The organism is Ochrobactrum sp. SFR4 (genome assembly GCF_019730395.1).
GTDB lineage: Bacteria > Pseudomonadota > Alphaproteobacteria > Rhizobiales > Rhizobiaceae > Pseudochrobactrum.
The window spans coordinates 170816-228486 of record NZ_JAAPBB010000004.1 but is presented as its reverse complement, the minus strand read 5'-3'; the positions used below and the strand labels follow the sequence as shown (position 1 = coordinate 228486).

Genomic DNA, 57671 nt, shown 5'->3' with positions numbered 1-57671 from the left:
GATTTTATCCGCACTGACCACAGTGGAAAGCCGATGGGCAATCACAATCGTGGTGCGGTCCTTCATGATGGTTTCCAGAGCCTGCTGCACCCGTTTTTCAGAATCATTATCGAGGGCGGATGTGGCTTCATCGAGCAGCAGGATCGGCGCATTGCGCACGATTGCACGGGCAATGGAAAGGCGCTGGCGCTGTCCGCCGGAGAGGGTGACACCGTTTTCGCCGACAGGACTGTCATAGCCCTGCGGCTGACGGATGATGAATTCATGGGCATTGGCGAGTTTCGCGGCCTCAATGATTTCTTCTTCTGTCGCATCGGGGCGGCCATAGCGGATATTATCGGCAATGGTGCCTTCAAACAGGTATGGCTGTTGCGAAACATAGGCGATGGAATGGCGCAGTGAATTGACAGTCACACCGGCAATATCCTGATCGTCAATGAGAATACGCCCGTCATTGACATCATAGAAACGCTGGATCAGCGCAATCAATGTGGATTTACCTGCACCGGACGCACCGACAATGGCCGTTGTCTCACCGGCTTTTGCGATAAAGCTGACACCTTTGAGAACCTGCTGATGCTCAGGTGTGCCCTGCGCATGATAGGCAAACTGGACATCTTCAAAACGGACAGTTCCGTTCTGCACTTTTAGTTCAACAGCATCGGGACGATCACTCTGTGCCGGTTGCAGATCGAGAATTTCATAGATCATACGGGCATTGACGAGTGCACGTTCCAGACTGACCTGCAGACGCGCAAGGCGGCGTGCAGGGTCATAGGCCAGCATCATCGAAGTGATAAAGGCGAACATTGTGCCGGGCGGCTGCTGTTCGGCGATGGCACGGTAGCCGGCATAAGCAATGACGGAAGCGATAGCGATACCGGCGAGAATTTCGGAAATCGGGGTTACACGCTCGGAAACACTGGCGATTTTATTGGAGCGTGTTTCAGCCAGTTCAATCAGGCCGTTGATTTTGCCACGCAACTGATCTTCCATCGTGAAGGCTTTCACAATGGCGATACCCTGCGTGGTTTCCTGCATTGCACCGAGCAGATGGGAATTCAGATGCACAACCTCGCGCGTGACCGTGCGGATACGGCGTGAAACATAGGTCACGGTCAGAATCAGCGGCGGCGCGATCAGCAGTGAATAAAGCGATAAATATGGTTCCTGATAGACCATGATGCAGATCAGGCCGACCAGCATCACCGCATCACGCGCCAGCGATGTGATCGTCATATTCATCAGATCGCGCATACCGCTGATATTCTGATTGATCTGCGCTGCCAGATGACCGGAGCGATGATCATTATAGAAATTCAGTCCCAATTTCATCAGATGCGCGAAGACACGTTTCTGGTAGATCGCGGCTAGATTGTTACCAATCTTGGCCAGTTGTACCGCCTGAATATAACTGCCCAGCCCGCGCAGAATAAAAGCGAGCAGAATAGAACCGGCAATATAGACTATCAGATCAGCGCGCTGCTTGTAGAAAATGTCATTAATGACATCGCGCATAATATAACCGACAAAGACGGTGGCGCCGGAAATCATCAGGGAGCCGGCAATGGCCTTGGCATAAGATAATTTGTGATCGGAAAAATTTTCAGAAAGCACACGACGGATCATCTGTGTGGTTTCTGCGGGATCAATCTTTTTTTTCTTTTTAAATAAAGTCACGGTCAGGGAAAATCCTGCTGCTGGTTATCTGTAAGCATCGGCAGGGTTTGCTGCGCCTGTCGTCATTCCTTTTCTATAAAGCTGTAAAAAGCATTTGACCATGCTCTTTGCGCGAAAGCATGGTCAATAAGGTTTATGACTTATTATTGTTCAGAGCATTTCACCGCCAAATTGGATCAATTTGGCGGCTGTGATAATGCGACCGCTAAAGAATCCAGAGCGAGCACCGTGATTCAATCTGGGTGCAAACCGCTCTGGCAATCAGCGCCAGCGGCGGCCGTCTGTGTGAATGTCAAAACGGGCAGGGGTGCGCGCATAGGCCGAAAGCCCTGCAATTGCTGCCAGCGGATGGGTGATGACATAGACAGGGATGGATTTGAGGATCAGCTGATGCGGTGCTTTATCCTCAAAAGCTGCGCGGAAACTGCCCGTACGCAAAGCGGATATAATGCGCTGCGGAATACCGCCTGACAGATAAACGCCGCCATGTGCCATGAAAATCAGGGCAAGATCACCGGCGAGACGACCGAGATAGATTGCGAAAAGCTCTAAAGTCTCAGCGGCCTGTGCATTGCTTTTGTCCAGTGCCGCATCGGTGATCTCTGCCGGTGTAACGAGGGTCGGCTTCACACCATCGGCCTGACAGATTGCCTTGTAAATATGCTGCAAACCACGTCCGCAAAGTAGCTGCTCTGCAGAAACACGACCGTCAATCTTTTCAATAAATGGAAAAATCTGCAGATCGCGCTCAGAGCGCGGGCCAAAATCCACATGACCACCTTCACCAGGTACCGGAACCCATGTCTGACGCGAGCGGATCAGACCTGCAACACCAAGTCCTGTTCCCGGCCCCAGAACCACACGTTTACCGTTCGGATGAGCGGCTGCGCCGCCGATATTTTCCAGATGGTGATCGTCCAGCGAGACAACGGCCAGTGCCTGTGCTTCAAAATCATTGAGGACAGTGATGTCCTGCAGGTTGAAGCGTTCCATCATCTGGCGCGGCTTAACTACCCACTGGCAATTGGTGAGCGGAATTTCATCGCCCTCGACAGGACCGGCTATAGCAATCACTGCCGAGCGCGGCTGGATGGATGTGTGATCCAGAACGACAGTCTGGATTGCATCTTCCAACGTTGCAAAATCTTTGGTCAGCAGAGCCGGAAATTCTTTCGGCTCCGCATAGGAATCAACCAGAATAGCAAAGCGGGCATTGGTGCCGCCGATATCACCGATAAGGACAGGAAAAACAAAGTTCGGATCGATATTAGGCATTGTTAATACTGCTTCTCACTCTGAATGTTTGTTTTATTGTTGCAGAGAAAGAGCCAAGCGATGATTGCTGTCTGCTCCGGCTCTAAATCGTTTTAATTCTATATCGGATGCGCTGGTTGATGAAAAGCGCAATAGTGTGACAGATTTTGCGATTACGGTTTCTGGGCGGGCAGCGGCACAGAGGCCGGTGCCTGTTCCGGTGCAAAGGCGTTGGCATTGCCACCTTTCTTCAGACCAAAAGTCACGTCTTGCACAGAAGCCGGAGCCGGTGCATTCAACAGGGATGCGCAGGCTTGCGGCAGTTGAGACACCATCATGATCTTTGGCGGTTTTGGTTTTTCACCGGGTTTCGCAGGTTTTGCCGGTTTCCACGGCTCGTCAGTAAACCACCAGTCGAGTGGTTTGCCGCAACCGTCATCTTTGCCGGTCGGTTCCTGCGGTTTGCAATCCGGTGATCCGGCCTGACAGCGCAGACGCACATGGAAATGATAATGGTGCCCCCAGTAAGGGCGCACTTTAGCCAGCCAGCTGCGATCACCGGTTACGGTTTCGCAGAGTTGTTTTTTAATGCCGGGATGCACAAAAAGCCGTTCTACTTCCGGATAGCCGGCGGCATGTTTGAGCAGTGCCGTGCGTGACGGCGTCCATTTGTTCTGGTCCACATAGAGCGAATTTGCTTTGAGCATGGAAACCGCACTCACATCCTCACGCTCCTGATTGGTGAAGCGGCGGTTTGGCATCGGCGTCAGCCAGATATCAGCATCCAGTCCGACCTGATGGGAAGCATGACCGGTGAGCATAGGGCCGCCGCGTGGCTGGGAAATGTCCCCGACCAGCAAGCCGTTCCAGCCGGTTTTAGCACTATCGCGGGAGAGTTTCTCCAGAAGTGCAATCAGGTTCGGATGACCCCAGTTGCGGTTGCGGGACAGGCGCATAACCTGCCAGTTTGGCCCGTCAACCGGCAACGCAACTGCACCGCTGATGCAGCCTTTGGAATAGAAACCGTAGGATTCCGGTGCCGTGACTGAAGGCAGTTTGACCGAGCCAAAAGCCTGCTTGGCCGGTGCATCAGCCTGTGCGGAAAATAATGCACTGCCTGAAAGGACAATAGCCAGTCCAAATCTTAAAAACAATGCGGATAGTTTGCGGGGGCGAAACGTCATCAGAACAGGTTCCGGTCATTTATAAATTTGCGAACAGCATCAACTGAGTTGCCTTGGCTGACAAGCGTAAAAATATCACAGTTGAAGCGGGTTCAGACCCCTTCACCGCTTTGCAGAAGTTTTTTCAGCCCTGTCCGATAATCCGGATAATGCAACTGATAGCCGGTTGCTTTCAATGCGGCATTGGAAGCCCGCTTGCATTCCTGATAAAACGAACGCGCCATCGGAGAAAGCTCAGCCGTTTCATAATCAATGACCGGCGGCGGAGTAACGCCCAGCAATTCTGCGGCATAGGAGATGATTTCATGTGCCGGTGCCGGTTCATCATCGGCGAGATTATAAATGCCGCCCTGATTGTTGAGTGCCAGATGTGCCAATGCACCGCCAATATCTTCCACATGAATACGGTTGAAAACATGGTCCTTTTTAATCAAGCGATGTGCACGGCCTTGTTTAATATTAGCCAGAGCATTGCGTGCCTGCCCCTGAAAAGACGGGCCGTAAATTCCGGCAATACGTAAAATGGCACAGGCAATATCTGTGCCTTCCACCTGCGCCAGCCATTCTTTCTCAGCGGTTACACGGGCGGCAGAGCGGGCAGAAAGTGGTTTTAGCTCCGATGTTTCATCCACCCATGCCCCTTGATAATCACCGTACACACCGATGGTAGACAGATAGCTGATGAAGCGCGTATTCGGTGCGTGATAGGACAGGCCCTGCGGCATCAGCCGCAGGACCGGATCTGTTTCATCCGCGCTGCCGGTTAATGGAGCAACAGAAGAAATGATATGGGTTGCCTGTTGCAATTCATCGCGCAATGCTGCGCTGAGGCCCTGTTCTGCATCAAAGAAAACAGGTGTGATACCGTTTTTGCGTAAAATCTCTGCCTGCTCCGGACGGCGGACAGTGCCGGTAATTGAGCTGATTTTGGCTGCCGGATTTTGTTTGAGTGCTTCGATAAAATAATGAGCGGAATAGCCGGAGCCGAACAGAAAAATATGCATTATTGGTTTCTCTCAATTTGCGCTGCGGCAGTCAGCCATTCTTCGATCACTTCCGCGTCTTGTTCAAGGGGAAGATGCAGGTTTTTCTGATGCAGAAACTGCTGCACATCAGCCAATTGAGACAGTGCCCAGACAGCGGCCCCGCGTGTTACCGGTGCGGGATCATTCAGCAATTGTTCAATCATTGGGAGATAGGCCGGATTATCTGAATTTCCGACTGCAATCAGTACGTTGCGGATAAAGCGGTCACGCCCGATCCGCTTGACCGGCGAGCCGCTGAAGAGGGTGCGGAAGGCGGGATCATCGAGTTGCAGCAGAGTATCAAGAGCCGGTTCTTTCAGCTCCTCCCGTGCCTGTAGTTTGGCCTCTCTGGAGACCTGCGCAAATTTGTTCCACGGGCAGGCCGACAGGCAGTCATCACAACCATAGATACGGTTGCCCATCATGGTGCGGAATTCGTGCGGGATAGGGCCTTTATTCTCGATAGTGAGATAGGAAATGCAGCGTCGCGCATCAATCTGATAGGGGGCAGGAAATGCATCCGTCGGGCAGGCATCAAGACAGGCGCGACATCTGCCGCAACTGTCTTTGCCTGCGGTATCGGGTTCCAGATCCGCTGTGGTGAAAATAGAGCCGAGAAACAGCCATGATCCGTATTCGCGGCTCACCATATTGGTATGCTTGCCCTGCCAACCCATTCCGGCGGACACCGCCAGCGGTTTTTCCATCACCGGAGCCGTATCGACAAAGACTTTCACCTCATGACCGGTACGTGCCGCAAAGCGGCTGGCCATATGTTTGAGTTTACCTTTGATAATATCGTGGTAGTCGCGGTTCTGCGCATAGACCGAGATTGCCCCGCAGTCTTTTTTGCTTTGCAGAGTGCGCGGGTCATGGTCAGGGCCGTAATTCATCGCCAGCATGACGATGGAGCGCACTTCATGCCAAAGCTCAGACGGGTTCGAGCGCCGGTCAGCCGTTTCTTCCAGCCATTCCATGGAGCCATGGCGACCATGATCGAGAAAATAGCGCAACCGCTGCGGTGCCTGCGGAATGGCGTCCGGCACTGTAATGGCCACAACGTCAAAACCGGCCGCTGCGGCTTCTTCCATTAAGAAGCGCTTCAAACGGACGGCAGACGGCTCATCGCTTTTCGGCAGAGGTTTCTTTGGCGCGCGGTCAGAAGTCGAGGTCGCCATAATGGGATGCCGGAAAAATGCCGCGTACTCGATCAGCGAGAAGCGGACGGAAAGAAGGACGGGATTTCATGCGCGCATACCATTCGCGGGTAGCGCGGTGTTCTGCCCACTCAATCTCCCCCAGATAATCGAGAATGGAAATACCGGCAGCTGCTGCCATATCGGCATAACTTGGCGTATCACCGGCCAGCCAGTTGCGGGTTGCGGCCAGCCAGTCTGTATAACGCAGATGCTGGCGAATATTGGAACGGGCGGCACGGATTGCTGTGGAATCCGGTGCTGATGAACCCATTTCCTGCGACATCTGCAACTTGAACACGCGTTCACGGGCAAGGTGACGTGTAACTTCATTTTCAAATTTAATCAGAAACCAGTCGACGAGACGGCGCACTTCAGCGCGCTCCATCGGCGTTTCCGGCAGCAGACGGCGATTGCGCTTCAGCGCGCCACGGGTCTCATCCATATATTCCGCAATAACTGTGGCACCGACAACCGGCCAGTCATTTTCGGCCAGCAAAACCGGCAGAGTTCCGGCCGGATTGAGTGCCAGAAATTCTTTTCTGCGTGACCACGGACGTTCCTCAATCATTTCCGATTCCACGCCATATTCATTGAGAATCAGACGGACATAACGGGAGGTTGTAGACATCGGATGGTGAAACAGCGTGAGCATATGGTTCGATAGTACTTTCAGGTGTGGCTTTGAAGCGGCATGATCTGAAACTTTGCCACCGGTAAGCCGGTAATCGGACTGAATAATCTGCCAGCTTGTAGCCGACCTGCAAAAGAGTCAGACCTTAAAGAAGGTTCCGGTCCGGCAGAGCGTTAAGCCTGAGGGCAGACGAGGAGTTAGATTTAAAACAGCAGACGCAATAAAAATGCGGTTGTAGAGCATTTTGCGTAATTATACATGCTTCCTATAAATAATTGGTTAGGACGGGTGAGTTACATAAAGATGCATTGCATTGTGAGTAAAAACATTTCAACAGGCTGAATTTATGGCGGTGAGATTGTTTTTCAGCATATTTCCGGTTCACAGACATAATGTCCGTTTAATTCCGACATTTAAAATCTATCCGGACCGGCGGCAATATTTATATAACGCAGACAAAGGTATTCAGCATTATGGACGCATGGGCAATATTTGAAGCTGCGATTCTCGGTCTTCTGGAAGGTTTGACAGAGTTTCTGCCGGTGTCGTCTACAGGCCATCTTTTGCTGGCAGGACACTTTCTTGGCTTTGAATCAACCGGCCGTACTTTTGAGGTGCTGATTCAGCTTGGTGCTATTCTCGCAATCCTGAGTGTTTATTTCGGCCGTTTGTGGAAGCTGCTGACTGATCTGCCGCGGGATGCGGGTGCAAGGCGTTTTGCAACCGGAATCATACTGGCCTTTTTACCGGCTGCCGTGATCGGTGCGCTGGCACATAGTTATATCAAACAGGTTTTGTTTGAAACGCCGGTGCTGGTCTGCTCGATGCTGATTCTCGGCGGGTTTGTTCTTCTGTGGGTAGATCGGCTGCCGCTGCGACCGCGTTATAATGATGTGACGCAATATTCGCTGAAAATGTGCTTTATGATCGGCCTTGTGCAGTGCTTGGCAATGATACCGGGTGTGTCCCGTTCCGGTTCGACCATTGTCGGGGCACTGCTGATGGGCTCGGATAAGCGTTCCGCTGCAGAATTTTCGTTCTTTCTGGCCATGCCGACAATGGCCGGTGCTTTTGCCTATGATCTCTATAAAAATCATGCGCTGCTCTCAACGAATGATCTGACGCAGATTGGTATCGGCTTTGTTGCGGCTTTCATCTCCGGTGTGATTGTTGTGCGTTATTTGCTGGATTATGTATCCCGCCACGGTTTTGCATTGTTTGCCTGGTGGCGTCTGATCGTCGGTTCCGCCGGTCTGGCCGCGTTGATGGTCTGGGGTTAAGCTTCAAATATCAGAAACAGAAAAGGCCCCGCGAGGGGCCTTTATTGTATTCAGTTTATGGCCGTTTTAGCGGGCAAGGCTTGCCTTGTCATACTGACCCAGCACACGGTAGCGCCAGAGGTAAGACGGCAGGATTGCATCAATTGCCTGTGGTTTGATGCCCAGACCTTCCAGTGTCAGGTCAGCATCCGCAGCTTCCTGTGAAACCACATTATTGCTCTTCAGCAGTTTAACATGGTCGCTGGTCAGCGGCGGGTTTGGCAACAGGCCAAGAATTTTTCCCTGCAGGCTGGCAACCCACCAAGGCAGGTTGATGAAAGCGCGTTTGCGGCCGATCACTTCCAGCGAAATTTCCATGCAGCGACGCAGGGTCAGCACTTCCGCGCCACCCAGCTCATAGGCCTTACCTGCCTGCAATTTACCCTCAACCGCACGGGCAATCACTTCAGCCACATCGCCGACATAAACCGGCTGGAACTGGGTCTTGCCGCCGCCGATCAGAGGCATGAACGGGGAGAAACGGGACATGCTGGCGAATTTGTTGAAGAACTGGTCTTCAGGACCGAAAATCACGCTCGGGCGCAGAATGACCGCATCCGGCTTTACGCTCAGTACCTGACGTTCTGCTTCTGCTTTGGTGCGGGCATATTCGGATGAGCTTTTCAGATCTGCTCCGAGTGCCGACATATGCAGCAGCGGCAGACCGGCAGCGGCAGCAACTTCAGCCACATGTTTCGCACCGATGGCATGAACAGTGTTGAAACGCTGTTTGCCGCCTTCGGCAAGAATACCAACCAGATTAACGACATAATCCGCGCCTTTGACTGCACGTTCAACCGACCAGCGATGACGGATATTGGCCTGTACCAGCTGGATCTGACCGATATTGCCAAGCGGCTGCATGTAATAGGCAATTTCCGGCTTGCGCACAGCAACACGCACACGGTAACCGCGCCGTGCCAGTGCATCAACCACATGACGCCCTACAAAACCTGAACCACCGAAAACTGTAACCAGTTTTGGTGTTGTGCGGTGATTAAGCGTTTGCGTGTCCATGACCTGTCTCCTGCGCCGGTCTTATTGCGGCATGATAGCTGCATAGCGGATATTGCCATCTCTATGCAGTAAACTTTCCAGTGCTGCCCCGCGATGTCTTGCGCGTTCTGCCAGCTTTGGGGTCACGCTTTACTGGTTTTTTGCCGTTTCGCAAAGGGGACATAATGCACCATACCCCGAAAGATTACACTTTAAGCTTTGTTTTGCCCCGATTTGCATGAATCCCCTTTGCCTTTGCGCAAATCTGCTGCTAAATCGCGCGCATGAGCACACCACTTGACCATATCCGGAATTTTTCCATCGTCGCCCATATTGATCATGGGAAGTCGACACTTGCCGACCGTTTGATTCAAGCAACCGGCGGCCTTGATAATCGTGAAATGAAAGAGCAGGTGCTCGACTCGATGGATATCGAGCGCGAGCGCGGCATCACGATCAAGGCGCAGACTGTTCGCCTGAATTATCGTGCGAAAAACGGTGAGGACTATGTTCTCAACCTGATCGACACGCCGGGGCATGTTGACTTTGCCTATGAAGTTTCCCGCTCACTGGCGGCCTGTGAAGGTTCGCTGCTGGTGGTAGACGCGTCTCAGGGCGTGGAAGCGCAGACGCTGGCCAATGTTTATCAGGCGATCGACAATAATCATGATCTGGTTGTTGTGCTGAACAAGATTGATCTGCCTGCGGCTGATCCTGAGCGTGTGAAAGAACAGGTTGAAGATGTGATCGGTATCGACGCATCGGATGCCGTGGAAATTTCCGCAAAAAGTGGTCTGGGCATTCCGGCTGTGCTGGAAGCGATTGTTGAGCGCCTGCCGCCGCCAAAAGAAGGCGACCGTGATGCACCGCTCAAAGCCATGCTGGTGGATAGCTGGTATGACACCTATCTCGGTGTAATCGTTCTGGTGCGTATCATCGACGGTGTTTTGAAAAAAGGCCAGACCATCCGCATGATGGGCACAGGCGCCAAATATCCGGTGGAGCGCGTCGGCGTATTCACACCGAAAATGGTGGCTGTTGAAGATCTGGGGCCGGGTGAGCTTGGCTTTATCACTGCCTCGATCAAGGAAGTAGCGGATACCCGCGTCGGTGATACGATCACCGAGGATAAACGTCCGACAGCAACCATGCTACCGGGTTTCAAGCCTGCACAGCCGGTGGTTTTCTGCGGTTTGTTCCCTGTGGATGCGGCTGATTTTGAAGATTTGCGTGCTGCCATGGGCAAGCTGCGTCTTAATGATGCGAGCTTCTCCTTTGAAATGGAAACATCGGCTGCTCTGGGATTTGGTTTCCGTTGCGGTTTCCTCGGGCTGTTGCATCTTGAAATCATTCAGGAACGTCTTTCCCGCGAATTTGATCTTGATCTGATCGCTACCGCACCTTCCGTTGTCTATCGCATGAATATGCTCGATGGTTCGGTGAAGGAACTGCACAATCCGGCAGATATGCCGGATGTGGTGAAAATCACTTCTATTGAAGAGCCGTGGATTAAAGCGACGATTCTGACGCCGGATGATTATCTCGGTTCGATCCTGAAACTCTGTCAGGAGCGTCGTGGTATTCAGGTCGATCTGTCTTATGTCGGCCCGCGTGCGATGGTGACCTATGAACTGCCGCTCAACGAAGTGGTGTTCGATTTCTACGATCGCCTGAAGTCGATTTCCAAAGGTTATGCATCTTTCGATTATAATCTGTCGGAATATAAAGAAGGTGATCTGGTGAAGATGTCGATCCTCGTCAATGACGAGCCGGTTGATGCGCTCTCCATGCTGGTACATCGTTCTGCTGCTGAAAAACGTGGCCGCGTGCTGTGTGAAAAGCTCAAAGACCTGATCCCGCAGCATATGTTCAAAATTCCGATTCAGGCGGCAATTGGCGGACGTATTGTTGCGCGTGAGACGATCTCGGCTCTGCGCAAGGACGTGACGGCGAAATGTTACGGTGGTGACGTTTCGCGTAAGCGCAAACTTCTGGAAAAACAGAAGGAAGGTAAGAAGCGCATGCGTCAGTTCGGTAAGGTGGAAATTCCGCAGGAAGCCTTCATTCAGGCGCTTAAAATGGGTGATGAATAATCACTTCAGAGACTTCGAGCAGACCCGCCTTCCGGCGGGTTTGTTTTAATTAAATATAGGATATTTCGATATGACTGCTAAGCCACGTATTACCATTGAATATTGTATCCAGTGTAACTGGATGCTCCGTGCTGCATGGGCGGCTCAGGAATTGTTGCAGGCATTCGGTGATGAAGTCGGTGAGATCGCGCTTATTCCGGGCGGCGACGGCAATTACATCATTCGTCTGAATGAGCAGGTGGTATGGGATCGTAAAGCTGAAAACGGCTTTCCGGAAACCGATGCGCTGGTTGCCCGTATTCGTGAGACAATGAAGGGCTGATCAGGCTCTGGTCTTTGTATGATATATAAAGACGTAGCAAGCTGATTTTTATTGTAAAATAAAAGCCGGATGCAGTGTGTGTCCGGCTTTCTTATTTATCGGGCAAAGTGTTGCGGCCATAATTTAATACGGAGATTCCGCTGCGGCTGTCCGGTTTTTGTGCGGATATATATGAGCTGCATAGACGCGGATTGCTGGTTTCGTCTTTATTTATTGCGGCGCAGATAGCTTAAATGGTTAATTTTACGGCCTAAAATAAGGCTCTGTTGTGCCTTGAACAGGATTTTAGCCACGTTTTGCAAAGGCCTATAATCCCGTTCTCAGAGATAGATTCCGTCAAATTGTTTCCTATAAAAAGCGCGGTGCCGGAGCACTGCCATTCTGTGGCAAGGATTGTTGCTGCGGCGCTTTTTTCTGTTCGTGATTATCCGGATTATCGCCCAGTTCCAATGCCTCAATCTTTGCACTGCGACGGGTGACTTTGGAGGATGAGATCAGAATATCGTCAATGTCGCGGCTGGCCTGTGAGAAATGGGTTTGTAATTTGCGCACACGCTCATCAAGGCGCGATACATCATCCATCAGCCGCACAACCTCTCCCTGAATGAGATGGGCCTGTTCCCGCATCCGTGCATCTTTGAGTACCGACTGGATGACCTGAATGGAGAGCATCAGCAGGGAAGGTGAGACAATAACCACCCGTGAGCGGTGAGCCCGCTGGATAATGACTTCAAAATTCTCGTGAATTTCCGCAAAGATCGATTCTGACGGTACAAACAGAAAGGCCGTATCCTGTGTCTCACCGCTGATGAAATATTTGGCGGCAATGTCACGGATATGTACCTCCATATTGCGGCGAAAAAGCTGCTCATAATGACGCTTGGCTTCCGGTGTTTCCGAGGCTTTTAATGCATTCCAGCTTTCCAGCGGGAATTTGGCATCGACCACCAGTGAGGCTGTGCCATTAGGCATCCGCACAAGACAATCAGGGCGCATGCCATTGGAGAGTGTAGCCTGAAACTCATAGGCACCCATTGGCAGGCCGTCGGCAATAATTGCTTCCATCCGCGACTGGCCGAAAGCGCCCCGCGTTTGCTTATTGGCTAGGGTGGCCTGCAATTGCACAACCTGACCGGCGAGAGACTGGATATTGTTCTGGGCAGTATCAATCACCGCCAGCCGCTCCTGCAACTTGCTCAGATTTTCATGAGTTGAACGGGTCTGTTCATTGATGCTGCGGCCAAGATGACTGGTCATGCCGTCCAGCCGGTCGCGGATGGATTTGTTGAGTTCTGCCTGCCGCGAGCCGAAAAGCTCTGCCATCGTCTGCATCCGGCCCTGCATTTCTGCCTGACTTTTCAGGATCGACTGCATTTGCATTTCTGCCTCGCGTGCCCGCTCTTCTGACTGGAATTGTGCATGCAGCATGGCTCTGCTGCTGCGGCCGGAGAGCCAGAACAGCAGGAGGAGGATGAGCAGTACAAAACCGCCCGCCGCCAGCAAAAACTGGGCGGGGCTGAGGCCGAGTACACCCGCAAAGGATGCCGGTATTTCTGAAGCAGATAATGTTTCCATAGATAAAGATTACACGATTCGCGGTAAATATAGGAATAAAACGTGAACAAATTTTTGTTCATCTCATGTAATTTATTGACGGCGGAGTGCTGAGAGATTAGATCGAACATCATTCCGATTGTGCCTGCCTGCGCGGGTGTCAGATATTTTCAATCATTTGCAACACCGGATCAATGTGATGACCATTAAGCCGATTATTTTTATTCCTGATCCGGTATTGCGTCAGGTTTCCAAACCCGTTGAGCGTTTCGATGCGGATTTGCGTAAATTTTCTGATGATATGTTTGCCACGATGTATGATGCGCCGGGTATTGGTCTGGCTGCAATTCAGGTGGCTGAACCGATCCGTATGGTGGTGATCGATCTGGCGAAAGAGGGCGATGCCCCTGCGCCGCATGTTTTTATCAATCCGGTGATTGTTGAGCGCTCGGATGAGCCGAGCAGCTATGAAGAGGGTTGCCTCTCGATCCCTGATTATTATGCGGAAGTGGAACGCCCTGCGACTGTGCGCGTGACCTATCAGGATCTGGATGGCAAACCGCGGGAAATCAAAGCTGAAGGCCTGATGGCTACCTGTCTGCAGCATGAGATTGACCATCTGGATGGCGTACTTTTTATCGACCATATTTCCAAGCTCAAGCGGGATATGGTGATCAAGAAATTCAAAAAACTGGCCAAGACCCATGTGCCGGCTTCGGGTAAAAAAATCTGAAATACAGGCTGAATTACGGCCAGGTCAGAGAGTGTAGGTAGGATAGTCTATGTCATTACGTATTGTGTTTATGGGCACGCCGGAATTTTCTGTTCCGGTGATGACAGCGCTGATCGGACAGGGCTATGAAATTGTGGCTGTTTACAGCCAGCCGCCGCGTCCGGCTGGTCGGCGTGGACTGGAACTGACAAAATCGCCGGTGCATGAAAAGGCCGAAGAATTCGGTATTCCTGTTTTCACGCCGAAAAGCCTGAAAGGCGAAGAAGAACAGCAGATTTTCCGTGATCTCAATGCGGATGTTGCGGTTGTTGTGGCCTATGGCATGTTGCTGCCAAAGGCCATTCTCGAAGCACCTGTACTTGGTTGCTATAATGGTCATGCGTCTCTGTTACCGCGCTGGCGTGGTGCGGCGCCAATTCAGCGTGCGATTATGGCTGGTGATGCCGAGACCGGTATGATGATTATGAAAATGGATGAGGGGCTGGATACCGGCCCTGTCGCCATGGTTGAGAAAATCACCATTACCCCGAATATGACTTGCGGCGAGTTGCATGATCGTCTGAGTATTACGGGTGCCGATCTGATGGTACGTGCTATGGCTGCACTGGAGCGTGACAGTCTGAAGCTCAACCCGCAGTCAGAAGATGGCGTGACCTATGCCTCCAAGATTGAAAAATCTGAGGCGCGTATCGACTGGTCGCAACCTGCACAGGCCGTACATAACTGTATCCGTGGTTTGAGCCCGTTTCCGGGTGCCTGGTGCGAGATGGAAATCAATGGTCAACTCGAGCGCATCAAAGTACTGCGCTCGGTGATCGCTGATGGTGCAGGCAAAGCCGGTGAAGTGCTGGACGGCCAGCTGGTAATTGCCTGTGGTGAGGGTGCGGTTGCGCTGACGCTGGTGCAGAAAGCCGGTGGCAAGGCTGTCAACGCTGCAGAATTCTGCAATGGCGTTAAACTGAGCCGCGGTACGATTTTGCCATGAGCCATTCTCCCGTCAAACAGCTAGATATTCGCCCTGTCAGCGAGCTGGATCGCTCAAAGATTGACGACGTGATTGCCGCTGCTTTTGACGGGACTGATGAAGTTGCATTGGTACGCAAGCTGGTTTCAGACGAGGATATTGTACTGGAACTGGTCGCCGAAGCGGAAGGCACAATCATCGGGCATATTCTGTTTTCCCGTTTATGGATTGAGCAAGATCACGATCGTCTTGCCGCTGTGGCATTGGCACCGCTGGCGGTACTACCTGCGCATCAACGGGCAGGAATTGGCCATGCGCTGATCGAAGAGGCACATCGCTTGCTGGTGCAGCAGGGCGAGAGGCTGAGTATTGTTTTGGGCGAGCCTGCATATTATGGCCGCTTTGGCTATGATGTTGCGGATGCTGCGCAGCTTGAAAGTCTTTATCCTGCACAATATTTGCAATTGAAATATCTCACAGAGAGCAAGCCTTGTACGACCATACAGGGCAAATTGATTTATGCTTCTGCATTCGGAGAGAGTTGAGTGCCGCGTTATCGCCTGACAGTTGAATATGATGGTTCATCCTATGCCGGATGGCAGCGGCAGGATAATGCGCCGAGTGTGCAAGGCGCTATCGAGTCCGCTATTTTCAAGTTTTGTGGCGACAGCAATTCTCTCGGTGCGGCAGGGCGCACCGATGCCGGTGTCCATGCTTTTCAGCAGACCGCACATGTCGATCTGACAAAAGACTGGGCGGCCTCCAAAGTCCGTGATGCGGTTAATGCTTATCTGGCGCTGGCTAAAGACGGTGTCTTCCTGCTGAATGTTGAAAAAGTGCCGGATCGTTTTGATGCGCGCTTCAGCGCGTTGGGACGGCATTATATTTACCGTATTATCAACCGTCGCACACCTTTGGCGCTGGAAGCCAGCCGAGCCTGGTGGGTGGCGAAAAAGCTCGATACGGATGCCATGCAGGAAGCCGCACAATTGCTTGTCGGTTTGCATGATTTTACGACATTCCGCTCAACACAATGCCAGTCCAAAAGCCCTGTTAAAACGCTTGATCTTCTGGATGTTCAGCGCCATGGCGAGTTGATTGAGGTGCGGGCATCTGCACGGTCTTTTCTGCATAATCAGGTGCGGTCTCTGGTTGGCAGTATTTCTGAAGTGGGGACAGGCCGCTGGACCAATGACGATCTGGTGGCGGCACTGGAAGCGCGTGACCGCAAAGCCTGCGGTGTCGTGGCACCTGCCCACGGCCTCTATATGATTGGTGCGGATTATCCGCTGATTTTATAGAGCAGGTATAAAACCTGCCAGATTTTGCAGTATGATTGTCAGCATAATACTGCCCAGCACCACAGAAATGAAAAATGGTGCGGCGAAACTATGTGGTCTTTGCAATGCTGCGCGGGTGAGCCTGTAGCTCAGCACCAATGTCGCCAGAAACAGCCCGAAACCGATACCTGCGAAGACCGGAGACAAATCCGGCAGCAGCAGGTTGAGGAATGAGAGCGGGGCATAAATCCAGGCAAATAACGCGGTTGTCCAGTTTGTAGCGACCACATAGGTGGAAAAACGACGCTCAAGGCCAAGGCTGCGGCTGAGAAAGCCGATGATGAGCAGCGGCAACAACCAGACAATCATGTCAATGGCGCCGAGCTTGACCGTATTGATAAGGCGCAATGCTGTAGCGTCGCCGCTTTCTGTTCCTTCGGTAAGACGGGCAGCGATTTCAACCCAGCCGATCAGCATTGGCGGCAGAGAAATCAGGATTGCATAAAAAGACCGCCAGAAACCGTCTGCATCCGTATTCAGATCATTCAATGCTTCCGGATGGCCGGTCATGGTGCGCCAGACTGCGGAGAAATAATACTGAATCTCTTCAAAACTGGGCATGGGCAACCTGTATAAGTGACGACGAAAGAGGTGCCTGTGTTTTCAGGACAGGCACCCGAAGTAAAATGACTCAGGCGAAAAAACCCTCAAGGAATTTTTCGTAAATTGCGGTGAGATTTTCAAGGTCTTGCAGTGATGTCCGCTCATTGGCCATATGCATGGTCTGGCCGACAAGACCAAATTCCACCACAGGACAATAATCCTTGATGAAGCGGGCATCGGATGTGCCGCCGGATGTGGAAAGCGTAGCCTGTTTTCCGGTTACCGCTTTGATCGCACCGTTAAGAGAGTCAATCAGCTTGTCATTGCGGGTCAGAAATACATGGCTCGGGCGTTCACTCCACTGTAACTCATAGTGCAGCGGTACGGATTTATCCTGCCGGAACGGATTGTCCTGTGCCGCATCGCTCAGGCGACGTGTAACTTCTTCTTGCAGAGTATCGGCTGTCCATGTGTCATTGAAGCGGATATTGAACGAGGCGACCGCTTTTGCCGGAATAACATTGGTTGCCGGATTGCCGACATCAATCGAGGTGATTTCCAGATTTGTGGCCTGAAAATTCTCTGTACCCTTATCATAGGCCGGTATCAGCAGGCTGTTCAGTAACGCCATAATACCGCGTACCGGATTATCCGCATTATGCGGATAGGCCACGTGCCCTTGTGTGCCGTGGACAGTGACGGTTCCGGTAACAGAGCCACGGCGGCCGATTTTGATTGTTTCGCCCAGACGGTCAGGGTTGGTTGGCTCCCCAACCAGTGAGGCATCCCAGTTTTCACCTTTGGATTTTGCCCAATGCAGCAATTTGTCGGTGCCGTTGATTGCGGGGCCTTCTTCGTCGCCGGTAATCAGGAAGGAAATATTCGGTTTGCTATCCGGGAATTTTTTCAGATAGCGTGCGGTTGCGGCAACAAAACAGGCTATTCCGCCCTTCATGTCTACTGCACCGCGGCCATAGAGTTCGCCATTATCAATAACGGCGGCAAAAGGCGGATGTTTCCAGAGTGAAAGATCGCCGGTCGGCACGACATCGGTATGACCGGCAAACATCAGATGCGGGCCTGTCCCTTTGAGGCGGGCATAGAGATTTTCTATATCCGGCGTGCCGTCTTCGGTGAAAACAGGACGCTCAATTTTAAAGCCAAGCGGCTCCAGCATTGCCTGAAGCGTTGTGAGAGCTCCGCCTTCTGCCGGTGTAACTGACGGGCAGCGGATAAGAGCGGCGAGATTTTCAGCGGGATCAAATGTGGTCATCATGCACAAGGCTTAGCAGATGCCGCAAGCCGGTGCATCTGGAATCTATCTTTGATGAGTCACGCTGTGATTTGCCGGTATATAATTCCAAAAACAGCACTGTAACAGGCAGTAATAATATTGTGATAAAACTGTTATTGTTCATTAATTAGGAACGATACAACGAACGGAATGTCTCTGTTTAGAGAACGATGCAGCTAATATTGAAAGAACACCCCAATTTAAAACTCAATAAGATATTGATTTTATTGAACTGATGCGTGTTCATTGTTTTTTCAAGGAAAGATTGTGTCAGAATTTTTATTTGCTCGTAAAATTTATGTGAGTTGAAATCTTAAACAATGGCTCCTATCTCAGGGTCATCGGAACGGCGCATCTCCCAAGCACGTTCACATAAATTGAACAAGGAATATGAAAATGAAAAAGATTGCTTTGACTGTTGCTGCACTTGCTCTTTCTGCCGGAGCAGCTTTTGCTGAAAACCCTAATGCGGGTATTCCTGATGATCTGTACAGCAATGACAAGACACCTGTGATTACCACTTCAACTGTGAAAAGCACGCAGGCTGAAACCTTTACTGACGGTTCCGCACACGGCTTCGGTGATAATGCACCGTCCAGCTATAACAATTGATTAGCCCGTACGTCCTCCGCATTACATCAACACTATGAATAACAGCCGGATTTCAACGTCTGACGAACAGACCTCCCAACTGATCCCGTTGAGAATAACCGGCCTATAAAAGGAATATGAGAATGAAAAAGATTGCTTTGACTGTTGCCGCTCTTGCTCTGACCGCCGGTGCCGCTTTTGCTGAAAATCCAAATGTTGGCATTCCTGATGATCTGTACAGCAATGACAAGACACCTGTGATTACCACTTCAACTGTGAAAAGCACGCAGGCTGAAACCTTTACTGACGGTTCTGCGCACGGTTTCGGTGATAATTCACCATCCAGCTATAACGGCTAATTTAGCCCGTACGTCCTCCGCATTACCTCAACACTATGAATGACAGCCGGATTTCAACGTCTGATGAACAGACCTCCCAACTGATCCGTTGAGAATGACCGGCCTATAAAAGGAATATGAAAATGAAAAAGATTGCTTTGACTGTTGCCGCTCTTGCCCTGACTGCCGGTGCCGCTTTTGCTGAAAACCCAAATGTTGGTATTCCTGACAATCTGTACGGAGCTGACCAGACATTTGTGACTGCTAATGCGACTGTAACCAGCACGCAGGCTGAAACTTATACTGACGGTTCCGCTAACGGCTTTGACGATCATTCGCCTGCAAGCACCCGTCGTTAATTAACGGCAGTGCAAACAAAAAGCGGCGGGCTTCAAGCCCGCCGCTTTTGTTGTTTTTGAAAGGCTGCTTTAATCGCGCAGCAGATCATTGATCGATGTTTTCGAGCGGGTCTTTTCATCAACGCGCTTGACGATAACCGCGCAATAAAGGCTCGGGCCCCAGTTTTCGCCCGGTACATTTTTACCTGGCATGGTACCGGCAACTACAACGGAATAAGGCGGTACTTCACCGTAGAAGACTTCACCGGTTGCACGATCTACAATCTTGGTAGATTTGCCGATATAGACACCCATACCCAGCACGGAACCTTCACGGATAATGCAGCCTTCCACAACTTCCGAGCGGGCGCCGATAAAGCAGTTATCTTCAATGATGGTTGGTTCTGCCTGCAGCGGTTCGAGAACGCCGCCGATACCAACGCCGCCGGACAGATGCACATTCTTGCCGATCTGAGCGCAGGAGCCGACAGTTGCCCATGTATCAACCATGGTGCCTTCACCGACATAAGCACCGAGATTGACAAAAGACGGCATCAGAATAGCGTTTGGCGCAATATAAGCAGAGTGACGCACAACGCAGTTTGGCACGGCGCGGAAACCGGCCTGTGTAAACTCATTGGCAGACCAGCCGTCAAATTTGGACGCCACTTTATCCCACCAAACGGATTCACCCGGACCGCCTTTGATGATTTCCATCGGGTTGAGACGGAAGGAGAGCAAGACTGCTTTTTTCAACCACTGATTGACTGTCCAGTTCCCGTCCGCCTGTTTTTCGGCAACACGTACTTTACCCTGATCAAGGAGCAAGAGGGATTGTGCGACGGCATCACGGATTTCTCCGGTGGTTGATACCGAGACAGTGTCACGCTCATCAAAAGCTTTTGTGATAATTTTTTCGAGAGCTGACAGATCAGGCTGGGACATATTACTGCTCCTGAGGTGTTGAAACGGAATTAAATCGCATTTATTTCGTCATTCAGACGAAATGCCTGACGAAATATACAGATTACGGAATATTTTCGGCAAATGATTAGGCTATGCTCAAAGCATGGTCAATCTTGGCATTGCCGCTTTTGCACTATATGCCTCAGTATCTGATCTAAAAGTCGCCATGCCGGCCTGCAAAGGGCAATTTCTGGGCTTCCGGTACTCACGTACAATAGGTACGCTCCGTTCCGGTTCTCGAAATCACCCTTTTCGTCTCGGCCTGACGATTTTTGATTCAGACACTCAATATGGAAACACGAACAGTGGCTTGCTTTTTTATAATTGATGTCGCTGCCACAACAGGATGATATTGCATGAATCCGCTTGAGAAAGATGGCTGGACACCTTTCAGCAATTCCGGTGAAACTGTTAAGCGCGTCGCTGCGGTGCCGGATACACCGCAAACCCGTGCGCCTGCCTACAAGCTGGCTTTCAGCGATGCGGAGTTTATGACCAAGCGGGAACTGCGCCCGATCCGCCTGCAGCTTGAACTGCTGAAGCCGGAAATGATTATGGAAGAGCGTGGCATCAAGTCGACTGTGGTTTTGTTCGGCGGGGCACGTATTCCTGAGCCGGGCGGTGAGGCGTGGGCTGCGAAAAACGAAGTTCAGAAAAAGAACCTCGAAGCCAATTCTGTCTATTATGAAGAAGCGCGTGAATTTGCCCGCCGCTGCTCGGAATATTCGGCTTCAACCTATTATCGCGAATTTGTGGTTGTGACCGGTGGCGGACCGGGTGTGATGGAAGCAGGGAACCGTGGTGCGGCAGATATTGGTGCGCCGTCTATTGGCCTGAACATTGTGCTCCCGCATGAGCAGGCACCAAATGCCTATGTCACGCCGGAACTGTGCTTCAACTTCCACTATTTCGCATTGCGTAAGATGCACTTCCTGTTCCGTGCTAAGGCGTTTGCAGTCTTTCCGGGTGGTTTCGGTACAATGGACGAGTTGTTTGAGACACTCACATTGATGCAGACCGGCCGGATGGAACGTGTGCCACTGGTACTGTTCGGTAAAGAGTTCTGGACGAAAGCGATCAATATTCCGTATCTCTCCGAGCAGGGAACGATCTCACCGGAAGATCTGGAGCTGTTCCATTATGTGGATACGGCCGATGAAGCATGGAATGTCGTGAAAGATCACTACGATCTGTAAGTGCTGATAATGAGAAATTGAAACGCCGGTGTGCAAAAGCACCGGCGTTTTTTATTATCTGTCGTCGGGCTTTTTCGGCGGATGAATAATGGTCACCAGCACCACGGAAATTATCATCAGCAGATACCATGCGCCGAGCTTCGACAGCGAGACCGGCACCCATTGGTCATGCTGCCCCGGATAGAGCCAGACGCGTGACCATGTGCCGATATTTTCGGCAATCCAGATGAACAGGGATGTAAGGAAGAACGCCAGCAACAATGGCATACGGTGGCGAAAGCGGAACACGCGGTAATGCATGCTGGTGCGCCAGAACATCAGTGCGGTGATTGCGAAGAGCAGCCAGCGCATATCGGGGATATAATGATGGCTGAAGAAATTGATATAAATGCCGGTGGCGAGTGCAAAAGTCAGCGGTAATGGCGGATAGTTTGCCAGTCTGATATCAAAAATACGGTTGATCCGCGCCATATAGGAACCGACTGCCGCATACATAAAGCCGGAAAACAGCGGCACGCCGCCGATGCGGAACAGATTTTCCTCCGGATAAATCCACGACCCCATATGGGTTTTGAAGATTTCCATTGCTGTTCCGACAATATGGAAAATCAGAATGACTTTGGCTTCACGCAAGGTTTCCAAGCGGCACAACAGCATCAGCAGTTGAACGGTAACTGCTGACAGAAACAGGAAATCATAGCGTGTGATCAGTTGCGGCAAGGCAGAGCCGTCTGCCCAGAGATATTTGCTGAGAATGATCAGCCCGAGCATGACACCGCCGAACAGGCATGCCCATGCCTGTTTCAGCCCGAAAACCAGAAACTCAACCAGTGCGCCGGAGAGACCATGCTGCGGCAACCGGTCAAGCAGCCGGTGTGCTGCTCCATCGATCACAGCTTCCAGTGAAGTAAAACGGCGTTTGCTGTGTACAGGTTGATGCATTTACGGGTGCAGCGCAGTCAGAAACTCTGTCAGATTATCCGTGACAAAATCCACGCTGTCGGTAAAGGCAGGGTCGCTTTCCCAAATCTCGCTGAAATCCGGTTCAAAATTATTCGGCACAATGAGTACTGTTCGCATGCCGGTGGATTTTGGCACTGTGAGATTGCGCGCCAGATCTTCAAACATGGCTGCTTTTTGCGGATTGATTCCGCATTGTTTGTAAAACAGCTCATAAGGTGCACGCTCCGGCTTGGGCACCAGTTGTGCGGCAACAATGTCGAAAATATCGTCGAAACGGTCGAGAATACCAAGCTGTGCAGCAGCATTTTCCGCATGTTTGCGGTCGCCATTGGTATAGATGAATTTACGGCCGGGCAGGCGGGCAATGGCTTCACCCAGAAGCGGGTCGGGTTTCAGCCATGTATAGTCAATGTCATGCACTTTGGCGAGAAAGTCGTCGGGGTCAATATTGTGACATTCCATCAGACCCTTCAGGGTCGTGCCGTATTCCTGATAAAACTGTTTCTGAACTTTTCGCGCTTCATCGCGTGGCAGCTGCAGCAGTTCCGAGACATAAGATGTCATCCGCACATCAATCTGCGAGAACAGATTGGTATCATGCGGGTAGAGCGTATTATCCATATCAAACACCCAGTCAGTGACATGGGCGAAGTGGCGCGGTTCAGGTAAATTGGTCATGCAGGTGTTATGCCACGAAGTTTTGTAAAGATCAGCCTTTATTTATCGTGACACTTAAGCGCTCATACCAAAACCCCATGAGTATTACTCATGGGGTTTTGGTTAAGACCGAGCGGCGATTGAACTTTTTCAAGACGTGATGCGTCAGCATCTTATCGCCTGGTATAAAGCGGGTGGCTTGTAATTAGCGGCAGAGCAGGGCAAACAGAGCCTGATATATTTACCAAGAAAGCAAAGCTCAGCAATATCATGGAACTCTGGATACCGATTACGATTGGCGCTGCTTTTATGCAGAACGTGCGCACGACGCTGCAAAAGAAGCTGCAAGGCAAGCTCGGCACGAGAGGTGCCAGTTTTGTGCGCTTTGGTTATGGGTTTCCTGTCGTCATTCTCTATGTGCTGGGGCTGCATATCTTCGCAGGCTATGCATTGCCGCAACTTAACGGCGCGTTCCTGTTCTGGAGTGTTGTTGGCGGTCTTGCGCAGATTTTCGCCACCATCATGCTGGTCTATTTGTTCACGCTGCGAAACTTCGCCGTGGGGACGGCTTATTCCAAAACCGAGCCTGTACAGGCCGCAATCTTTGGTCTGATCCTGCTGGGAGAACGCCTGACAACCGGTGCGGTGATGGCGATTATTGTCGGTGTGCTGGGCGTGATGCTGATTTCAGTCGCGCGTATGCCGCTGAGCTGGGGCAATTTGTTTAAAGCGCTTGTCAGCCGTACGGCGCTGATTGGCATTGCATCAGGCGGTGTGTTCGGTATTTCGGCGGTTGCTTATCGCTCTGCTGCACTGTCATTGGATGGGCCGAATCCGATTATGCAAGCGGCTGTGACGCTCGCTTGTGTGACGACATTCCAGACAGTTTTTATGCTGGTATGGATGCTGATTAAAGATAAGAGCGAGATTGTGCTGGTGCTGAAATCATGGCGCTCATCATCGCTCGTCGGCCTGTCCAGCGTGCTGGGATCTATGGGCTGGTTTACGGCTATGGCTATGCAGCAGGTAGCCTATGTGCGTGCGCTAGGGCAGATTGAGCTGATTTTTACTTTCATCTCGGCAGTGTTCATTTTCAAAGAACGGATCAACCGTATGGAAGTGGCCGGTTGTGTATTGATCGTCACCGGCATTCTGTTCTTATTATTATGGCAGTAAACATTTATATTTCGCATTATCCATCGCAAAACCGGTTCCCACTTTTGCTGGAAATGCTTATAAAAAATCCCGCAACTTGCGGGATTTTTTGATTAAAGTACGATCAGCGTGCATTGTTAGTTATGGCACGATCAACGTGCCGGCACCGTGCTCCGTAAACAATTCCAGCAATACGGAATGCGGGGTTTTGCCGTTGAGAATAACCACGCCTTCAACGCCACGACGGATAGCGTCAATGCAGGTTTCTACTTTCGGGATCATGCCGCCGGAAATTGTGCCGTCTTCAATCAGTGCCAGTGCATCTGCGACAGACAATTCCTTGATCAGATTTTTGTTCTTATCCAGAACACCCGGTACATCGGTGAGGAACAGCAGACGCGTTGCGCTCAGCGCACCGGCAATCGCTCCGGCAAAAGTATCCGCATTGATATTATAGGTATTGCCATCACGACCCGGTGCAACCGGTGCAATCACCGGAATAACGGCGGAGCGTGCCAGAAGATCGAGCAGGGTGCGGTCAACTTCAACTGGTTCACCGACAAAACCCAGATCAAGCACGCGCTCAATATTGGAATCCGGATCGCGATAGGTCTTATGTGCTTTTTCAGCGAAAACCATATTGCCGTCTTTACCGCACAGGCCGATTGCCCATTCGCCTTCGGCATTGATCATCGCTACAATTTCTTTATTGATTGAGCCGGCAAGAACCATCTCAACCACTTCAACCGTTTTTTCATCGGTGACGCGCAGGCCGCCTTCAAAGCGGGATTCAATACCGAGCTTGCCAAGCATTGCAGCAATCTGTGGGCCGCCGCCATGCACAACAATCGGGTTGATGCCGGATTGTTTGAGCAGTGCGATATCGCGGGCAAAGGCTTTGCCGAGTGCCGCATCACCCATGGCATGACCGCCATATTTAACGACGACAGTTTTATTCTCATAGCGCTGCATGAAGGGCAGGGCGGCTGAGAGGAGTTGTGCTTGGATTTCAGGGCTTGTCGCGGTCATGGAGCACTCCACGGCATGAAGGGTTATGTGAGTGATAAAGAAACCACCTGGCGTGGTTCTTATTCCTTGGTCAGCAGGGCAATGGCAGCGCGCACTGCATCAAAGCCGATTGCTTTTTCGGAAGAGGTGGCCAGAATCTGCGGGAAGGCAGCCGGACGGCGTGCAATCGCTTTCTGTGTTTCTGCCATCAGGCGCGGGACGCCTGCTTCCTTGATCTTATCGATCTTGGTGAGAATGATCTGGTAAGAGACAGCGGCTTTATCCAGAAGATCCAGCACATCCGCATCATTCTTTTTAATGCCGTGACGAGCGTCAATCAGCACATAAACACGCTTCAGCGTGGTGCGACCGCGTAAATAATCAAAAACCAGTCGTGTCCATGCATCGACCATGGATTTCGGTGCTTCGGCAAAACCATAGCCCGGCATATCAACGAGTGCCAAAGGTGGCAGGTCACCATTTTCACCGGTGTAACCATCCGGTACGAAATAGTTGAGTTCCTGCGTACGACCCGGTGTGTTGGATGTACGTGCCAGACCGTTCTGGCCGACAATCGCATTGATCAGCGAGGATTTGCCGACATTGGAGCGGCCGGCGAAAGCAATTTCAACAGGGCCTTCCGGCGGCAGAAATTTCATCGACGGCACGCCGCGGATAAAAATCCATCGCTTGTTGAAGAGAGCCTTACCCTCGGCAACAAGTGCTGCATATTTCTCTGCTTCTTTTGCGACGGCCAGTTCTGCTTCGGTCACTCAATTCTTCCTGTGGCTTATATCCGTGTCATTGCAACATAACACTGTTCTTTATGGCATTGAGCTTTCGGTGGCTTTTGTCAACCGCCAAAGCTCTGTCAGGTATAAAAAAGCCCCCGTGAAGGGGGCTTTTCTGTTCGTTTTATTTCTTGGCAGGCTTATCGGTTTTCACCGGTGCCGCAGGTTCTTTCTTTTTGAACATGCCTTTCAGGTTGTCAAAAAGTTCGATCTTGGCACCCTGACGTTTCATGATCATACCCTGCTGGAGAATGGACAATGTGTTGTTCCATGCCCAGTAGATAACCAGACCTGCAGGGAATGCAGCCAGCATGAATGTGAAGATAATCGGCATCCATGTGAAGATTGCAGCCTGTGTCGGATCCGGCGGGGTCGGGTTCATGCGCATCTGCAGGAACATGGTGATACCCATAATCAACGGCCATACACCGATCATCAGGAATGCAGGAACATCCCAAGGCAGCAGACCAAACAGGTTGAACAGCGATGTCGGATCTGGCGCAGCAAGGTCATGAATCCAGCCAAAGAACGGCGCATGACGCATTTCGATGGTGACATAAAGAACCTTATAGAGCGCAAAGAAGACCGGAATCTGTACCAGCACCGGCCAGCAACCGGCCAGCGGGTTGATCTTCTCACGCTTGTAAAGCTGCATCATTTCCTGCTGCTGCTTAACTTTGTCATCCGCATATTTTTCACGGATTTCCAGCATAGCAGGCTGCATCATCTTCATACGGGCCATCGATTTGTAGGACTTGTTGGCCAGCGGGAAGAACAGGGCTTTCAGCAGAACGGTAACCACCAGAATAGCGACACCGAAATTGCCGGAGAATTTATAGATCCAGTCGATGAGATAGAACATCGGCTTGGTGATGAAGTAGAACCAGCCCCAGTCGATCAGCAGTTCGAACTGTTTGATGCCCAGTTTTTCTTCATATTCTTTGATCTTGGCAACTTCTTTGGCGCCGGCAAAAACATGGTTTTTGATGACAGCGTTCTGACCGGCAGCAATGGTAACAGGGCTGCTCAGGAAATCTGCCTGATAGCGCGGCGTGCCGTCAGTGAAATAGGAGAAGCGTGCTTCGAAGCTTTCGTTCTGCGGCGGGATCAGTGTTGCAGCCCAATATTTGTCGGTAATACCAAGCCAGCCGCCTGTTGCTTTGGTAAGCGGTTTGTTTTTTTCGTCTTCGATCTTGGAATAGGAAATTTCCTGCAGGCCCTGATCGCCGACAACGCCGATCAGGCCTTCATGCAGCACATAGGTGCCGCTGGCATGTTCAGGCTTTTCAAAACGGGTTACGCGGCCGTAGGAGCTGAGCGAAACAGCGGCATCAGTCGGGTTGGTGATCGTATCCTCAACGGCGAACATATAGTTCTCGTCAACGGAGATCACGCGCTTGAACTGGATGCCTTTTTCATTGGCATAGGTCAGAGTTACCGGTGTTGAAGGGGTGAGCTTGTCATTGCCTTCAATATTCCACTCGGTTGCAGGACCCGGAACAGTGCCGATTGCATCATTACCGGAGAAGCCGAGTTCAGCGAAATAACCCTTTTTTACGCCTGAAGGCGCAAGCAGTTCAATCTCGGGGGATTTCGGATCAACGGTTTCGCGATAATCCTTCAGGAAAAGATCATCGAGACGGGCGCCGACAGTATTGATCGAGCCGCTGACGCGCGGTGTATCAATGCTGATGCGCTTGCTCTGAGTCAGCGCGGCTTCACGGGTAACAGGTTTTGCTCCCTGAGCCTCTGTTGTCTGTCCCGGAATGCCAGCCTGAGGCGCATTGCCTTGCGGAATATTGGCAGATGTTGCACCATTGGCGGATGTTGCCTGCGCATTCTGAGTACTCTGCGCTTCAATCCGTGCCTGTTCTCTCTGAGCCTCAGTCTTTGGCCCCAGATAGAATACCTGCCAGAGCGTGAGAATCAGAATCGACAGGCCAATGGTGAGAAAGAAGTTACGGTTTTTTTCCATTGACGGGTCCTGGTTCCTGTCAGTTCATTACAGCTAAGTGCGCAAAATGGCTGCGCCGTCCTAGCGTATAATATGCTGGCTGACAGAGCGCTGTGCAGAATATGCCCCATACCTGTCAGAGTTAAGTGCCTGCCTTATAATACGAGCCATTCAGAAAAGCGAACGCTGAGACGATATAATTCAGGCCTATTTTGAGAAACGGTCATTTAAACCGCTTTGAGAGCTCTCTGGTCAGTGCGCTGAAGGGGGCGTTTAACGCTTCCCTGCGTGCAACAATAACATAATCAGTTTGCGGAGCCATTGCGGCCTCATTGAGTGCAGCGGCGGCTTTCAGACGACGGCGGATTCTGTTGCGGATAACCGCATTGCCGTTTTTCTTGGTAACCGTGAAGCCGACACGCGGGTTTTCACCGGTTTTTGCCTGTTTGCTGGTTGCTTCATCGCGCTGTTTTACTTCCAGAAGGAAATATTTGCCGCGACGCTTTTCCCCGCTGCGAACAGCCAAAAACTCCGCTCTCTTGCGAAGGCGGAGTGTTTTGGTCTGCTTATTTGCTTGTTGTGTCACCGCTCTACGCGGAGCAACAATTATGCAGAAAGCTTGCCGCGACCGCGTGCGCGGCGGGCTGCAATAACTTTACGACCGCCCGGAGTAGCCATGCGTGAACGGAAACCGTGACGACGCTTGCGGACGAGTTTAGATGGCTGATATGTGCGCTTCATTTGTTTAATACCGCGGTGTGCGGCCCTTCTTAAATCTGTTTTTTAACAGGAGCTGGTTCAGACGCGGTCGGTGAACGACCTTGCAAATAATGTCTGAACGTGGGGCGGCTTATAGATGCAGGCAGGTTTTGAGTCAAGAATGGAGCGGAATATTCGGTCAGCATAAGGATTGCTCACATTATTCCGAAAAAATATGTGCTGTTTTCCGTTTTCTTGGCCCTGGCAAATAGTCTTGGCGCGGTTTGATGCTTATAAGACTGTATCAAATTCACAATGAGAGGAAGAACTATGTCTGTTAAGCGTTTCGAATCCGGTAAGCGTATGAGTGGTGCTGTTGTCCATGGCAACACTGTTTATCTGGCCGGTCAGGTTGGTACAGAAAATGCAAGCGTGACTGAACAGTGCAAAACCGCACTGGCTGAAGTTGATCGTCTGCTGGCTGTTGCCGGTACTGACAAATCCAAAATCCTTCAGACCATTATCTGGCTGGATGATATGAAAGATTTCGCAGAAATGAACGCGGTTTGGGAATCATGGGTTGATCCTGCGAACACACCGGCACGCGCAACCGGTTCTGCCCATCTGGCAACTCCGGGCTACAAAGTAGAGTTTATCGTAACTGCTGCTCTCGACTAAAGCATGTTTCCCAAAAACGGATACCGGTTTTGGGATAAGGACATGCGTTAAAATAAAGAAACAGTGCGAGAGCCGTGGGTTCAATTAAACGCAACACGCTCTAGTCTTTTCGGTGCCGCGTTATAATGATGCGGCACCGGATATTCTATTGTGCAGCTGCCGGCTGGGACATGGCAGTGTTACGGATACGCTGTGAATAGCCTTCGCGGCTTCCTTTTGCCTGCTGGCTGATATCCGCATTGAGACGCATTGACTGCGTATTGGTTTCAGCCGTTACAATCAGTTGTTTTTCAAACATATATTCAGGCAGGTAACCGGAGAGCAGCACACGATAATCAAGTGCTATCGACGGGTCGAGTATTCTTGCCATATCAAAGACAACTGTCGTGCAATTGGCGGTCAGCGTATTATAGAAACCGGCTTTTTTGCTCAGACGGTTGGCTGTATCGGTATATAGTCTGAAAAGCTGTCGTGCCTGTTCCGGTTCAATATCCACATGATAGCGATAGACATGCTCACCGCGCACATTGGTGCGCAGATAAATAATGTCGCTTTCTTCTGCCGCGATCATTGCCAGTTCAAAATCTTTGAAGAACCCGCCGATTTCAGAGAAAGCCTGTCCGCGTTTTTTGCGGATTTCTGCGGAGAAAACGATCTGTCTCCCGTCCTCAAATCCGAAACTGACCAATGTATGTGCTATTGCAGGCCCCGCCCAATAGGACAAAAACAGGTCAACGCTTTTAATCTGGCTCAGATCATAATCGGCACTTTTCCAGTTAACGGTAAAATCCTTTTCCGTGCGCCAGTCAAAATCACGGATATGATCGAGACGTACTAAATCACCATTATACTCGGCGGTGACTGTTTGTGCGACTTCCGGTGCCCAGTCGCGGTTCAGCGATGGTTTGATGCCTTGCCACCAGATCAGCAAAATTGCGAACAGGATTGCAAAGCTGATAAATGCGGCTTTGCGATACTGTTGCAGGTCGGTGAACCAGAGTGTGCTGAGTGCAGCCAATGCAACGAGCACCCATATGCCGATCGCGGCATAAGTGAGCATGCGCGATTCTGTCAGCTGATAATGGAGTGCAAGACTGCCCCAGACGGTGATAATGATCAGAACCAGACTGAAAAAAGCCTGAGCCAGAAGTGCTAAGAAGACCAGAGCTGGTTTATACGTCATTTGGTTCCGGTATTGGCTGATGGCGCGGAATATCTGTTGAAGATATTTATTATGCGGCATTAAGTTAAAATATTTATTGATGGCATGTTTTCGCCGCGATTGAGATTTAGATAGTGGCCTGTTTTGAGCTTGCCAGAATTGCAACTCTCCGTAAAATGCGCCTTTACAGGCACGCAATGCATCAATTTACCGACTTGTTAGATTATTTTAATATTTGTCCGGCAAAACTTCTCCTATGGTAAACAAATTATTCTCTTTTTCCGCTTCTGCCACTGTGGCAGCTATGCTGATCTCGTTTCTGCCGCAGGCTGTGCTTGCGCAGGAGGCGCCGTCCCGTGCTGAAACAGCTTCCGGTAATGCGGCATTTATGAAAAAATCAGATATAATGACACCGGCCACAGGCGCGGGGCTGACGATGCGTAATCCTAAAGCGGATGCTGCTGAAGCAGCGAAAGATGTGAGCAAGGTGGTAAAAGAGGCAATTTCCCGCAGTCAGAAATTTGTTTATCACTTTACCAAGCCGGAAAACGGCAGTGGTGAAACTATTGTCCTACTGCATGGCTCCGGCGGTAATGAAACCAGCCTCGTGCCGTTTGCGCAGGAAGTATGGCCGCGTGCCACGTTGCTCGGTATCCGCGGACGGGTTTTGCAGGAAGGCCGTACACGCTGGTATGCCCGCATCACGCCGGTAAAATTCGACCAGAAAGACGTGCGCAATGAAGCGGATGCTTTTGTCAGTTTCCTGACCAAGCTCTCTGAAGACGATCAGATTGATCTGAGCCGCACCACTTTTGTCGGCTATTCCAATGGCGCCAATCTGCTGGCCGCTACGATGATATTGCATCCTGATCTGGTGAAAAAAGCTGTTCTGATGCGCTCTATGCCGGTGCTGGATCAGACACCTGCGGCCAATCTGAGTAAAGCTAAGGTGCTGGTGGTGACCGGCGCAGATGACAAGATGTATGCGCCTTTTGCGCCTGCACTCTCGGATTTGTTGCGTACCAGCGGTGCCAAAGTGGATGCGCGCGTGGTGAAGGCCGGTCATATGATCGGTGCGAAAGATGTGTCGCTGGTGACTGCCTGGCTCTCGGGGCAGGGGCCTGATGGCGCACCAGCAATGTCGCAGGCTGTAACGGCAAAGGCCAAAGACAAAACGGATAAATTGAAAACCTTGCCGCAAGCACAGGAACCGGCCACTCAGAGCGAGCAGGCACTGGAGCAATCGAAGAAGTAATTTCGACCTTAGATGTTTAAAAAAGCGGCTCTGAAGCCGCTTTTTTCTTTGTTACCACTGAATATTAATCAGGCCGCAATCGCCGGTTTCCGCACCATAGGCGAGGCGCGTACCGTTTTTATCCCAGCCCATTGAGCTGATGGCGCCTTTGCCCGGACGACGCAGCAGCACTTCTTTCTGATCGGCAAAACGGCAGAGCAGTACCATTCCGTCCTGATAGCCGACAGCTACGATATCTTCGACCGGATGACAGGCAACGGCTGTAACCATTGTGTCACCGCGCAGGCCAAGTTCCAGCGGAGCTTTGCCCATCGGGCCGTCTTTGCCACTAAACGGCCAGATGATCACCGCAGGAGCACCGGAGGTGGCCAGCCATTTGCCCTTAGGGCTCCATGACCAGTCTTTGACCTTGGCCGGATAACCGGTCATGCGCATATTGCGGTTATCTTCCAGACGCCAGCCATGCAGCGCATTTTCCTGCATGGTGGTGATCAGAAAACGACCGTCCGGTGAAAAGATCACGACGGTATGTGCGCCTTTCCACTCCAGATCAACAGGTTTGCCGGCAGTGCCTGCCCAATGCAATGTCGCACCATTATAGCGGGCAATGGCGAGGCGAAGGCCTTTGGGTGCGAAAGCAACACCTTCAACACTGCGCTCATGGGCAAATTCGGTGGTTTTGCCATTGGCTTCACGCACCCATGCGGTACGGCCTGAAGCATAGGCCACTGAACCATGAGGGCCACTGGCAACCGCAGTGATCCATTTGCGCGGCAGAACCGCCAGTTCCTGCACATTACCTTTTTCGTCAGTCTGACAGATGCGCCCGTCTTCACCGCCGGTGATCAGTGCTTTATTGTCAGCCGTCGGTGCAACGCAGAGCAAACCGTCATGTATGGTTACAGTTTTATGCGCTTCATCCAGCCAATGGAGCGTACCGTCGGCCAGTGCATAATAGGCGTTATCATTGAGGAAGCCGGCTTTCAGGCAGTGGCTTCCCAGATCAATAGGGGCAATCGTCGGCATGGTTATTTACATTTCTCGAAGCCGGAACGCAGTGCCTGCTCATTCAAGTTACGACCGATAAACACCAGACGGCTTTCGCGTTTTTCATCCGGTTTCCACGGGCGCTGGTGATCACCTTCGATGATCATATGCACACCTTGCACGACGTAGCGGTCATCGTCTTCGGCAAAGGCAATAATGCCTTTAAGGCGGAGAATGTCGGGACCTTGTACCTGCGTTACATTCTGAATCCACGGGAAGAATTTTGCGGCATCCAGTTCACCGGTACGCAAAGAGACAGACATAACCGTGACATCGTGAATGGCCGAAGCATGGCCATGATCATGATTACACTCAGGACCGCAGGTATGATCGTGATCATGATGGTGGTGATGACCATGATGGTCGTGTCCGTGGTCATGGTGATGATGATCGTGGTCATGATCGCAGTCAGGGCCGCAAACATGATCCGGATGATCATGATCGAGGAAATGCGGATCATTTTCCAGCGCACGCTGGAGATCAAAAGCACCGCGATCCAGAACTTTCGTCAGGTCAATTTCTGCGCGCTGGGTACGATGAATAATCGCATGCGGATTGATGGCACGGATAGTAGCCTCGACATGGCTAAGTTCCTGCGCATTAACCAGATCAGTCTTGTTGAGCAGAACCACATCGGCAAAAGCGATCTGGTCTTCAGCTTCCTGACTGTCTTTCAGGCGCAGCGGCAGATGTTTGGCATCGACAAGGGCGACCACAGCATCAAGCTGAGTTTTGGCGCGCACATCATCATCCATGAAAAATGTCTGGGCAACCGGCACGGGATCAGCAAGGCCGGTGGTTTCCACAATGATCGCATCAAAACGACCCGGACGGCGCATCAGGCCTTCAACCACGCGGATCAGATCGCCGCGCACGGTGCAGCAGATGCAGCCATTGTTCATTTCATAGATTTCTTCGTCGGACTCGACGATGAGATCATTATCAATGCCGATTTCACCGAACTCATTAACGATGACAGCATAGCGTTTGCCGTGGTTCTCGCTGAGAATACGGTTGAGCAGGGTGGTCTTGCCGGAGCCGAGATAGCCGGTCAGCACAGTAACCGGAATTTTAGGGAGTGTGGTTGCGCCAGTCGCAACCTGATCTGCTACAGGGCTATCGCTCATGGGTAGAGTGCCTCTTCATTGTCAGAATTTTTACCGGATCGGGTAACTGGTGTTGAGCCAGAGCCGGTTTATATGTTGAAATCTCTGTGCATATAAGAATTGCGAAACCGTAATTCTATAGAACAGACTAGCTATATAGAGCAATCTCTTCTGAAGCTTTGCTGACAGTTTTCAAAGTGAGGGTGTTTGCCCGAAGACCGAGATATCAAACCGGTGGACATCATCCATCAGGCCGGTCAGGCCGGTCACTGCATGGGCGATGATTTTTTCGCCATCTTGCGCATTGGCACGTAAAGCATTGCCGGCCGCACCCTGCTTGTTCAGATCGCTCATCATCCAGCCAAAAGCGTGCGGGCCATAGGCACGCAAATACTGAAATTCCTCAATGAATTTTGCCTGTTCATTGATGTAATTCTGCGCCTTATCCATCTGCACAAGTTCGGGTGCCAAGGCCAGCATGACAGAGGTTTCGATATAGCCAGCATGGATATCAAGGTGCTTTTGGTCCGCACTGATGAGATCTTCCGGTATGCCGAACCGTGTCCAGTGGGTTGCCACGGCCAGCATGCCTAAACGCGCGCGCAATTCTGTAGCGACTATGGTTGCCAAAGGAGAATTGCCGCCATGAGCATTGAGGATAACCAGCTTGCGGATATTGGCTGCACAGAGATTTTCGCCGATGCCGATCCAGCGGTTCACTGCTTCAGAAAAAGCCAGCGTGCGGCTGCCTTCCACATCCATATGTTCAACAGAATATCCAACAGGTTCAGTTGCCAGAAAACGCGCTGTAATATGATCCGGCAAATTTTCTGCCAATCGTGCGGCTATGCCCTCGGCGATAATCGTGTCTGTCTCAAAAGGCAGATGAAGTCCGTGTTGCTCATGGGCACCCAGCGGTAAGACAGCAATGAGATTTTCAGGAATAGTGTCCTGCAGCGGCTCAGTTGCGAGAGCCTCGCTGGTTTGCGGCACTCTGTCAGAAAGGGCGGAACTGGCGTGCTGGGTGATCTCCGGCAAAATATTTCTCCTCTGATATGTGCAAGTGAGAGGCATCATAACGGGTGAGTGTGGCTGCGGCTATTCTAAATACGCCTTTATACCTGTTGTCCTGACTTTGCAGCTGAGACCAGACTGCTGCTTGTCAGTCATAACGCCTTCAATTAGGTTGTTTATGTAATAGAGCATTTCCAGTTTTGATTGAATCAGAAAAAATGCTCTATCTTTTTGTTTTTACGCATTTCCTGACGCAAAACCGGTTCCCACTTTTGCTGGAAATGCTATGATATACGGACAGGTAGGGTGCATATGAGCAAGTCAGGCAAAACTGCTATTCTTCAGCCGTTACAGCACAATGCGCGGATGATGCGCACGATATTAGCCACGCGGCTGCTGGAACACGGATTATATGCGGGGCAGGATGCGGTCTTGCTGAAACTTGCCGAAGAGGACGGCCTGCCTCCCGGTATTCTGGCGCAGCGTCTGGGCGTGCGTCCGCCGACAGTGACAAAAACGATCAGCCGTTTGCAGGCACAGGGGTTTGTAACCAAGCAGGCATCGGAAAGCGATCAGCGTCAGACACATGTGTTTCTGACCGATCAGGGACATGATGTTATTCGTGTGATTGAAAAGCTGGTACGCAAAACTGAAAAAGACTGCCTGCGTGGTTTTGAAAAGAAAGAGCGGAAGGTTCTTCTGAAGTTGCTGACGCGGATGGAAAATAATCTGAATGCTGTTGCTGCGGGGCGTCCGCTGCGCACTGCTGTCAGTGATGAGACTGATACGACAGATGACCTGGCTGATGATAATGATGCCGATTAAAAAATGAAACAGGGCGGGTGAGAACAGGCATGATGTTCCGTAATGAATAATTTGCCGGATAAGTTGCTAAAAACTGTCTCGCTATTTGTTAAACTATATTCTAGATATTGATTAACTAAGGTTGCGGCAGAGCACTATACCGCAGAACTGCCGGTTCCGGTGAATATGATTGTTGAATAAGGGGCGGACGGCTTTTGGCCCAGAAGATCAAACTTTCAACCATTGCTGATGCGCTTGGCGTGTCAACGGCCACGGTTTCTCTGGCTTTGCGTGACAGTCCTCTGGTGGCGGATCAGACCCGTGACCGCATCAAGGAACATGCCCGCGCCATCGGCTATATTTATAACCGTCGTGCTGCATCATTGCGCACATCGCGTTCCGGCATTATCGGTGTTGTGGTTCATGATATTATGAACCCGTTTTTTGCGGAAATCTTGCGCTCCATTGAAACGGAACTGGATCGCTCCCGTCAGACCTTTATTCTCAGCAATCATTATGACCAGCTGGAGAAGCAGCGTACATTTGTTGATACGCTTTTGCAGCTTGGCGCGGACGGCGTAATCATGTCACCGGCTATCGGTACGCCTGCGGAAGATATTGAACTGGCAGAAAATAACGGTCTGCCGGTGGTGCTGATCGCCCGTAATGTGGAAGGTGCGGATGTACCGGTGTTTCGCGGCGATGATGCCTATGGCATCAGCCTTGCGACCAATCATCTGATTTCGCTCGGGCATACCCGCATTGCGATGATCGGCGGTACGGATCAGACCTCCACAGGTCGCGACCGCTATCAGGGCTATGTCAATGCTATGGAAAAGGCCGGCCTGACCGTAAAACCGGAATGGCGCATTCCGGGGCCGCGCACCAAGCAGGGTGGTTTTGAAGTTGCACCGCAATTTTTATCACTGAAAGACAAGCCGACTGCAGCAGTGTGCTGGAACGATCTGGTGGCAATCGGACTGATGAATGGTATTGCCCGTGCCGGCCTGGTGCCGGGTGAAGATATTTCTGTGACCGGTTATGACGATCTGGAAGAGGCGGCAATTGCCACTCCGGCCCTGACAACCGTCTGGAACGGCCAGCGTGAAGTCGGGCGTCAGGCGGCGCGTGCACTGCTGGATCAGCTCAACGGTGTTGAAATGCATAGCGATCAGCCGCTGATTAAACCGGAATTACATATCCGTCAGTCGACAAGTAAACCTGCCTGATACGCACAAACAGGCAGGTTTCAGTATTTTAGTATTTGAAATTTTGTAAAATTATATTCTAAATGCCCTCTGTATTCATAAGCGGGGGCGTGTTGTGAAATCTGTATCAGCCGTTATTTTTAGTCAGTTTTTGTTATTTACAGCTTTGCCGGCCGGTGCCGCAGATTTAAATCTTGCACAAACCACAGATATACGGATCAGTAATCCTGATTTTTCTTTTCTGGGCGGAATTGGTTACATCCATCTGCAAGGGGATGAGCTGGTGTATAATAATACCGGTAAGAAGATCAGCCATCTGATCTGGAAAACGGATGCACCGGTTCTGACCGCAGCAGCAAAAGCCGTATTTGATAATGACTGGACGCTGGCAGGCAATGTGATGGTCGGTTTCAGCGGCAATAACCGGATGAAAGATTATGACTGGCTGATGGATCCGCCAGCCGGTTATGGCTCCGATGCGTGGTCGCACCGCTCAATTCATCCTGATACACAGCTTAACCGCTATATTACGGCTGACCTGGCACTGGGGCATAATTTCTACGTCAATGAAACAGCGCTGCTTAATCTGCATGGCGGCTTTAAATATACCAATGTGAAATGGGACGCCTATGGCGGCAGTTATATTTATAGCCGGAATGAATTTCGTGATGATGTCGGTGATCTTTCTGATGGTGAGCGTACTATCAGTTATGAACAGAGCTATCCGACAGCATTTCTGGGGCTGGAAGCAAGCAAGAGCTTTGACCAGTGGACTTTCTCCGTGCAGGCAAGGGGAGGTTTGGCCTTTAAATCCAGAGATGAAGATCATCACTGGCGGCGGAACCTGCGTTTTACTGAGAAATATGATAGCCTGGCATTCATGTCGGTCGGTGCGCGTACAGAATATGCCTATACCGCGCAGACATCATTTTTCCTCGCCGGTAATTATGAGCGCTATTTCAACAAAACTGCTGATACAACAATGTATAATCTGAGCAGCGGAGAAGTCGTGGAATATTTTCCGGATGGAGCCGGAATGAAATTTCAGTCTTTTTCTTTAAGCGGCGGATTGAAATACCGGTTCTGAAATACAGATCGCAGGATTTGAACCCGCGATCTGTGACACTGTATATTTTTACTCTGCTTTGCCGGCATGTTTGCGCACGGCATCACCGAATGCCTGAAAGATTTTGGCTGAAGGTGCATCGGATCGTACCCAATATTCAGGATGCCATTGCACTGCGAGTGCAAAATCCTGTGCATCTTTCACAGTAACAGCTTCGATCGTACCATCTTCGGCTACGGCTTGTGGTTCAAGCTTGTCAGACAGACGGTCAATCGCCTGACGGTGCACAGAATTGGTGTTAACTGCAGTGCTTTCCAGAATCGCAGCGAGGCATGAGTTTTCAACAATCTCCAGCGGATGCGAAATGGCATAACGCTCATCGCGGATTGTGGAAACCGGAGCGCGGTGATCGTTCTTGCCGTCGAGTTCCTGAATATCATTGGCCAGCGAGCCGCCAAGCGCGACATTCACTTCCTGCAAACCGCGACAAATGCCAAGCACGGGAATGCCACGTTCCAGTGCGGCGCGGATCAAAGGCAGGGTAGTTGCATCGCGGTCCGGATCAAAAGGGCCGTGCTGTTCTGTGGCTTCCTGTCCGTAATGTTCCGGATGTACGTTGGAACGCGAGCCGGTAATAAGCAAACCGTGAACCGCAGCGAACAGAGCGTCGTGGTCAACCTTGTCACGGATATTCGGCACCAATAGCGGTGTTACCTGAGCGACTTCCGCAAGCGCTGTAATATATTCCGAAGGTGTTGCGTGCCAGTTATTGCCGTCAATATCACGAATGTCAGAAGTGACAGCAATCAGAGGGCGGGATTTTTGCATGATAAACAGGCCTTGTCGTGGTTGCGCAGTCGCAGGCAGTTGGTTAGTTTTACAATTATGCAGTGAAACAGCGTTTCTGTAAGAGCCGGAAAAATGAAAAAAGGTACGGGAATATTGTCCGGATTGTCAGTTTTCAGCGACCTGAATTTGTCTACTGTAAAGTAGCGTGATTGGGAATAATTATTGTAAAATTTTGCGCTGTATCCGGCGACAGTAAAATTGATTGAGAGGGCGATGTCCGCAAATCATCCGAATATATTTTCTGTACAAGATAAAGTTATTGCGGTGACAGGCGGTTCGTCCGGACTGGGGCATCATATGGTGCATACACTTGCTGCGCATGGTGCAAAAGTTGTGTCCATCGCGCGCAGCCATCCTGTGATCTCCTGCGCTGATTGCGAGACTATAAAGCCGGACATCCTTCATATTTGTGCCGATGTTGCGGACAGTGCGGATATCGCTGCCGCCTTTGACGAGGCGGAGAAGCATTTCGGTACGGTCAGTGTGGTTTTTAATAATGCCGGTATTGCCTGTAAAGCCAGTGCTTTGAAAACAACCACTGAGATGATGGAGCAGGTTTTTGCTGTCAATGTTGTCGGTGCTTTCAACGTTGCACAGGAAGCTGCACGACGAATGATTGAAGCCGAAATTGCCGGCGCGATTATCAATACAACCAGCATTTTGAAAAATGTGCCGCAGAAAGGCGCTGTTGCTTATTCTATGTCTAAGGCTGCTTTGGCGCAGATGACGCGGGCTCTGGCGCTTGAATGGGCAGCCCATAATATTCGCGTGAATGCCATTGCGCCGGGCTGGTTTCCTACAGGAATTAATCAGGAGCTTATGACGGGGCCGGCGCGCAATTATCTTAAGGCAAAAAACCCGATGCGCCGGCTTGGAGAAAATTGTGATCTGGAAGGCGCACTTTTATTGCTTGCTTCAAATGCAGGCGGATATATGACAGGTACAACCATCACGGTTGATGGCGGACACAGCCTGCAGGGGTGACGTCTGCGGCTGTTGGAGGATTGCTTTTCAGGCGGGATCAGCGGACAGTCTGGATGTGCGGGCTGTGTGCTCTGTGTTTGCAGGGTATATCTTTATTGTAGAACTTACGAATATCATAATTTTTAAATATATTTTTATAGTTCCCAACGATAATAATCCTATCGAAGGGAATAGCAACCTATGGCATTGATTTTAATATAAAAACACTCAAAAGTAGAAAAAGTTGAAACTTATTTTTAAAGTATTTTTGCCATTCTTCCCCGGCGAGGGGGAGCAGTGACAAATGACATGGTTATTTAAGACCAACATTCCGGTGGACGTTCGCCTGTCATTTGTCAGAGCGCTTTATGGCAATCGGGAAACGCTTTGGTTCGGACTGGCCGCACATATGCTGGCCTGCATGGTTATTTATTTTAAAACCGGCGATGTTGTATTCGTTATTTTCTCGGGCCTGTTCGCATTAATTACCAGTATCCGCATGTATGATATGCATGTGTTTGACAGGGCCGATTTCAGCAGACTAACTCACGACAAAATTAATCGCTGGGAAATGCACTATCTTTTGGGTGCCTGTGCAATCTGTCTGATCCTCGGGCTGCTTTGTTTTTACAGCACCTATGTGATCAATGATCCGTTTGCTGAGCTGGCCAGTCTTTCTATTCTTCTTGCTTCCGTTGTTTCTATTGTCGGCCGTAATTATGCGTCGCGCAATGCTGTTGTCATGATGTCGGTATGCGCTTTGGTGCCTGTTTTGTTCGGGTTTATTCTGGTCGACAGCATCTATCATGTGATTATCGGCGCATTGCTGGTTCCGTATTTTCTCAGCAATATCCAGATGGCCAACGGGTTGCGACAGTCACTGTTTGCGGCCGTGATGAATGAGCGCCGTCTCAGCACCGTTGTCAGCCGTTTTGATACAGCATTGAATAATATGCCTCAGGGACTGGTGATGCTGGATGGCCGCGCGGCTATTGCTGTGGTCAACAAGCAGGTGCGGGATATGCTGAATATCTCGCAAAATATCAGCCTTCTTAACCGTCCGTTTGAAGTTGTTTTGCGCTATTGCAGCAAGCATGGATTGTTTCCGCGTGACGAGCTGGGCAATGTACGCATGCGGATTGACGAATTGCTGGAAGGCCGCCGCCAGCGTGATGTGTTTCATTTCGGGAATAACCGCTATATCGAGGTGATGTGTAATCAGCGTCGCGAAGAAGGTGCGGTGCTGATTTTTGATGACGTCACGGGGCGGATTGAGGCTGAGGCGCAAATCCAGCATATGGCGCGTTATGACGGGCTGACCGGATTGCCGAACCGGTTCTATTTTGAAACACTGGTTCGTGCGCTGACTGCAGGCAACAAACCTGACGATCTTGTTGCACTTGCGGTTATTGACCTTAATCATTTCAAACATGTGAATGATTCATACGGCCATCACACGGGCGATGAATTATTGCGGCAGTTTGCTGAGCGTCTCGGACAGCTTGATGCCGAGCGTTTTGTGGCATCACGCTTTGGCGGTGACGAATTTGTTCTGTTCATTCAGGGGATTAAAGACCGTTCGCATATTAATACGGTTATGGATGAGGTCACGGCCTATCTGAGCGGTGTTTATGAATTCGCTTCACAACAGATTTATCTGGATATCAGCGCCGGTGTGGCAGTTGATGTTATGAAGAATGTGGATCTGCGCGGTTTGCATGTGAATGCCGATCTGGCGCTCTATGAGGCCAAAAGCAGCGAGCATGATCGTTGGGTTGCTTTCGTGGAGGCAATGGATACGAAATATCGCTCACGGCAGAAGTTGAAAAATGATCTGCGTGAGGCAATCAATGCAGGCAGTCTGACGGTTGTCTATCAGCCGATTGTCAGTCTTAATTCGCTTCGTATTGTTGCAGTTGAGGCACTGTCCCGCTGGCATCATCCGAAATTCGGACCTATCGGACCGGCAGATTATATTCCGCTTGCTGAAGAAATGGGGATTATTACAGAGCTGACGCAGTTTATGCTGCATCGTGCCTGTCAGGATTGTGCCGGTTGGGGGCATAAGATCGGCGTATCGGTCAATCTTTCTGCCATTGATCTGAAAAATTCCGGTATTGTTGATATGGTTGTCGATGCTTTGCAAAAAGCGCAATTACCGTCTTACCTGCTTGAAGTTGAAGTGACGGAAAGCGCCATTATCAGTGATCGCGTCAAAACCTGCGAAATGCTGCAGCGTTTAAAAAATTCAGGCATTAATATTGCCCTTGATGATTTCGGCACCGGTTATTCCAGTCTCAGCTATCTGAACACCTTGCCACTGACAAAGGTCAAAATTGACCGTTCTTTTGTCCGTGACATTGTAACGGACAGACGGGCTTTTATGCTTTTGCGTGGTGTGACACAGCTTTCTCATGAGCTGGGTTTCGGGGTAACCATTGAAGGTGTGGAGACTGAAGAACAGCTGAAACTGATTCGCGGAACCGGCGGTGCAGATCTGGTGCAGGGCTTTTTGCTGGGGGCACCCCTAAGTGCCGATGAGATCAGTGCGCAACTCGGACGCTCTCTTTCGGTTATGTCTAATGATCATGCAGGTGCCGCACAGGCGGACGAGCTTCCTTCCTGATACCGGATCAGTTTGAAAATATGCCGGTGGGCGATGTGTTCATTCTGCGGCAGATATAAAAAAGATTGATTGTGCCGGTCTGGACCCTTGCTTTTTGTCACACATAAAGAGAAATGGTTACCAGCATATTTGTTTCCTCAAATCAGCGGGCAGATATGCAAGGTGATGCCCGCGAGGGATATTGCTGTTTCCTGAATATATTATGTTCCGGGTATAAGACTATGTACCGGAATAGTTAGTGCTTTGAAATTACGCTTTATTTTAGATTTTGCTGATAGGGGGCGGGTTTAAAATAGGATGAGTATTCTCGTATATTTTACGAAATATGAAGCGTGGCATATTCAAGAAATGGCTGCACCAGAGCTTTAGTTTATTGGTGGCGGACAATATAGATGACGGTCTCTCAACCGGTTGCGAAAGCACCAGTCCTTTCGAACTTTGCCCGGCATATGCTGGAGTTTTTGGATCGAGTGGAATACCGGCGGGTTATACATGCGGAAGATCTGGAAGAGGTCGGCCGGCTGCGTTATCGTTCCTATATGACGCGCAATGTCATGGACGACAATTTTCTGGGCACGATTATTGATGAAGTGGACCGCGATCATCAGGCCTATGTTTATGGCGTTTATATAGACGGTATTCTGGTCAGTACGCTCCGGGTTCATCATATTACAGCAGAGCATCGCATCGGAACCAGCGCCAAATTATTTCCGGATATTCTTGGACCAATGCTGGATAATAATATGAGTTTTGTCGATCCGACACGTTTTGCTGCGGATCCTGTTTATCTGGCTGAATTCCCCGCTATCCCCTATCTGACACTGCGTATCGCAGCGATGGCATCAGAATATTTCAATGCAAGTTTTTGCCTTGCCGCAGTTAAGCCGGAGCATATGGCTTTCTATAAGCGTATTTTTGGTTCGCAAATGCTGGCAGACCCGCGCGATCATGATGGTTATGGTATTCAGGTGGGGTTAGGGGCTGCGGCGGTCAGTTCAATCCGTGATGCGGTTGCTGTGCGGTTTCCGTTTTTTAAATCTCAGGCCCATGAGCGGCGTAATATGTTTGCTGATATCCGCGCAGGCAATGTTCCGCTGACTATTCTGCCAACGGCTAAATATACCGGACTAGGGGTCTGATTCGGCACAGTAACAGGCATTGCAGCAGATTGTCGCAACATTGGCTGTGAACTGAAGCTTGCCTATTGCTTATGAACTGTGTCAACTGTGATCAGATAAGATTTCTGAACCGGAAGACGGCCGCAAAGGAAGATATCTTTGGGGAGGGAGAAAGATATGGCAGAAATTCAGCACGGTCCTGCAGAGCTTGGCGCAGAGATGGATTATCCTGAGCACGAGCGCACCTATCATGGTTTTACCTTTTTGGTGAAATGGGGAACGATTGTGCTTTCCGCTTTGATGATCGCGATGGCATTTGCATTTTTTGCTGCCGGCTGGTTCTCGGGCGTTATTCTGTTCGCGCTGATTATGGCAGCGGCAGTTTTCCTCATGTGAGATTTGGTTGCTTTGTTACTGACAGAGTGCCGATAAATTCAAAGTATAATTATGCCGCCTTCAGGGCGGTATAATTGTGTAGATTTTGCATAATTTAGTGGATTCCGGTCAGTACAACTGACTTAAATGCGTATTTTCGATCACATCAGAGATTTTTTGCATAAATAGTATTGCAGCCTGCTTTTTCCGTGATTTACTGCGCCCGTCCAAAATTTTGTTCCGGAGGAGACCGGAACGGGTTTTGTGAGTTTTGGGGATAGGGAAAGTGAGGGCAGTTTTGTCTCAGGTAATATTCATTCCCGTTGAAACTGATCCGAGTGAAACACGGGTGGCGGCGACGCCGGAAACCGTGAAAAAGCTGATCGGCTACGGATTTAAGGTAATCGTGGAAAGTGGTGCAGGTATTGCGTCGCGTATTACGGATCAGGCTTTTGCTGATGCCGGTGCGCAGATCGGTAAGACCACTGATATTAAAACCGCGGATATCGTTCTTAAACTGCGTCGTCCCTCACAGACCGAATTGAAAAACTACAAGACCGGTGCGGTACTGATCGCAATGCTTGATCCTTATGGTCATGAAGACAGTGTCGCAGCGATTGCACAAGCTGGGCTAACGGCTTTTACGATGGAGTTTATGCCGCGTATTACCCGTGCGCAGGTAATGGATGTGCTGTCGTCACAGGCTAACCTTGCCGGTTATCAGGCAGTGATTGATGCGGCCTCAGAATATGACCGTGCCATGCCGATGATGATGACGGCTGCGGGTACAGTGCCTGCTGCCAAAGTCTTTGTCATGGGGGCGGGCGTTGCCGGTTTGCAGGCCATTGCGACCGCACGTCGCCTCGGAGCTGTGGTTACGGCGACGGACGTGCGTCCGGCAGCCAAAGAGCAGGTGGCATCGCTCGGGGCTAAGTTTGTCGCTGTAGAGGACGAAGAGTTCAAAGCGGCTGAAACAGCCGGAGGCTATGCCAAGGAAATGTCGAAAGACTATCAGGCAAAGCAGGCCGCTCTCGTGGCCGATCATATTGCCAAACAGGATATTGTAATCACCACGGCGCTTATTCCGGGACGCGCTGCACCAAAGCTGGTCAGTGCGGCGATGGTTGCGAGTATGAAACCGGGTTCTGTGCTGGTTGATCTTGCGGTTGAACGCGGGGGCAATGTGGAAGGTGCTGTTGCCGGACAGGTGATGACAAAAGATGGTGTGAAAATCATCGGTCATATGAATACAGCCGGTCGCATCGCCGCTTCTGCTTCACAGCTTTATGCGCGTAACCTGTTCGCTTTCCTTGAAACGCTGATCGACAAAGACACCAAGCAAGTTGCTATCAATCTTGATGATGAGCTGGTGAAAGCAACCGTGCTGACCCATCAGGGCACTATTGTGCATCCGGCATTTGCCAGTGTGGCTGTGGTGGCGGAAAAAGCTGAACCAGTCATGAAGGCTGAAGCCGCGCCAAAACCTGCCGTGAAAAAAACTCCGGTTAAAAAAGCTGCCCCCAAAAAACCGGCTGCTGCAAAACCGGCAACCAAAACGGGTGCAGGCAAGAAAACCGTAAATGAAGCCGGAAATAAGGGGGATGAGGCATGAGTGCTGATTCTTTGAAAGAGGCACTGGGCGGTCTCGATAAAGCCGTTGAAAACTTGCGGGCTGCTGCGGAAGGTCTGGGGAGTTCAGATTCAATCAGCAATGCTGTGCATGTTGCCAGCGGCGGGGTGATTGATCCTTTTGTGTTTCAGCTGGCGATCTTCGTATTGTCGATTTTTGTTGGCTATTACGTTGTCTGGTCGGTAACGCCTGCCTTGCACACACCTTTGATGGCGGTGACCAATGCGATCTCCTCAGTGATTGTTGTCGGTGCACTTCTGGCCGTCGGACTCTCCCTTTCCGGTTGGGCAACGAGCTTTGGCTTTATCGCGCTGGTCCTGGCAAGTGTGAATATTTTCGGAGGCTTTCTCGTCACCCAGCGCATGCTTGCCATGTATAAGAAAAAAGATAAGTGAGGGGCTTGGATATGAGTGTTAATCTGGCAGCCTTTCTTTATCTCGTTTCCGGCGTGCTGTTTATTCTGGCGCTGCGCGGTCTTTCTCATCCGACAACCAGCCGTCAGGGCAATTTTTACGGTATGCTCGGCATGGGCATTGCCATTGTCACCACGCTGGTATTGGCGCAGCCGTCTTTTGGCGGGCTGGCACTGATTGTATTAGGCTTGGTGATCGGTGGCGGTATCGGTGCCGTTGTAGCCAAGCGCATTGCTATGACAGCCATGCCGCAGCTGGTGGCATTCTTCCACTCGCTGGTTGGTCTTGCAGCTGTCATGGTCGCCGCTGCGGCTCTCTATTCGCCGCATTCTTTCGGCATTGGCGAGGTCGGCTCGATCCACGCACAGGCATTGGTGGAAATGTCGCTCGGTGTGGCTATCGGTGCGATTACCTTTACCGGTTCGATTATTGCCTATCTCAAGCTGGACGGACGTATGTCTGGTAAGCCGATCATGCTGCCGTCACGTCATATCATCAATGCGGCACTGTTTATCGGCATTGTGGTGCTGGTGATCGTGCTGGCGATGACTGAAAGTCATCTGGTGTTCTGGGCGATTGTGCTGCTGTCGCTGCTGTTCGGTGTGCTGATCATTATCCCAATCGGCGGCGCGGATATGCCGGTGGTCGTGTCTATGCTCAATTCCTATTCCGGCTGGGCAGCGGCGGGTATCGGCTTTACGCTGGGCAATCTGGCGCTGATTATCACCGGTGCGCTGGTCGGTTCTTCCGGTGCGATCCTGTCCTATATCATGTGTAAGGGCATGAACCGCTCGTTCATTTCCGTGATCCTTGGTGGTTTCGGCGGCGACACCTCTGCTGGTGCAGCGGGTGAAGTGGAACAGCGTCCGGTCAAGCAGGGCTCGGCAGATGATGCGGCTTTCATCATGAAGAATGCTGCCAAGGTTATCATCGTACCGGGTTATGGTATGGCGGTAGCACAGGCACAGCATGCGCTGCGTGAAATGGCTGACAAGCTGAAGGAAGAGGGCGTTGAGGTCAAATATGCCATTCATCCGGTGGCTGGTCGTATGCCGGGGCATATGAACGTGCTGCTGGCTGAAGCCAATGTGCCTTATGATGAGGTCTTCGAGCTGGAAGATATCAACTCCGAATTTGCACAGGCCGATGTGGCTTTCGTGATCGGTGCGAATGACGTGACCAATCCGGCGGCAAAAACCGATCCGCAGTCTCCGATCTTCGGTATGCCTATTCTCGATGTGGACAAGGCCGGAACAGTGCTGTTTATCAAGCGCGGCATGGGCTCAGGCTATGCCGGCGTGGAGAATGAATTGTTCTTCCGTGACAACACCATGATGCTGTTTGCTGATGCAAAGAAGATGGTCGAAAATATCGTCAAAGCGCTGGATTAAACGGTCGCTTCGGCAGATAAAAGAAAAGGCGGCTTTGGGGCCGCCTTTTTTATTGTGGTTTTAGAATTGTTTAATGCTGTTTTCAGATCGAATTGTGTCCGGTGTGTTGTGAAACACCCGTGTCATTAAAGACTTGGAACGGTTTGTTTACGAATAGATTCCGGTTTCAAAAATACTGCTCATCCATCCCAATTAATTGCGATTTTGATGATTGCTGATCTGCGCTTCAATGCCGGATATTTTCATTTGTTATATGAGGCGGATGTGAAAAAATATTACCGGATTTTGCAGATAACAGCGTTGTTTTTTATGGCATCGACCGGAGCGCAGGCTGAGTTGAAAAAGGTCATGCCTCAGGACGAGAAGGTGCTTGAAAATGCCGCTGCGGCAAAAATTTATTTTACAGCCGGTGTTAGTACGAAAAGTGTCAGTGAACTGATACAGGCTATAGATAATTTGAATGCGAATTATAAAAGTCTGAAGAAAATCTATCTTTATATCAGCAGTTATGGCGGGGATATGGATAGTGGTTATGCGGGATATTGGGCAGTCAAAAGCTCGCATGTACCGATCACAACGGTGAATCTGTCGACTGTGATGTCTTCTGCAACGATGATCTTTTGTGGTGCAAAAGACCGCCAGTCGCGTAAAGGCGGGCGTTTTATTATGCATCCGCCCTATAAATATTATAAAAACAGGTCTTTCCAACCAGATGAATTGACCACTGCGGGACAAGATCTGAAAGGCTATGTTTCTATGTTCACAGAGGTTTACCGGGAATGCAGCCGGTATTCAGATGCTGAGATCAGCACTTTGCTTTCAAGTGAAAATGACCGGAAATTTCTGTTGCCGGATGAAGCTAAAGAGAAGGGTATCATCTCAGGTGTGGCCGGTCAGATTATGACAGCGCCAATTGCGTATTATATTACAGATGATGGTAAAAATGACTGAGTTCCTGCCCCTGAAAAAAATTCAGGGGCAAAAGTTATTGTATTTTAAACACCGTAAACCAGCTTGTCCTGACGGGCGCGGAGTTCTGCAAGGCGGGAGCCGGCAGGCAAAGCCGCGTTGTCATAGGTGATGAGTTCGCCTTTTTTGATCGGTTTGAGCACTTTGGCACCGGTCAGCATTCCGCATGGAATGGCTTTGGCGCTACGTGCTTCACCGGCGGTCATGATCCATGCACGGTAGCAATATTCACCAATTGCATCGAGGGTTTCGCCAACCGCCATATCTTTTTTGGCAACAGCTGCAACTTCTGCGGTCGGTTTGCTCAGCGGCACCATGTCGGCTTTACCATAGAGCACTGCACGGGCGCAGGTCAGCGGGACTTCCAGCGAGGTCAGATGATAAGGACGGTGGAAAGTGAAATATGGGCCTTTACCCATTTTCAGGTCTTCCATGCGCTCACTAATGCGCGGATGGGACATATCCGCAACCACGAATACACCCGGTGCTACACCTTTGCCGATGGTATAATCGACAACGCCCACACGGGAGAGTACGCCGCCATCTTTTTCAGGGATGAGCGTTGAGGAGAGCTGGTCGAGTGTGGCCGCAGGGCCGTGCATACCGGCTTTATCCGGTACCAGACCGGTGGCATTAGCGATAGCCGCCATTTCCACCATGGTTTTGGAGCCGTCCACAAATTCCACCAGCAGGCGCACATTCATATTCCGGCGCGTGGCTTCCTCGATATAATTATCAGGGATCGCATCAATATTGAGCGGATTGTTTTTGCCCTTACCGGCAGCAACAATCGGATGCCCCATCGCGGTGACAAATTCGATCAGCTCCATGCAGGATGACGGTTCGTCACCGGCACCGAGCGAATAGACGACACCAAGGCGGTCGGCTTCACTTTTCAGATAAGCGCCGATTGTCACATCAGCTTCAACATTCATCATTACGAGATGTTTGCCGTGCTCCATGGCACGCAGACCGATTTCCGCGCCAACGGCAGGAATACCGGTTGCATCAATCACCACGTCAATCAGGTCATTATTGAGAATGAGGTCTGCATTATCAGTAACAGCAATTTTATGCGCTTCCAAAGCGAGGCTCAGGTCAGAGCCGGTATTGGTTTCGCGCGCATGGCCTTGCTCACCATAGGCGATCTCGGCGGCTTTGAGCGCACGCTGCGGATTGGTTTCCGATATCGCGCCGATTTCAATGCCGGGCATATGGGCGACACGGGTCACAATATCGGTGCCCATTTCTCCGCAGCCGATCAGGCCGATGCGGATGGGTTTACCGGTATCGGCGCGGGCTTTCATATCACGAGCTAAGCCGGTGAGTGCGACATTGGTGGCCATGTTTGTTCTCCGGAGATAGTGTTTTGCGGGAGAATAACCCGCCTGATAATGACAGTTATAAAAGACCTGAGCATTTCACAGTCAAGTTGGAACAACCTGATGGCCGTGATAATGCGATTATTAAAAAGCTAGAGCGATCACTATAGTTTAACATGTGCGTAAACCGCTCTAGATTAAAGATCAATAAGGCAAAGGCTGCATCCGTGCGGCATGACAGAGCAGGAGTTCAAAGTGCCGGACAGCGTAACCAATAATAACTGGGATCTCGTGATTTTTGACTGTGACGGTGTGCTGGTCGACAGCGAACCACTGGCTGCGCTGGCTTTCCATAATGTTTATGCCCGTCATAATATGCCGATTCCTGACGGTACGGTAGCCAAGGGTGTAGGAATGAAGCAGGCGGATATTATCCGTCTGATCGGCGATCTGACCGGCCATTATCTGCCGGATGCAGCGCAGGATGATATCTGGCCGGAAACACATCGGGTGTTTTCTGAAGCCTTGCAACCTTGTGACGGCATTGCCGGTGTGCTGGAGCGCCTGAAGACCCGCAGCTGCGTGGCCTCATCGTCTTCGCCGCAGCGTATTGCTTTCAGTCTGGAAAAAACCGGTCTGATCGGGGCGTTTAATGGGGCATTATACTCATCAACAATGGTCAAACGCGGTAAGCCTGCGCCGGACCTGTTCCTGTTTGCCGCAGAGAAATTCGGTGCTGATCCGGCACGTTGTGTGGTGTTTGAGGATTCACCATTTGGTGTGGAAGGGGCTGTTGCCGCAGGCATGACAGCAATCGGTTATACCGGTGGCGGACATACTTATGCCGGACACACGGAAAAGCTTTTGGAAAAAGGTGCAAAAGCGGTTTATAGCAGCTGGAAAGAGATAGAGAATAACATTCTCTGAAAGTGCGAATCCATCATAAAGGTCTATAGCAATGAAAGATGCGATCACTCTGGATCAGCTGCGTGAAGCGATCGGCACGGAAATCGGCTGCTCTGAGTGGCGGGTGGTGACACAGGAAATGATCAACCAGTTTGCGGATGCAACGGATGATCATCAATATATCCATGTTGATCCGGTACGTGCGGCAGAAACACCTTTCGGCGGCACAATCGCCCATGGCTTCCTGACGCTTTCATTGCTCTCGACTTTGGCTTTTGAAGCCCTGCCGATGCTGCAGGGCGCAACCATGGGCATCAATTACGGTTTTGACAGTGTGCGTTTCATGTCGCCGGTCAAAACCGGTACGCGTGTCCGTGCCCGTTTCAAACTGGCTGATGCGGATATCCGTCCTTCCGGTCGTGTGGTCAATCATTATGATGTGACACTGGAAGTGGAGGGCATGGTTAAGCCGGCGCTCACTGCGCGGTGGTTGACGATTGCGGTTGTGCCTCCTGCTGAATAATAAAAAGCCCGCTTTTAGCGGGCTTTTTTGTTGCTGATATCTTCAAGCGGTGCAGGCCGATCGGGATATTCGCTCAGCAGGGTTTTGAGCGCAAATGGCCCGTGCAGAAACATGCCGATATCATAGGCATTTTTCTTCTGGCTGCCGGAAATAAACAGCAAATGCATTTTGAAGAAATTGCCCTTGGCCTGTTTGTAACGGACAGGAGAGTGAATATGTTTGAACCGGATATGGCTGATCAGCGGGGGATTATTCGTTTGAATTTTCAGAGCCTTGGCAGGTTCTGAATTATAAAAATGAATGATATCCGTCAGTGCCTGAAACTCTGCCCAGAAAACCGGACTGTCATTGAGCAGCACGCGTACATCTTCCCGCAGGGTTTTGGCGCGCGGGTGCAGAGCAATCATCAACAGGCAGGAACCGGCAGCAAGCAAAGAGACCGGCTGTTTTCGCAGGAGTTCCGGCTCGGTGCGCCAGACTTCTGCCAGCGCTTCAATTGCCGGTACTGTGCCGAGGCTATGCCCCATAATGATGACCTCATCTGCATCACTGCTGCGCAATTTCTCTGCAAGCATTTGTGCAAAGATTTGTTTGCGTTCCAGCAGTTTTGGACTGTTGTCATAAATACGGTCATAGGCCGCTGACCAGTCGTCGAGCAGATAGGAAATGAAAAGTTTTTCATCCAGTGCCCGTATCAGTGCGTAGCAAATGCCAAGCGCCAGCGGTAGCGACCAAAGCATGTGCAATGCGGAAAAGCCTGCCAGTACTGGTGCTGCTGTGATGCCGAGCGTTAAGGCCAGCATAGCCAGCACCATCAGAAACGGCCACAGGAAGAACATCACAAAACGCCAGCTGGTGCGGCCGTAACGCCATAATGTGCCGGTGAAGAGAATATTTAAAAAGGCACGACTGCCGGCAAACAAACGGTGTGGCAGGGAACGTGCAGCATAATCGTCAAAAATATCTGCGGTACCGAACTGGCAGAATTCGCTTTGCGTTTCCCAGTTCACACCTTTGGCTGTCACCTGCATGGTGCCGCTACCGTGATCTGCGTCGACCATAGGGGTCAGGCTGGTTTTTGTGCCCCACAGCTTGTCAAAATCGCTCATAATCTTGCGATGGCGCACACGGACAGCTTTGGGGTGCAGCCCTTCATAACCTGTAAAATTAATGATGAGACGGTTTTTAATGGTCATGAACAGGGTGCTTGTTAAAACAGAAGAGGGCAATGCGGCGCAGAAGATGCTTTAGTGCGGTCTGCTGTAAATGAACAATCACATTAAAGCTATTATGTTTGCTCAAAATAAAAGCACCGCGCCTTTTGGAAGACGCGGTGCTTAAAGTGTAATTATGACAGTTTCAGGACGTTGAGAGTATCGTCAGACGGCTGCGTCCAGTGCGCCTTCACTCAGCAGTCCGAAAACATAGGTGCCAAAAGAGCGCCAGCATTCCAGCCGGAATTCGGTTTCAGACAAACGCCACAGCACAATCTCAGCCTTGCCAAAAATCGTACGGGTGGCAGCGCCAACCGGAAAAACGGCCAAAGACAAATCCTGCGGGCAACCGGCATTGATAGTTGCTTCTGCGCCTTCGCCGGAAATGAGAATGCCGATATTGCGGTGGGATACATCCGTTGCGGCATGCAGTGTTTCAACACCTTGCAAATCCGCAAAGGGGGACTGCCCGCCGGTGTCAATCACCAGCCATTCATCAGGCCCGAGCCACAATGCCGAGCGTTTGCCCTTGGTGGCGCTGTGCTTTGGCTTTTGCGGCAGAGTGACGCCAAGGGTTTTGGACAGCGCTGTAACATCATTAGCGCGGGCGCGGAGTGAAATACGCTCCGCCGGTTCTGCCGGTGTGATCTGTACCGAACCGTTTCCGGCGCGGTTGTTGCCCAGAACTGTGATGCGCTGTGCGCTTGCTTCGGAGTTAGACATGCAGGCGCTCTCCCTTTTCGTCAATAAAGACGGGGCCGGTTACTTCAACTTCAATCACACGATCCGGCATCGGCACGAACAGAGTTTTGCCGTGCAGATTAAATCCGTCATGCACCACAGCCATGGCAATGGAGCGCCCGAGATTGGACGACCAGTAGGAAGAGGTGACGTGACCGAGCATTTTCATCGGTTTCGGCTGGTTCGGATCGGCAACGATCTGCGTACCTTCTTCCAGCACTGTATTCGGATTTTTGGTCAGCAGGCCGACCAGCTGTTTGCGGCCTTCCGCCACCAGATCGGGACGGCGCATACCGCGAATGCCGACGAAGTCGGTTTTCTTCTTGGAAACTGCCCAGCCGACCGCTGCATCATAGGGGGTCAGAGTGCCGTCTGTATCCTGACCGACAATGATGTAGCCTTTTTCAGCACGTAAGATGTGCATGGTTTCCGTGCCGTAGAGGCAGGCGCCCATGGCTTTCGCACGTTCCCAGACGGCTTCCAGCACAGACTGACCATAATCGGCGGGAACGTTGATTTCAAAGCCTAACTCACCGGTAAAGGACATGCGGAACAGGCGGGTTGGCACGCCGCAGAATTTACCTTCAGCCACACTCATATGCGGGAAGGTTTCGTTGGAAATATCAATGCCTTCAACAAATGGCGCAATGATTTCACGGGCTTTCGGCCCCTGAACAGCAATCACCGCCCATTGTTCAGTGGTGGAGGTCAGCCAGACATTGAGATGCGGGAACTCGGTCTGGAGATAATCTTCCATATGATTGAGTACGCGCGGTGCGCCGCCGGTTGTGGTGGTGACGTGGAAACGGTCATGTGCCATGCGACCGACCACACCGTCATCCATAACAAAACCGTCTTCACCGGTCATAATACCGTAGCGGCAGCGACCCGGTTTCAGCGTATCCCATGCGTTTGTGTACATCAGATTGAGAAACTCAGCCGCATCAGGCCCCACAACCTCGATTTTGCCCAAAGTGGAGGCGTCAAAAACACCGGCGACTTCGCGAACAGTTTTGCACTCGCGGGACACCGCATCATGCATGGTTTCACCGGCCTGCGGATAATACCATGCGCGTTTCCAGTTGCCGACATCCTCATAAACCGCGCCGTTCTGAGCCTCAAAATGATGCAGCGCAGTTTGTCGTGCCGGATCAAACAGATGATCGCGGGACGAGTTGATGAGTGTGCCGAAAGTCACCGGTGTATAAGGCTGGCGGAAAGTGGTGAGACCGACCTGCGGGATCGGCTTGTTGAGCGCTTCCGAGGCAATCGCCAGCCCGTGCATATTGGACATTTTACCCTGATCAGATGCCATGCCGTTCGTGGTGAAGCGTTTGATATGCTCGATAGAGTGCATACCTTCACGCACGGCATTGCGGATGTCCTTGGCGCAGACATCATGCTGGAAGTCGATAAACGCCTTCACATTGCTGTCAGGGCCAGCACCGGCTGTGGTGCCGACCATACCGCCGCTCCAGCTATAGGCTGTTGTTGCACTGACAGTGGTGGTTGCTGATGCCTTGCCGCCGATTGCAAGTCCGGCAGATGTGCCTGCTGCAAGGGCTTCATCAATGGCCGTCTGCAGATCGTCGGTGCCGTTACAGGTGCCGACGCAGATGCAATCCTGTGCGTAAACATCTGGCAGAAAGCGCTGTTTGGCATCGTCAAAGCGCAGTTTGCCGCGCGATTGCGAGAACAGATGCACTGACGGTGTCCAGCCGGAGGAGGTGATCAGCGCATCAATGGTGTATTTGCGGCCTGATTTCGCGCCATTGGTGGCAACAGTCATGGATTTGACGCGCAGCTTGCCGCCAACACTCAGCACACAATGATTGGTCAAAACCGGAATATTCAACCGGCGGGCTTCAGTCAGTACGGCTTCACCCGGATGGGCACGGGCATCGACAATCACCGGAATATCAACGCCTGCATTTTTCAGATCAAAGGCAGCTTCATAGGCGCTGTCATGGGCGGTGAAGACACCGACATGTGAGCCGACAGCCACACCGAAATGATTGAGATAGGTGCGGGCAGCCGAAGCCAGCATCACACCCGGACGGTCATTATTGGCAAACACCATATGGCGTTCAATGGAACCGTTGGCGAGGATCACGCGCTTGGCACGCACCTGCCACAGGCGCTCACGGGCTGTGTTCTTTTCCGGCAAGGCAACATGGTCTGTAACCCGTTCTGCCAAAGCCACAAAATTATGGTTATAATAGCCGAAAGCAGTGGTGCGGGTGAGAACACGCACATTTGGCATGGCATTGAGTTCAGCCGCAGTGATTTGCGCCCATGCAAAGCCATCCTGACCGTCAATTTTGGTGCCGTTCTCGTGGTGCAGGGCACCGCCAACCTCCGGCTGTTCGTCGCAGAGGATAACTTTGGCACCGGTGCGTGCGGCAGCGAGCGCAGCACTTAAACCCGCCACGCCTGCACCGACAACCAGCACATCACAATGCTCATAGCGACCTGCGTAGCGGTCAGGATCAGGTTCTGTCGGCGTAACCCCCAGACCTGCGGCACGGCGGATGATCGGTTCGTAGACCTTCTCCCACGCCTTTCTTGGCCACATGAAAGTCTTGTAGTAGAAGCCTGCACCAAAGAAAGGCGAGAACAGATCATTCACCGCACCGATGTCGAAAGACAAAGACGGCCAGCGGTTCTGCGATTCCGAATGCATACCGTCGAAAACTTCCTGCACGGTTGCGCGCACATTCGGCTGACGGTGGGCTTTATCGCGGGAAATATCCAGCAGCGCATTCGGCTCTTCCGGCCCAGCGGACAGAAAGCCGCGCGGGCGGTGATATTTGAACGAACGTCCGATCAGGTGAATATCATGGGCAAGCAGTGCCGAGGCGACGGTATCACCTGCCAATGCTGTATAAGTCTTGCCGTCAAAGGTGAAACGGGCGGTTTTCGCCGGTGTCAGGCGGCCTTTACCAGTAATGCGTTTTGAGCCGCTCATTTACCACTCTCCTTGGCCGCAACACTGTTTGTCTGTACGATTTGGCTCAAATCCGGTTTTGGCTCTCCGGCTTTATAGGTGAGAAGGAAACGGTCGCTCACCGTATCGCGCGCTGCATTAAAGAAGCGACCGCAGCCGTGAATATGCCGCCAGCGCTCAAAGATCACACCTTTGGGATTGTTGCGCCAATAGAGAAACTCAACGAATTCCTCGTCCGAAAGCTCGGTAATATTGGTCGGGCGGGCAATATGGGCATCGTGCGCGCTGCGGACCTCCAGTTCCGAGCGGTCTTCGCCGCAATAAGGACAATGGATCAGTAGCATAACAAATATCCTTATTCAGTGCGCAACAGCGGCGGCGGCGGCTTCGTCGATCAGACGGCCGGTGCGGAAGCGATCAAGCGTAAAGCCTGCGGCCAGCGGATGCGGTTCACCACGGGCGATCAAATGGGCGAACAGATGGGCGGAACCCGGTGTTGCTTTGAAACCGCCGGTGCCCCAGCCTGCATTGACGAACAAGTTCGGCACAGGGGTTTTGCTCTGGATCGGTGCGCGGTCGACAGTGTTGTCGGTGACACCACCCCATTGGCGCATCATTTTTACGCGACGGAACATCGGGAACAATTCACAGATCGCATCCAGTGTATGGGTAATGATCTGCAAGCCGCCGGTCTGGGAGTAGGAATTATACTGGTCGGTACCGGCGCCGATGACAAACTCGCCTTTGTCCGACTGGGAAATATAGGCATGAACCGCATTGGACATGACCACGCATGGCACAATCGGCTTCATCGGTTCGGAAACCAGTGCTTGCAATGGAGAGCTTTGCAGCGGTACACGGACATCGGCCATATTCATGATGACAGACGAGTGGCCTGAAGCGGAAACACCGATTTTCTTGGCGCCGATAAAGCCGCGATTGGTCTCAACACCGCTGACACTGCCGTCCGCATTACGGCGAATACCGAGCACTTCGCAATTCTGGATAATATGCACGCCACGGTCGGAAGCTGCACGGGCATAGCCCCACGCCACCGCATCGTGACGGGCGACACCGCCACGACGCTGAAGTGCTGCGCCATTGATCGGATAGCGTGAGTTTTGTGAAATATTCAGAGGCGGGCAATAGGCTTTGGCCTGTTCCGGTGTCAACCATTCATTGTCGATGCCATAGAGACGGTTGGCATTGACGTGACGGCTGAAGGATTGCTTGTCATGGATGTTATGCGACAGCATCAGTACGCCGCGCGGCGAGAACATGACATTGTAGTTGAGATCCTGTGACAGACCTTCCCACATCTTGAGCGAATGCTCATAGATATTCATACTCTCTTCATAGAGATAATTGGAGCGGATGATGGTGGTGTTACGACCGGTATTGCCACCACCGATCCAGCCTTTTTCCAGTACTGCGATATTGGTAATGCCGTGTTCTTTGGCAAGATAATAGGCTGCACCCAGACCATGGCCGCCGCCGCCGACAATAATCACATCATAGCTGGCACGCGGTTCCGGTGAAGCCCATTGCGGCTCCCAG

General features: G+C 51.2%; 55 protein-coding genes and 1 pseudogene (2 of these 56 running past the window's edge). 27 read left to right on the top strand and 29 right to left on the bottom strand.

The features are described from left to right. The 6 genes from HBA93_RS06980 to HBA93_RS06955 form a co-directional block, all read right to left on the bottom strand. A protein-coding gene (locus tag HBA93_RS06980; RefSeq protein ID WP_121992410.1) for an ABC transporter ATP-binding protein crosses the window boundary here: on the bottom strand, window positions 1-1680 show its 5' portion. The gene continues 129 nt to the left of window position 1, outside the view; only the first 1680 of its 1809 coding nucleotides appear in the window; its start codon is at window positions 1678-1680; its stop codon lies beyond the left edge, outside the window. Between the two features lie 261 nt (window positions 1681-1941). After that, the gene (locus tag HBA93_RS06975) at window positions 1942-2955 is read right to left on the bottom strand and encodes a glucokinase (RefSeq protein WP_221722797.1); all 1014 of its coding nucleotides are present in this window, start codon (window positions 2953-2955) and stop codon (window positions 1942-1944) included. A 152-nt stretch (window positions 2956-3107) separates the two neighbouring features. Next, complete coding sequence (gene mepA / locus HBA93_RS06970) at window positions 3108-4118, bottom strand: penicillin-insensitive murein endopeptidase (RefSeq protein ID WP_221722796.1); 1011 nt, start codon at window positions 4116-4118, stop codon at window positions 3108-3110. A 92-nt stretch (window positions 4119-4210) separates the two neighbouring features. Then, window positions 4211-5122: an NAD-dependent epimerase/dehydratase family protein gene (locus HBA93_RS06965; RefSeq protein ID WP_221722795.1), complete on the bottom strand. Its 912-nt coding sequence runs from the start codon at window positions 5120-5122 to the stop codon at window positions 4211-4213. Further along, window positions 5122-6321 (bottom strand): tRNA epoxyqueuosine(34) reductase QueG, encoded by a 1200-nt coding sequence (gene queG, locus HBA93_RS06960; protein WP_221722794.1) that lies wholly within the window; start codon window positions 6319-6321, stop codon window positions 5122-5124. The genes HBA93_RS06965 and queG overlap by 1 nt, the downstream gene beginning before the upstream one ends. After that, window positions 6302-6994: a glutathione S-transferase family protein gene (locus HBA93_RS06955; protein ID WP_121992414.1), complete on the bottom strand. Its 693-nt coding sequence runs from the start codon at window positions 6992-6994 to the stop codon at window positions 6302-6304. Before HBA93_RS06955 ends, queG begins: the two co-directional genes overlap by 20 nt. 452 nt (window positions 6995-7446) lie before the next feature. On the opposite strand from HBA93_RS06955, the gene HBA93_RS06950 reads away from it, so the two are divergent. Next, complete coding sequence (locus HBA93_RS06950; protein WP_221722793.1) at window positions 7447-8253, top strand: undecaprenyl-diphosphate phosphatase; 807 nt, start codon at window positions 7447-7449, stop codon at window positions 8251-8253. Window positions 8254-8319: 66 nt separating this feature from the next. Here the strand turns inward: HBA93_RS06950 and HBA93_RS06945 are convergent, their stop codons facing one another. Next, the gene (locus HBA93_RS06945; RefSeq protein WP_221722792.1) at window positions 8320-9309 is read right to left on the bottom strand and encodes a complex I NDUFA9 subunit family protein; all 990 of its coding nucleotides are present in this window, start codon (window positions 9307-9309) and stop codon (window positions 8320-8322) included. Between the two features lie 263 nt (window positions 9310-9572). On the opposite strand from HBA93_RS06945, the gene lepA reads away from it, so the two are divergent. Both lepA and HBA93_RS06935 read left to right on the top strand, forming a co-directional pair. Then, window positions 9573-11381 (top strand): translation elongation factor 4, encoded by a 1809-nt coding sequence (lepA, locus tag HBA93_RS06940; protein ID WP_221722791.1) that lies wholly within the window; start codon window positions 9573-9575, stop codon window positions 11379-11381. A gap of 70 nt (window positions 11382-11451) precedes the next feature. Continuing rightward, window positions 11452-11703: an Rdx family protein gene (locus tag HBA93_RS06935; RefSeq protein ID WP_121992416.1), complete on the top strand. Its 252-nt coding sequence runs from the start codon at window positions 11452-11454 to the stop codon at window positions 11701-11703. Between the two features lie 348 nt (window positions 11704-12051). On the opposite strand, the gene HBA93_RS06930 is transcribed toward HBA93_RS06935, so the two are convergent. Next, window positions 12052-13278 (bottom strand): DNA recombination protein RmuC, encoded by a 1227-nt coding sequence (locus HBA93_RS06930; RefSeq protein ID WP_221722790.1) that lies wholly within the window; start codon window positions 13276-13278, stop codon window positions 12052-12054. A 178-nt stretch (window positions 13279-13456) separates the two neighbouring features. Here HBA93_RS06930 and def point away from each other — a divergent pair, with 178 nt between their 5' ends. From def to truA, 4 genes are read left to right on the top strand one after another with little or no spacing between them, the layout of a single operon-like run. Beyond that, entirely contained in the window at window positions 13457-13990 is a 534-nt protein-coding gene (def, locus tag HBA93_RS06925; protein ID WP_221722789.1) for a peptide deformylase, read from the top strand. Window positions 13991-14039: 49 nt separating this feature from the next. Continuing rightward, on the top strand, window positions 14040-14975 hold the full coding sequence (gene fmt / locus HBA93_RS06920) for a methionyl-tRNA formyltransferase (protein WP_221722788.1): 936 nt from the start codon (window positions 14040-14042) through the stop codon (window positions 14973-14975). Further along, on the top strand, window positions 14972-15499 hold the full coding sequence (locus HBA93_RS06915) for a GNAT family N-acetyltransferase (RefSeq protein WP_221722787.1): 528 nt from the start codon (window positions 14972-14974) through the stop codon (window positions 15497-15499). Before fmt ends, HBA93_RS06915 begins: the two co-directional genes overlap by 4 nt. Beyond that, window positions 15500-16255 carry a tRNA pseudouridine(38-40) synthase TruA gene (gene truA, locus HBA93_RS06910; RefSeq protein ID WP_221722786.1) on the top strand — a complete coding sequence of 252 codons (756 nt, stop codon included), beginning with the start codon at window positions 15500-15502 and terminating at the stop codon, window positions 16253-16255. Here the strand turns inward: truA and HBA93_RS06905 are convergent. Next, window positions 16250-16855 carry a hypothetical protein gene (locus HBA93_RS06905; protein WP_221722785.1) on the bottom strand — a complete coding sequence of 202 codons (606 nt, stop codon included), beginning with the start codon at window positions 16853-16855 and terminating at the stop codon, window positions 16250-16252. The genes truA and HBA93_RS06905 overlap by 6 nt on opposite strands. 70 nt (window positions 16856-16925) lie before the next feature. Continuing rightward, on the bottom strand, window positions 16926-18113 hold the full coding sequence (gene dapE, locus HBA93_RS06900; protein WP_502910054.1) for a succinyl-diaminopimelate desuccinylase: 1188 nt from the start codon (window positions 18111-18113) through the stop codon (window positions 16926-16928). 414 nt (window positions 18114-18527) lie between these two features. Between dapE and HBA93_RS06895 the strand changes: the two genes are divergently transcribed. The 3 genes from HBA93_RS06895 to HBA93_RS06885 all read left to right on the top strand — a co-directional run bounded on the left by HBA93_RS06895 (window position 18528) and on the right by HBA93_RS06885 (window position 19419). Next, the gene (locus HBA93_RS06895) at window positions 18528-18743 is read left to right on the top strand and encodes a hypothetical protein (protein ID WP_122092467.1); all 216 of its coding nucleotides are present in this window, start codon (window positions 18528-18530) and stop codon (window positions 18741-18743) included. A gap of 122 nt (window positions 18744-18865) precedes the next feature. Beyond that, window positions 18866-19081, top strand: a complete 216-nt coding sequence (locus HBA93_RS06890; RefSeq protein ID WP_022712476.1) for a hypothetical protein — start codon at window positions 18866-18868, stop codon at window positions 19079-19081. A gap of 122 nt (window positions 19082-19203) precedes the next feature. After that, window positions 19204-19419: a hypothetical protein gene (locus tag HBA93_RS06885; RefSeq protein WP_121993085.1), complete on the top strand. Its 216-nt coding sequence runs from the start codon at window positions 19204-19206 to the stop codon at window positions 19417-19419. Window positions 19420-19488: 69 nt separating this feature from the next. Here the strand turns inward: HBA93_RS06885 and dapD are convergent, their stop codons facing one another. Next, complete coding sequence (gene dapD, locus HBA93_RS06880; protein ID WP_121992978.1) at window positions 19489-20343, bottom strand: 2,3,4,5-tetrahydropyridine-2,6-dicarboxylate N-succinyltransferase; 855 nt, start codon at window positions 20341-20343, stop codon at window positions 19489-19491. Window positions 20344-20720: 377 nt separating this feature from the next. Here dapD and HBA93_RS06875 point away from each other — a divergent pair, with 377 nt between their 5' ends. Beyond that, window positions 20721-21560, top strand: a complete 840-nt coding sequence (locus HBA93_RS06875) for an LOG family protein (protein ID WP_022712479.1) — start codon at window positions 20721-20723, stop codon at window positions 21558-21560. A gap of 54 nt (window positions 21561-21614) precedes the next feature. Here HBA93_RS06875 and HBA93_RS06870 read toward each other — a convergent pair whose 3' ends face one another. Together HBA93_RS06870 and HBA93_RS06865 are read right to left on the bottom strand one after the other, a co-directional pair. Beyond that, window positions 21615-22502, bottom strand: coding sequence for a DUF817 domain-containing protein (locus tag HBA93_RS06870; RefSeq protein WP_221722784.1), 888 nt, complete (start codon window positions 22500-22502; stop codon window positions 21615-21617). Beyond that, entirely contained in the window at window positions 22503-23201 is a 699-nt protein-coding gene (locus HBA93_RS06865) for a pyrimidine 5'-nucleotidase (protein WP_121992979.1), read from the bottom strand. It abuts the gene before it with no gap. 249 nt (window positions 23202-23450) lie between these two features. On the opposite strand from HBA93_RS06865, the gene HBA93_RS06860 reads away from it, so the two are divergent. Then, the gene (locus HBA93_RS06860) at window positions 23451-24356 is read left to right on the top strand and encodes an EamA family transporter (RefSeq protein WP_221722783.1); all 906 of its coding nucleotides are present in this window, start codon (window positions 23451-23453) and stop codon (window positions 24354-24356) included. A gap of 120 nt (window positions 24357-24476) precedes the next feature. On the opposite strand, the gene argB is transcribed toward HBA93_RS06860, so the two are convergent. From argB to rpmH, 5 genes are all read right to left on the bottom strand, one after another. After that, entirely contained in the window at window positions 24477-25364 is an 888-nt protein-coding gene (argB, locus tag HBA93_RS06855; RefSeq protein ID WP_022712483.1) for an acetylglutamate kinase, read from the bottom strand. Between the two features lie 59 nt (window positions 25365-25423). Further along, a complete protein-coding gene (gene yihA, locus HBA93_RS06850) occupies window positions 25424-26116 on the bottom strand; it encodes a ribosome biogenesis GTP-binding protein YihA/YsxC (protein WP_221722782.1) in 693 nt (230 codons plus the stop codon). 142 nt (window positions 26117-26258) lie between these two features. Then, the gene (gene yidC / locus HBA93_RS06845; protein ID WP_221722781.1) at window positions 26259-28109 is read right to left on the bottom strand and encodes a membrane protein insertase YidC; all 1851 of its coding nucleotides are present in this window, start codon (window positions 28107-28109) and stop codon (window positions 26259-26261) included. 202 nt (window positions 28110-28311) lie between these two features. Then, window positions 28312-28614, bottom strand: coding sequence for a ribonuclease P protein component (rnpA, locus tag HBA93_RS06840; protein ID WP_051139099.1), 303 nt, complete (start codon window positions 28612-28614; stop codon window positions 28312-28314). Between the two features lie 80 nt (window positions 28615-28694). Beyond that, window positions 28695-28829 carry a 50S ribosomal protein L34 gene (gene rpmH, locus HBA93_RS06835; RefSeq protein ID WP_022712486.1) on the bottom strand — a complete coding sequence of 45 codons (135 nt, stop codon included), beginning with the start codon at window positions 28827-28829 and terminating at the stop codon, window positions 28695-28697. A 288-nt stretch (window positions 28830-29117) separates the two neighbouring features. On the opposite strand from rpmH, the gene HBA93_RS06830 reads away from it, so the two are divergent. Beyond that, the gene (locus HBA93_RS06830; RefSeq protein ID WP_116088876.1) at window positions 29118-29465 is read left to right on the top strand and encodes a RidA family protein; all 348 of its coding nucleotides are present in this window, start codon (window positions 29118-29120) and stop codon (window positions 29463-29465) included. 145 nt (window positions 29466-29610) lie between these two features. Here the strand turns inward: HBA93_RS06830 and HBA93_RS06825 are convergent, their stop codons facing one another. Continuing rightward, window positions 29611-30648: an Lnb N-terminal periplasmic domain-containing protein gene (locus HBA93_RS06825; protein ID WP_221722780.1), complete on the bottom strand. Its 1038-nt coding sequence runs from the start codon at window positions 30646-30648 to the stop codon at window positions 29611-29613. Between the two features lie 235 nt (window positions 30649-30883). On the opposite strand from HBA93_RS06825, the pseudogene HBA93_RS06820 reads away from it, so the two are divergent. Then, window positions 30884-31771 (top strand): annotated as a pseudogene (locus HBA93_RS06820) (alpha/beta hydrolase); the annotation flags it as partial. 162 nt (window positions 31772-31933) lie between these two features. On the opposite strand, the gene HBA93_RS06815 reads toward HBA93_RS06820, so the two are convergent. The 3 genes from HBA93_RS06815 to HBA93_RS06805 all read right to left on the bottom strand — a co-directional run bounded on the left by HBA93_RS06815 (window position 31934) and on the right by HBA93_RS06805 (window position 34992). After that, entirely contained in the window at window positions 31934-32908 is a 975-nt protein-coding gene (locus HBA93_RS06815) for a WD40 repeat domain-containing protein (RefSeq protein WP_221722779.1), read from the bottom strand. Between the two features lie 2 nt (window positions 32909-32910). Then, a complete protein-coding gene (locus tag HBA93_RS06810) occupies window positions 32911-34056 on the bottom strand; it encodes a CobW family GTP-binding protein (RefSeq protein ID WP_221722778.1) in 1146 nt (381 codons plus the stop codon). Window positions 34057-34227: 171 nt separating this feature from the next. Next, the gene (locus tag HBA93_RS06805; RefSeq protein ID WP_286201802.1) at window positions 34228-34992 is read right to left on the bottom strand and encodes a creatininase family protein; all 765 of its coding nucleotides are present in this window, start codon (window positions 34990-34992) and stop codon (window positions 34228-34230) included. A gap of 369 nt (window positions 34993-35361) precedes the next feature. On the opposite strand from HBA93_RS06805, the gene HBA93_RS06800 reads away from it, so the two are divergent. The 3 genes from HBA93_RS06800 to HBA93_RS06790 all read left to right on the top strand — a co-directional run bounded on the left by HBA93_RS06800 (window position 35362) and on the right by HBA93_RS06790 (window position 38148). Beyond that, on the top strand, window positions 35362-35874 hold the full coding sequence (locus HBA93_RS06800; protein WP_121992986.1) for a MarR family winged helix-turn-helix transcriptional regulator: 513 nt from the start codon (window positions 35362-35364) through the stop codon (window positions 35872-35874). A 194-nt stretch (window positions 35875-36068) separates the two neighbouring features. Next, complete coding sequence (locus tag HBA93_RS06795) at window positions 36069-37082, top strand: LacI family DNA-binding transcriptional regulator (protein ID WP_028234002.1); 1014 nt, start codon at window positions 36069-36071, stop codon at window positions 37080-37082. 94 nt (window positions 37083-37176) lie between these two features. Next, a complete protein-coding gene (locus tag HBA93_RS06790; protein ID WP_163026076.1) occupies window positions 37177-38148 on the top strand; it encodes an omptin family outer membrane protease in 972 nt (323 codons plus the stop codon). 48 nt (window positions 38149-38196) lie between these two features. Here HBA93_RS06790 and HBA93_RS06785 read toward each other — a convergent pair whose 3' ends face one another. Continuing rightward, window positions 38197-38955, bottom strand: coding sequence for a gamma-glutamyl-gamma-aminobutyrate hydrolase family protein (locus HBA93_RS06785; RefSeq protein WP_221722777.1), 759 nt, complete (start codon window positions 38953-38955; stop codon window positions 38197-38199). 234 nt (window positions 38956-39189) lie between these two features. On the opposite strand from HBA93_RS06785, the gene HBA93_RS06780 reads away from it, so the two are divergent. From HBA93_RS06780 to HBA93_RS06745, 8 genes are all read left to right on the top strand, one after another. Next, on the top strand, window positions 39190-39960 hold the full coding sequence (locus HBA93_RS06780) for an SDR family NAD(P)-dependent oxidoreductase (protein ID WP_221722776.1): 771 nt from the start codon (window positions 39190-39192) through the stop codon (window positions 39958-39960). A 283-nt stretch (window positions 39961-40243) separates the two neighbouring features. Continuing rightward, on the top strand, window positions 40244-42565 hold the full coding sequence (locus HBA93_RS06775) for a putative bifunctional diguanylate cyclase/phosphodiesterase (RefSeq protein WP_121992990.1): 2322 nt from the start codon (window positions 40244-40246) through the stop codon (window positions 42563-42565). Window positions 42566-42957: 392 nt separating this feature from the next. After that, on the top strand, window positions 42958-43704 hold the full coding sequence (locus tag HBA93_RS06770; protein ID WP_121992991.1) for an N-acyl amino acid synthase FeeM domain-containing protein: 747 nt from the start codon (window positions 42958-42960) through the stop codon (window positions 43702-43704). Window positions 43705-43860: 156 nt separating this feature from the next. After that, entirely contained in the window at window positions 43861-44079 is a 219-nt protein-coding gene (locus HBA93_RS06765; RefSeq protein ID WP_121992992.1) for an aa3-type cytochrome c oxidase subunit IV, read from the top strand. A 277-nt stretch (window positions 44080-44356) separates the two neighbouring features. Beyond that, window positions 44357-45670, top strand: a complete 1314-nt coding sequence (locus HBA93_RS06760; RefSeq protein WP_221722775.1) for a Re/Si-specific NAD(P)(+) transhydrogenase subunit alpha — start codon at window positions 44357-44359, stop codon at window positions 45668-45670. Then, window positions 45667-46083: an NAD(P) transhydrogenase subunit alpha part 2 gene (locus HBA93_RS06755; RefSeq protein WP_221722774.1), complete on the top strand. Its 417-nt coding sequence runs from the start codon at window positions 45667-45669 to the stop codon at window positions 46081-46083. Before HBA93_RS06760 ends, HBA93_RS06755 begins: the two co-directional genes overlap by 4 nt. An 11-nt stretch (window positions 46084-46094) precedes the next feature. Next, window positions 46095-47492 (top strand): NAD(P)(+) transhydrogenase (Re/Si-specific) subunit beta, encoded by a 1398-nt coding sequence (locus tag HBA93_RS06750; RefSeq protein ID WP_221722773.1) that lies wholly within the window; start codon window positions 46095-46097, stop codon window positions 47490-47492. Between the two features lie 264 nt (window positions 47493-47756). Continuing rightward, window positions 47757-48443, top strand: a complete 687-nt coding sequence (locus HBA93_RS06745) for an ATP-dependent Clp protease proteolytic subunit (protein WP_221722772.1) — start codon at window positions 47757-47759, stop codon at window positions 48441-48443. Window positions 48444-48487: 44 nt separating this feature from the next. Here HBA93_RS06745 and HBA93_RS06740 read toward each other — a convergent pair whose 3' ends face one another. Further along, window positions 48488-49807, bottom strand: a complete 1320-nt coding sequence (locus HBA93_RS06740) for an NAD(P)H-dependent oxidoreductase (RefSeq protein WP_221722771.1) — start codon at window positions 49805-49807, stop codon at window positions 48488-48490. Between the two features lie 231 nt (window positions 49808-50038). On the opposite strand from HBA93_RS06740, the gene HBA93_RS06735 reads away from it, so the two are divergent. Together HBA93_RS06735 and HBA93_RS06730 are read left to right on the top strand one after the other, a co-directional pair. Further along, the gene (locus HBA93_RS06735) at window positions 50039-50710 is read left to right on the top strand and encodes an HAD family hydrolase (protein ID WP_353619327.1); all 672 of its coding nucleotides are present in this window, start codon (window positions 50039-50041) and stop codon (window positions 50708-50710) included. A 31-nt stretch (window positions 50711-50741) separates the two neighbouring features. Further along, window positions 50742-51212, top strand: a complete 471-nt coding sequence (locus tag HBA93_RS06730) for a MaoC family dehydratase (protein ID WP_022712508.1) — start codon at window positions 50742-50744, stop codon at window positions 51210-51212. Between the two features lie 14 nt (window positions 51213-51226). Here HBA93_RS06730 and HBA93_RS06725 read toward each other — a convergent pair whose 3' ends face one another. The 5 genes from HBA93_RS06725 to HBA93_RS06705 all read right to left on the bottom strand — a co-directional run. Continuing rightward, window positions 51227-52408, bottom strand: coding sequence for an alpha/beta hydrolase (locus tag HBA93_RS06725; RefSeq protein WP_221722769.1), 1182 nt, complete (start codon window positions 52406-52408; stop codon window positions 51227-51229). A 183-nt stretch (window positions 52409-52591) separates the two neighbouring features. Next, a complete protein-coding gene (locus HBA93_RS06720; protein ID WP_122092484.1) occupies window positions 52592-53149 on the bottom strand; it encodes a sarcosine oxidase subunit gamma in 558 nt (185 codons plus the stop codon). After that, window positions 53142-56135: a sarcosine oxidase subunit alpha gene (locus HBA93_RS06715; protein WP_221722768.1), complete on the bottom strand. Its 2994-nt coding sequence runs from the start codon at window positions 56133-56135 to the stop codon at window positions 53142-53144. The genes HBA93_RS06720 and HBA93_RS06715 overlap by 8 nt, the downstream gene beginning before the upstream one ends. After that, window positions 56132-56458, bottom strand: coding sequence for a sarcosine oxidase subunit delta (locus HBA93_RS06710; RefSeq protein ID WP_221722767.1), 327 nt, complete (start codon window positions 56456-56458; stop codon window positions 56132-56134). Before HBA93_RS06710 ends, HBA93_RS06715 begins: the two co-directional genes overlap by 4 nt. A gap of 15 nt (window positions 56459-56473) precedes the next feature. Next, window positions 56474-57671 carry the 3' portion of a sarcosine oxidase subunit beta family protein gene (locus tag HBA93_RS06705; protein ID WP_121993002.1) on the bottom strand. 56 nt of this gene lie beyond the right edge of the window, so 1198 of the gene's 1254 nt are visible here — the last part of the coding sequence; the start codon falls outside the window, past its right edge; the stop codon is at window positions 56474-56476.

Coding starts and splice junctions, on each gene's coding strand:
- HBA93_RS06975 (WP_221722797.1), bottom strand. CDS start 2,955: ATGCCTAATATCGATCCGAACTTTGTTTTTCCTGTCCTTATCGGTGAT.
- mepA (WP_221722796.1), bottom strand. CDS start 4,118: ATGACGTTTCGCCCCCGCAAACTATCCGCATTGTTTTTAAGATTTGGA.
- HBA93_RS06965 (WP_221722795.1), bottom strand. CDS start 5,122: ATGCATATTTTTCTGTTCGGCTCCGGCTATTCCGCTCATTATTTTATC.
- queG (WP_221722794.1), bottom strand. CDS start 6,321: ATGGCGACCTCGACTTCTGACCGCGCGCCAAAGAAACCTCTGCCGAAA.
- HBA93_RS06955 (WP_121992414.1), bottom strand. CDS start 6,994: ATGCTCACGCTGTTTCACCATCCGATGTCTACAACCTCCCGTTATGTC.
- HBA93_RS06950 (WP_221722793.1), top strand. CDS start 7,447: ATGGACGCATGGGCAATATTTGAAGCTGCGATTCTCGGTCTTCTGGAA.
- HBA93_RS06945 (WP_221722792.1), bottom strand. CDS start 9,309: ATGGACACGCAAACGCTTAATCACCGCACAACACCAAAACTGGTTACA.
- lepA (WP_221722791.1), top strand. CDS start 9,573: ATGAGCACACCACTTGACCATATCCGGAATTTTTCCATCGTCGCCCAT.
- HBA93_RS06935 (WP_121992416.1), top strand. CDS start 11,452: ATGACTGCTAAGCCACGTATTACCATTGAATATTGTATCCAGTGTAAC.
- HBA93_RS06930 (WP_221722790.1), bottom strand. CDS start 13,278: ATGGAAACATTATCTGCTTCAGAAATACCGGCATCCTTTGCGGGTGTA.
- def (WP_221722789.1), top strand. CDS start 13,457: ATGACCATTAAGCCGATTATTTTTATTCCTGATCCGGTATTGCGTCAG.
- fmt (WP_221722788.1), top strand. CDS start 14,040: ATGTCATTACGTATTGTGTTTATGGGCACGCCGGAATTTTCTGTTCCG.
- HBA93_RS06915 (WP_221722787.1), top strand. CDS start 14,972: ATGAGCCATTCTCCCGTCAAACAGCTAGATATTCGCCCTGTCAGCGAG.
- HBA93_RS06905 (WP_221722785.1), bottom strand. CDS start 16,855: ATGCCCAGTTTTGAAGAGATTCAGTATTATTTCTCCGCAGTCTGGCGC.
- dapE (WP_502910054.1), bottom strand. CDS start 18,113: ATGATGACCACATTTGATCCCGCTGAAAATCTCGCCGCTCTTATCCGC.
- HBA93_RS06895 (WP_122092467.1), top strand. CDS start 18,528: ATGAAAAAGATTGCTTTGACTGTTGCTGCACTTGCTCTTTCTGCCGGA.
- HBA93_RS06890 (WP_022712476.1), top strand. CDS start 18,866: ATGAAAAAGATTGCTTTGACTGTTGCCGCTCTTGCTCTGACCGCCGGT.
- HBA93_RS06885 (WP_121993085.1), top strand. CDS start 19,204: ATGAAAAAGATTGCTTTGACTGTTGCCGCTCTTGCCCTGACTGCCGGT.
- dapD (WP_121992978.1), bottom strand. CDS start 20,343: ATGTCCCAGCCTGATCTGTCAGCTCTCGAAAAAATTATCACAAAAGCT.
- HBA93_RS06875 (WP_022712479.1), top strand. CDS start 20,721: ATGAATCCGCTTGAGAAAGATGGCTGGACACCTTTCAGCAATTCCGGT.
- HBA93_RS06870 (WP_221722784.1), bottom strand. CDS start 22,502: ATGCATCAACCTGTACACAGCAAACGCCGTTTTACTTCACTGGAAGCT.
- HBA93_RS06865 (WP_121992979.1), bottom strand. CDS start 23,201: ATGACCAATTTACCTGAACCGCGCCACTTCGCCCATGTCACTGACTGG.
- HBA93_RS06860 (WP_221722783.1), top strand. CDS start 23,451: ATGGAACTCTGGATACCGATTACGATTGGCGCTGCTTTTATGCAGAAC.
- argB (WP_022712483.1), bottom strand. CDS start 25,364: ATGACCGCGACAAGCCCTGAAATCCAAGCACAACTCCTCTCAGCCGCC.
- yidC (WP_221722781.1), bottom strand. CDS start 28,109: ATGGAAAAAAACCGTAACTTCTTTCTCACCATTGGCCTGTCGATTCTG.
- rpmH (WP_022712486.1), bottom strand. CDS start 28,829: ATGAAGCGCACATATCAGCCATCTAAACTCGTCCGCAAGCGTCGTCAC.
- HBA93_RS06830 (WP_116088876.1), top strand. CDS start 29,118: ATGTCTGTTAAGCGTTTCGAATCCGGTAAGCGTATGAGTGGTGCTGTT.
- HBA93_RS06825 (WP_221722780.1), bottom strand. CDS start 30,648: ATGACGTATAAACCAGCTCTGGTCTTCTTAGCACTTCTGGCTCAGGCT.
- HBA93_RS06815 (WP_221722779.1), bottom strand. CDS start 32,908: ATGCCGACGATTGCCCCTATTGATCTGGGAAGCCACTGCCTGAAAGCC.
- HBA93_RS06810 (WP_221722778.1), bottom strand. CDS start 34,056: ATGAGCGATAGCCCTGTAGCAGATCAGGTTGCGACTGGCGCAACCACA.
- HBA93_RS06800 (WP_121992986.1), top strand. CDS start 35,362: ATGAGCAAGTCAGGCAAAACTGCTATTCTTCAGCCGTTACAGCACAAT.
- HBA93_RS06785 (WP_221722777.1), bottom strand. CDS start 38,955: ATGCAAAAATCCCGCCCTCTGATTGCTGTCACTTCTGACATTCGTGAT.
- HBA93_RS06780 (WP_221722776.1), top strand. CDS start 39,190: ATGTCCGCAAATCATCCGAATATATTTTCTGTACAAGATAAAGTTATT.
- HBA93_RS06775 (WP_121992990.1), top strand. CDS start 40,244: ATGACATGGTTATTTAAGACCAACATTCCGGTGGACGTTCGCCTGTCA.
- HBA93_RS06770 (WP_121992991.1), top strand. CDS start 42,958: ATGACGGTCTCTCAACCGGTTGCGAAAGCACCAGTCCTTTCGAACTTT.
- HBA93_RS06765 (WP_121992992.1), top strand. CDS start 43,861: ATGGCAGAAATTCAGCACGGTCCTGCAGAGCTTGGCGCAGAGATGGAT.
- HBA93_RS06755 (WP_221722774.1), top strand. CDS start 45,667: ATGAGTGCTGATTCTTTGAAAGAGGCACTGGGCGGTCTCGATAAAGCC.
- HBA93_RS06750 (WP_221722773.1), top strand. CDS start 46,095: ATGAGTGTTAATCTGGCAGCCTTTCTTTATCTCGTTTCCGGCGTGCTG.
- HBA93_RS06740 (WP_221722771.1), bottom strand. CDS start 49,807: ATGGCCACCAATGTCGCACTCACCGGCTTAGCTCGTGATATGAAAGCC.
- HBA93_RS06730 (WP_022712508.1), top strand. CDS start 50,742: ATGAAAGATGCGATCACTCTGGATCAGCTGCGTGAAGCGATCGGCACG.
- HBA93_RS06725 (WP_221722769.1), bottom strand. CDS start 52,408: ATGACCATTAAAAACCGTCTCATCATTAATTTTACAGGTTATGAAGGG.
- HBA93_RS06720 (WP_122092484.1), bottom strand. CDS start 53,149: ATGTCTAACTCCGAAGCAAGCGCACAGCGCATCACAGTTCTGGGCAAC.
- HBA93_RS06715 (WP_221722768.1), bottom strand. CDS start 56,135: ATGAGCGGCTCAAAACGCATTACTGGTAAAGGCCGCCTGACACCGGCG.
- HBA93_RS06710 (WP_221722767.1), bottom strand. CDS start 56,458: ATGCTACTGATCCATTGTCCTTATTGCGGCGAAGACCGCTCGGAACTG.